This is a genomic window from Saccharopolyspora elongata (assembly GCF_004348985.1).
Lineage (GTDB): Bacteria > Actinomycetota > Actinomycetes > Mycobacteriales > Pseudonocardiaceae > Saccharopolyspora > Saccharopolyspora elongata.
Genome location: NZ_SMKW01000017.1, coordinates 1 through 57,671, shown reverse-complemented (window position 1 = coordinate 57,671; position 57,671 = coordinate 1). Strand labels below are relative to the sequence as shown.

Below are 57,671 nucleotides of genomic sequence, written 5' to 3'. Positions count from 1 at the left end.
TTGCGCCAGGTCGCCGGAGAGGAAGTCCGCCAGGTGCTCCTCGTCCCGGAAGACGCCCTGGTGGATCACCGTCGCGTTGCCCGCGACCATCGACACGTAGCGGGCGGAGGGATGGCTCCCCAAGGCCCGCCCGACCTCGTCGGTGGAGCCCGGTTCGGTGGTCAGCGAGAGCACGACCTCCAGGTGGAAGCCCAGCAGGGCGGGCTCCACCTCGACGCGCGGCCGGACGACCTGCCGCTCCAGCAACCCGGCGATCAGCCGGTGCGCGGTGGACTGGCTGACGCCCAGGTCGCGCGCCAGCTCGCTGGACGTCAGCCGCGCGTCGGCGTGCAGCAACCGGGCCGCCCGGCGCTCGTGCTCGGAAAACCCTTGGGCCGCAGGCTCTTCGGGCTGCTCGATGCAGTGCGGGGCGAGCACCGCGCGCTGGTCGTCGTCGAGCTGGCGCACCCGCCACGCGTCGGCCCTCCCGAAGGCCCGCAGCACCAGGTCCGACTGCGTGGCGACCACCCCGGCCAGGCCCGGGATGCGCCGCGTCAGCAGGTCCTTCACCGCGTCCCGGCGCGCCGGGTGGACCGTGCAGTACACGTCCGCGCGCCCGGTCGTCATGGCGACGTACTGCGCTTCGGGGAGTTCGGCGACGCGGTAGGCGACGTTCTGCAGCTGCCCGGCCTCGGTGGTGATCCAGACGTGCCGGGGATGGGTGTCGGAGAACAGCCGCCAGTCGAGCTGCCCGATCACGCACAACAGGCGGTCGCCGTGCAGGCGCTGCAGCCGCCGCCCGACGGTGCTGGGGGAACTGCCCAGCGCCTCGGCCAGCGCGTTGATGGGCGCCCGCGGCGCCTCCTGCAGCGCGGCGACCAGGTTCAGATCGAGCTCGTCCAGCACGGCATCTCCGCCCACATCTTCGATACTAAACCCACATGTTCCCGTTGGATGAATAGATGCACCATCCCGATCGCCGCTATTGACAGTTCACGTCATGTCCGATTTGAATGTCGCCCTATCGGAGCAACGACGTGATCGACCGCACCGGGTTAGGAGCTGCAAGGTGACCACCACCGGGGACGCGCGGAGCACGCGCTCGATGTCCTTGCTGCTGCGCTTCCTGCAAGGCGTCGAACGTCTGGGGAACAAGCTGCCGCACCCGTTCTGGCTGTTCACCATGATGGCCGGCCTCGTCATCGCGCTCAGCGCGGTGCTCAGCGCCATCGGCGTCTCCGCAGTGTCCCCCGTGGACGGCAAGACGATCCAGGTGAAGAGCCTGCTGTCGGCCGAAGGCGTGCAGGCGATCATCGGCGACGCGGTCGACAACTTCGCGGCCTTCCCGCCGCTGGCGCTGATCATCGTGGTGATGCTGGGCGTTTCCGTTGCCGAGCACAGCGGCCTGCTCAGCGCGATGCTGCGCGGCAGCGTCACCCGCGTCCCGGCCAAGTACCTGACCTTCGTCGTGGCGCTGGTCGGGATCAGCGGCAGCGTGGCCTCCGACGCCGCGTACGTGGTGCTGATCCCGCTGGGCGCGATGGTGTTCAAGGCCGTCGGCCGGAGCCCGGTCCTCGGCCTGGTGGTGGCGTTCGGTTCGATCTCGGCCGGCTACAACGCCTCGCTGCTGCTGACCCCCACCGACGCGATCCTGGCCGGGCTGACCACCACCGCCGCCCACCTCATCGACCCGAACTACACTGTCACGCCGCTGGCCAACTACTACTTCTCGATCGGCTCGGCGATCTTCCTCGCGTTCGTGATCACCCTGATCACCGAGCTCGTGCTCACCAAGCGCACCGCCGGGATGGCCACCGACAGCGACGGCGGCCCGGACCAGCAGCTCGGCGAGATGCGGCTGACCGCCGCCGAGCGCCGGGGCCTGCGCAACGCCGGGCTGACCCTGCTGGCCCTCGTCGCCGTGCTGGTGGCGGTGCTGGTGCCCAGCGGCTCGCCGTTCCGCGGCGAGGACGGCGACGTCCTCGGCTCGCCGATCATCACCGGCGTCGCCTACGTCCTGGGCTTCGCCTTCCTGATCACCGGCGCGGTCTACGGCCGCAGCACCGGATCGATCGGCCGCGCCGCGGAGATCCCCGGCGCGATGGCCAAGGGCGTGGTCGACCTGGCGCCCGTGGTGGTGCTGTTCTTCGCCGCCTCCCAGTTCCTGGCCTACTTCAAGTGGACGCACATCGGCGAGATCATCGCCATCCACGGCGCGGCGATGCTGCAGGCCGCGAACGTGCACCCGCTCGTGCTGTTCCTCGGCGTGATCGCGCTCGTCACCTGCATCAACCTGGTGATCACCAGCGGCTCGGCGCAGTGGGCGCTGGTCGGCCCGATCCTGGTGCCGATGTTCATGCTGCTCAGCGTGTCGCCGGAGACGACGCAGGCGGTGTTCCGGATCGCGGACTCGGCGACGAACCTGATCAGCCCGATGAGCCCGTACTTCGCGATGGCGCTCGGCCTCCTGCAGCGGTACCGCAAGGAGGCCGGGATCGGCACGCTCATGTCGCTGACCATCCCGATCTCCTTCGCGGTGCTGGTCAGCTGGACCCTGTTCTTCATCGCGTGGTGGGCGCTCGGCGTGCCACTGGGCCCGGGTGCCCCGGTGCGATGAACACGCAAGCACGAGCAGAGAGGTGACGACGAGTGAGCAGTGCGACGGCATTGACCGGTGCGGCCGAGCGCGACCTTCCCGAGGTGATCGCCGACCTTCGTCGGCTGGTCGAGCACGAGACCCCCAGCAACGACAAGGCCGCGCTGGACGCCGGGCTCGCCGACATCGCGGACTGGCTCGCCGAGCGGCTGGGCGAGCCGACCGCGCGAGCCCGGCACGACTGCGGCGACCGCGGTGACGTCCTCGACATCACCTTCCCGGGCACCGCGGCCGGAACCGCCCTGCTGCTGTGCCACTACGACACGGTGTGGCCGATCGGGACCCTGGCGGACTGGCCGTTCACCGTCGAGGGCGACCGGATCACCGCGCCGGGTTGCCTGGACATGAAGCTCGGCATCGTCCACGGCGTGTGGGCGCTGCGCCTGCTGCGCGAGCTGGAGATCCCGCACCCGGCGGTGCGGTTCCTGCTCACCGGAGACGAGGAGATCGGCAGCATCGCGTCCCGCCCGTACATCGAGCGGGCCTGCGCCGAGGCCACCGCGACCCTGGTGCTGGAGCCCAGCCGGGAGGGCATGGCCAAGGTCCGCCGCAAGGGCCTGGGCATGTTCGACCTGACGGTCTCCGGCGTCGAAGCGCACGCCGGGCTCGATCCGACGGCCGGCGCGAGCGCGATCCACGCCATCACCGAGCTCGTCCCGCAGATCACCGCCCTGGCGGCGCCGGAGCGCGGCACCACCATCAACATCGGCCTGATCACCGGCGGCACCGGCCGCAACGTGGTGGCCGGCCGGGCGACCTGCGAGATCGACATCCGCATCCAGGACCCGGCCGAGACGGCCCGGATCGACGCGGGTTTCGCCGCGCTGGCGGTCACCGACGACCGGATCAAGTTCGACATCACCGGCGACTGGAACCGGCCGCCGATGAACCCGAACCCGCCGTCGGAGCGGCTGTTCGACGCCGCCCGCGCCGCCGCGCAGGACATCGGCCGGGACCTGGAGGGCACCGCAGTGGGCGGGGTGAGCGACGCGAACTTCGTGTCGGCGCTGGGAAAGCCGGTCCTCGACGGGCTCGGCGCGGTCGGCGCCGGGCCGCACTCCCGCGACGAGCACGTGCTCCCGGGCGAGTCGCCCGGCCAGATCGCCATGCTCGCGGGCCTGATCAGCCGCCTCCGCAACAGCTGAGCACCGGCCCCGTGCGTTGTGAGGTGCGGTAGGGCGGGTTGTTGTCTTCAGCCGCTTAGCCCGCCCACGCAACTCGCGCCGCCGCGGGTTCTCAGACTGTGCCCGCCCGAAGGGGCTCTCGGCGAGGCCAGTCCCCGACGTGGTGAATTGGCATTCATGATGTCGGGGATCCCACAACGAGAAGACGACCGTAATTCCCGCAGGGGGGCCGCCACCCGCACCGCCACGCAAAACGAGCCTGGAATCAGGTTCTACGCATCAGTACGCCTCGAAGCAGCCCGCGCCGAGCAGGCCCTTCAGCTCGCCCTGCAGACCGTTCTCGGTGGACACGAAGTAGTCGCTGGACAACGCCAGGCGGGTCGTGCCGCGCGGGCTCTGCAGCTTCAGCTGCACCGGCGTGGTGCCCGAGTGCGCCTGCAGCGTCCGCTTCAGCTCCGCCACCAGCGACTGGTCGACCCGCCCCACCGGCACCTTGATCACGAACGCCGGGTCGGTGCCCGGGTCGGTCTCCGCCGCCGAGATGTCCACCGGCACCGCATCCGAGGCGAACACGCTGATCGTGCCCTCCCGCTCGTTGATGCGGCCCTTGACCGCCAGCGCGGTGTCCTCCACCAGGCAGTCGGAGAACATCTCGTAGGACTTCGGGAAGAACAGCACCTCCACGCTGGCGTCCAGGTCCTCCAGCGTGACGATCGCCCACGGGTGCCCGTTCTTGTTGATGCGGCGTTGGATGCCCGAGATCATGCCGGCGATCTTGAGCTGCTCCTTGCCGCCGCCGAACTCCCGCTCGCCGCCGACCAGGTCGGCGATCCCGGTGTCCTGGTAGGGCGCGAGCAGCCGCTCCGCCCCGTCCAGCGGGTGCGCCGAGACGTACAGGCCCAGCATCTCCCGCTCGTAGGACAGCAGCTGCTTGCGCGGCCACTCCTCCGGGGTGAACACCAGGTGCGCCAGCGGCGAGGCGTCCGCGCTGTCCTCCGAGGAGTCCGCGCCGAACAGGTCGAACTGGCCCATCGCCTGCTGCCGCTTCAGCCCGATCACCGCGTCCACCGCGGCCTCGTGGTGCTGCACCAACGACATCCGGCTGTGCCCCAGCGAGTCGAACGCGCCCGCCTTGATCAGCGACTCGATGACCCGCTTGTTGCAGGCCAGGATCTCCGACTTGTCCAGGAAGTCGGTGAACGACGTGTAGCGGCCCTTCTCCTCGCGGGACTTGACGATCGACGCCACCACGTTGGACCCGACGTTGCGGATCGCGCTCATCCCGAAGCGGATGTCGGAGCCGACCGCGGCAAAGGTGTCCTTCGAGTCGTTGACGTCCGGCGACAGGACCTTGACGCCCATCCGGCGGCATTCGGCGAGGTAGATCGCCATCTTGTCCTTGTTGTCGCCGTTGGAGGTCAGCAGCCCGGCCATGTACTCGGCCGGGTAGTTGGCCTTCAGGTACGCCGTCCAGTACGCCACCAGGGCGTAACCGGCCGCGTGCGACTTGTTGAACGCGTAGCCGGCGAAGGGCAGCACCGTCTCCCAGAGCTTGGTGATGGCCTCGTCGCGGTAGCCGTTCGCCTGCATGCCGGCCTGGAAACCCTCGAATTCCTGGTCCAGGACCGACTTCTTCTTCTTGCCCATCGCGCGGCGCAGGATGTCCGCTCGGCCGAGGCTGTAGCCCGCCACCTTCTGCGCGATCGCCATGATCTGCTCTTGGTAGACGATCAGGCCGTAGGTCTCGTCGAGGATGTCGCGCAGGTCCTCTTCGAGATCGGGGTGGATCGGCTCGATCTCCTTGCGGCCGTTCTTGCGGTCCGCGTAGTCGAGGTGCGCGTTGACGTCCATCGGGCCCGGCCGGTACAGCGCGTTGGCCGCCACCAGGTCGCCGAACTCGGTCGGCTGCAGGCGTTTGAGCAGCTCCCGCATGCCGCCACCTTCGAACTGGAACACTCCCAGGCTTTCCCCGCGGGCGAGCATCTCGTAGGTGGTCTTGTCGTCCAGCCCCAGGTTGGACAGGTCGATGTCGCGGTCGTGGTTCTCCTTCACCATCCGCAGCGAGTCACCGAGGATCGTGAGGTTCGACAGGCCCAGGAAGTCCATCTTCAGCAGGCCGATGGCCTCGCACGACGGGTAGTCCCAGCCGGTGATGATCGAGCCGTCGTCGCGCGCCCACAGCGGCACCGTGCCCAGCAGCGGCTGCGAGGAGAGGATCACCGCGCAGGCGTGCACGCCGGCGTTGCGGATCAGGCCCTCCAGGCCGCGCGCGGTGTCGAAGATCTGCGACACCGCCGGATCGGTCTCGATCAGGCTGCGGACCTCGGCGGCCTCGGCGTAGCGCTCGTGCTGCGGGTCGACGATGCCCGACAGCGGGATGTCCTTGGCCGCGATCGGCGGCGGCAGCGCCTTGGAGATCTTGTCCGCGATGGCGAACCCGGGCTGGCCGTGGTGCACCCGCGCGGAGTCCTTGATCGCCGCCTTCGTCTTGATCTTGCCGAAGGTGATGACCTGCGCCACCTTGTCGCGGCCGTACTTGTTGATCGCGTACTGCAGCACCTCGTCGCGACGGCGGTCGTCGAAGTCGAGGTCGATGTCCGGCGGGGAGTCGCGCTCCGGGTTCAGGAACCGCTCGAAGATCAGCCCGTGCTCCAGCGGGTCCAGGTTCGTGATGTGCAGGATGTAGGCCAGCAGCGAACCGGCCGCCGAGCCACGGCCCGGCCCGACGTGGATGCCCTGCGACTTGGCCCACCGCGTGAGGTCGCCCACGACCAGGAAGTATGCGCAGTAGCCCTTGGTGTCGAGCACGTCCAGCTCGACCTTGATCCGGTCCAGGCACTCCTGCGTCGGCCCGTCCGGGTAACGCGTCGGCAGGTACTGCTCGACCTCGGCCTCCAGCAGCTCGCGCTCGCTCCGGCCGGTGCCGTCGGTGACGCGCGGCATCCGGTCCTGGAAGGACCAGACGTCCTCGTAGGACTCGACCATCTCCGCGATCAGCAGCGTGCTGTCCGCCGCGCCCGGGACCTCCTTGTCCCAGTACTCCCGCATCTCGGCCGCGGACTTCAGGTAGTAGCCGTCGCCGTCGAACTTGAACCGCGACTCATCACTGAGCGTCTTGCCCGACTGCACGCACAGCAACGCGCCGTGCGACTCGGCCTGGTCGACCGTGACGTAGTGGCTGTCGTTGGTCGCCAGCGGCGGGATGCCCAGCTTCTTGGAGATCTCCAGCAGACCCTGGCGCACCGACCGCTCGATCGGCAGCCCGTGGTCCATCAGCTCCAGGAAGAAGTAGTCCTTGCCGAAGATCTCCTGGTACTCCGCCGCCGCCCGCAGCGCCTCGTCGAACTGCCGCAGCCGCAGCCGGGTCTGCACCTCGCCGGACGGGCAACCCGTCGTGGCGATGATGCCCTCGGAGAACTCCGAGATCAGCTCCTTGTCCATCCGCGGCTTGCGGTACATGCCCTCGAAGCTCGCGCGGCTGGACAGCGTGAACAGGTTGCGCAAGCCGGTCGCGTTGCGCGCCACCATCGTCATGTGCGTGTAGGCACCCGCACCCGAGACGTCACCGCCCTCACCGAACTCGTCGGTGCCGCGCTGCTTGGCCTCGCCCCAGAACACCGGCTTCTTGTGGAACCGGCTGCCGGGCGCGAGGTACGCCTCGATCCCGATGATCGGCTTGATGCCGGTCTTGCGCGCCTGCTGGTAGAACTCGTCCGCGCCGAACATGTTGCCGTGGTCGGTCATCCCCACCGCAGGCATGCCCAACCGTTCGGCTTCGGCGAACAACGCCCCCACCTTCGCCGCACCGTCGAGCATCGAGTACTCGGTGTGCACATGGAGGTGAACGAAGGGGTCGACAGGCACGGGAAAGTCCTCCTTCGGCGGGCTTCGGGGAGAGGTGTCAGCCTAACTCCCGGCCCCGACTCGGCCGGAGATTCCCCCGGCGTTGCGCGGTGTTTCCACGCGGGCGGGGTGTGAGCCGCCCCGCTGCCCGGCCGCCCGGTCGCGAAGTCCGGATCAAAAGCACATGCCGTTTACGCTTGGGTCGGGGCGAGCGGGTAGCGTGGCACGACGTGGCTGGCCCTGATCCCGTGGACGTGCGTCTGCTGAGCGTCGTCGCCGAGATGGGCCGTGCGGCGGTTCCCGAGATCGCCGGTCGGCTCGGCATGGACGTGCGCGACGTCGCCGCACGCCTTGCTGCCCTCTCCACGACCGGCCTGCCGCTGATCGTCGGCGTCGAGTGCGACCCCCAGGCCATCCGCAACGCGGTCGCGGCCGCCCAGCACTGGGCCGCGCAGCAGAACATGGCCAGCGGGCCGTACCAGGTGCAGGGGCAGGCCAGCGGCGGCCACCAGGTGCAGCCGTCCGGCTCCTACCCGCAGCCCACCGGCGGCTACCCGATGCCCACCGGCGGCTACCCGGCGCCGTACGGCGGCCCGAGCGGACCGCAGCCGTTCGTCCCGGCCGGCCCGCCGGCGACGTCCTTCCAGCAGCAGCCCGCGCCGCCGAACCCGATGAACGTGTGGGGGCCGCCGGGATCGGCCGCCTGGGCCCGCGGCGACCAGCAGTGGCCGAGCGCCCAGCCCGCGCCGCAGCAGCCGGTGCGCACCGGCAAGGTCGGCAGCAAGCTCGACGTCGAGGGCCTGGAGGGCGAGCGGATCACGATCCTGCTCGTGGAGGTCGTCGACCCGGCCGACTTCCTGTTCACCGCGGCGGGCTACGAGCTGCAGGACGGCGAGCGCGCGGTCGTCGTGCACACCGAGCTGACCAACCGCGGGGCGACGCCGTTCGCCTCGCTGCCCGACCTGTACCTGGAGCTGATCACCGAGGACGGCGGGGCGGTGCCGAAGGCGCCGGTGTCGCTGTCCTCCCGCCCACCGCACCGCATCGGCGTGCAGCCGGGCGAAACCGCGGGCGGCCACACGGTGTACGTGCTGCCGGAGAACACGGAGCTCACCAAGGTCCGCTGGACGCCCCGCCCCGGCGACGAACAGCGCACCCTCCTGTGGGACATCACCGACCTCTGAGCGCCTTGCCGCATTCCCGGTCGGCGGGGCCGCAACTCCGGTGAAATGCCAGAACTCCCCACTTCCAGTACGTCTGTCCTGGTGATCTCCCGGGGCCGAACGGGCGGGTGGTCTTGCGGTTTGCGCCGCGGTGTGGAGAGCTGGAGTCATGACCTCTCCGGAGAGCGGTCGCACCAGCGTCGGTGTGCCGCGCGAGACGGTGACCGGTGAACGCCGGGTCGCGCTCGTCCCGGGCGTGGTGGAGCGGTTGTGCGCGCAGGGCCTCGCCGTCGTGGTCGAGGCCGGTGCCGGGCAGGCCGCGCTGATCCCGGACGAGGCGTTCGCCAAGGCAGGCGCGAGCATCGGCGATCCGTGGTCCGCCGACGTCGTGGTCAAGGTCAACGCACCGACCGAGGCGGAGATCGCCCGGCTGTCGCCCGGGTCGGCGCTGGTCGGGTTCCTGGCGCCGCTGGCCGATCCGGGCATCGCCGACCGGCTGCGGGCCGCCGGGGTGCGGGGCTTCGCGCTGGAGTCGGTGCCGCGCATCTCCCGGGCCCAGTCGATGGACGCGCTGTCCTCGCAGGCCAACGTCGCGGGCTACCGGGCGGTGCTGCTGGCGGCGAGCGAATGCACCCGGTTCTTCCCGATGCTGACCACCGCGGCGGGCACCGTGAAGCCCGCGTCGGTGCTGGTGCTCGGCGTCGGGGTGGCCGGTCTGCAGGCGCTGGCGACCGCGAAGCGGCTCGGCGCCCGCACCACCGGCTACGACGTGCGACCGGAGGTCGCCGACCAGGTGCGCTCGGTGGGCGCCAAGTGGCTGGACCTGGGTGTTTCGGCGGTCGGCGAGGGCGGCTACGCCCGGGAGCTGACCGACGACGAGCGCGCCGAGCAGACCCACCGGCTCAACTCGGCCATCGCCGGTTTCGACGCGGTGATCACCACCGCCCTGGTGCCGGGCCGGCCGGCCCCGAAGCTGGTCCCGGCGGAGGCGGTGCGCCGGATGCGGCCGGGCAGCGTGATCGTCGACCTGGCGGGCGCGACGGGCGGCAACTGCGAGCTCAGCGAGCCGGGGCGAACCGTGGTCGGCCACGAGATCACCATCGCGGCGCCGCTGAACCTCCCGGCGACCATGCCGGAGCACGCCAGCGAGCTCTACGCCCGCAACGTCCAGGCGCTCCTGGAGCTGATGCTCGTCGACGGCCGCCTCGCGCCCGACCTCACCGACGAGGTCCTCGCCGCCGCCTGCATCACCTGTCCGGACCCGGCATGAGCGTCAACGAGCTTCCTTAGGCGAACGGGAGGAGGGGCGATGTTCCTGGCCGATCTCGCGGTCCTGGTACTGGCGGGGTTCGTCGGCTTCGCGGTGATCTCGAAGGTGCCGAACACGCTGCACACCCCGCTGATGTCCGGCACCAACGCCATCCACGGCATCGTGCTGCTCGGCGGCGTGCTCGTGCTGGGGTCCGGGGTGGAGGACCTCGGTTCGCAGCTGCTGGCGCTGGTGGCCATCGTGTTCGGCACCATCAACGTCGTCGGCGGATTCCTGGTCACCGACCGGATGCTGGGCATGTTCAAGCGGAAGCCGGAGGCGACGCGGAAGGGTGCCGACAAGTGATCACCCTGCGCTCGGTGCTCTACATCCTGGCGTTCGCGCTGTTCATCTACGGCCTGATGGGGCTGACCGGCCCGCGCACCGCGGTCCGCGGCAACGCGATCGCGGCGGCGGGCATGGCGGTCGCCGTCGTCGCCACGCTGCTCACCCCGGGCCTGGGCAACTGGTGGCTGATCGTGCTGGGACTGGTGCTCGGCACGGTCATCGGCGTGCCCGCCGCGCGGCTGGTGAAGATGACCGCGATGCCGCAGATGGTCGCGCTGTTCAACGGCGTCGGCGGCGGCGCGGTGGCGCTCACCGCGTGGGTGGAGTTCCGGGAGACCACCGGGTTCCAGGGCGAGCCGGCGAACGTGGCGATCGCGACGCTGTTCGCGGCGATCGTCGGCTCGATCTCGTTCTGGGGCTCGCTTGTCGCCTTCGGCAAGCTGCAGGAGATCGTGCCGGGCCGCCCGATCACCGTCGGCCGGCTGCAGATGCCGCTGAACGTGCTGCTGCTGGCCGGGGCGGTCGGCTGCGCCGTGGCGATCGGCCTCGGCGGCACCGCCGAACTGCTGATCGTGGCCGTGCTGGTGCTGGCCGGGCTGGCCGGGATCGCGGTGGTGCTACCGATCGGCGGGGCAGACATGCCGGTGGTGGTGTCGCTGCTCAACGCGTTCACCGGGCTGTCGGCGGCCGCGGCCGGGCTGGCGCTGGGCAACACCGCGATGATCGTGGCGGGCATGCTGGTCGGCGCGTCCGGCTCGATCCTCACCGACCAGATGGCCAAGGCGATGAACCGGTCGATCCCGTCCATCGTGGCCGGCGGTTTCGGCGGCGGCGCGGCCGCGGCCCTGGCGACCACCGACGCCACGGTGCGCTCCGTCAGCGCGGCCGACGTGGCGATCCAGCTGGCCTACGCCGGGCAGGTGATAGTCGTGCCCGGTTACGGCATGGCGGTCGCGCAGGCCCAGCACGCGGTGCAGGACATGGCGAAGTTGTTGGCGGAAAAGGGAGTTGCCGTCGACTACGCGATCCACCCGGTGGCGGGCCGGATGCCCGGCCACATGAACGTGCTGCTCGCCGAGGCCGACGTACCCTACGAGCAGCTCAAGGAGATGGACGAGATCAACGACGAGTTCGCCCGCGCCGACGTCGCGCTGGTGATCGGCGCCAACGACGTCACCAACCCGGCGGCCCGCACCGACCCGAACTCGCCGATCTACGGCATGCCGATCCTCAACGTCGACCAGGCGAAGGCGACCGTCGTCCTGAAGCGCTCGATGCGGGCGGGCTTCGCGGGCGTGGACAACCCGCTCTACACCGACCCGAAGACGACGATGCTCTTCGGCGACGCCAAGGCCTCGGTGCGAGAAGTGATCGAAGAGCTCAAGGCGCTGTGAGGCCGTGCGTACTTTGTGTCGCTACAGCAGCACGAAGTACGCACGGCTTTTCTCACGACTCCTTGCCTCGGCGGAAGACGTTCAGCGGGTTGTTGCGCTTGGGGCGCTCCGGCTTGTTGCGGCTGCGGTACTCCAGCGTCGGCCAGTCCCCCGCTTCGCCCCCCGCCTGGTTCGGTTCCGGCGCACCGAGCACCGACGGCGCCGCCTTCCCCACGTCCTCCGCGCTGATCACGTCGCCGAGGCTGGTGAAACCGGCCGGCGGCGTGTCCGCGTCGGCTCCGGCGTCGAACACCGGCATGCCGCTGGGCGGCGTCGGTGCATCCGACCCATCGAACGACCTCGACTGTGCCATCAAGCCCCCTTGCTCGTTCACAGGCTTGTCCGCCACCGTACCCGGCTCAGCCGTCCTGACCGCGGAGCTCGTCCAGCGCATGCTGCAGGTCGGCGGGGTAATCGCTTTCGAACGTGACCCAGCCGCCAGACGGGTGCTCGAAGGAGAGGCTGCGCGCGTGCAGCCACTGCCTGGTAATAGCGAGTCGCCGGGCCAGCACGGGGTCCGCGCCGTAGGTCAGGTCGCCGACGCAGGGGTGCTTGATCGCCGAGAAGTGCACCCGGATCTGATGCGTGCGCCCGGTTTCCAGCTTCACGTCCACCAGCGACGCCGCGCGGAACGCCTCCACCGTCTCGTAGTGGGTGACGCTGGGCTTGCCGCCGGTGACGACCGCGAACTTGTAGTCGTGGCGCGGGTGCCGGTCGATCGGCGCGTCGATGGTGCCGCGGCTCGGGTCCGGATGCCCCTGCACCACGGCGTGGTACCGCTTGTCCACGGTGCGTTCCTTGAACGCGCGCTTGAGCACCGAGTACGCGTGCTCGCTCTTGGAAACGACCATCACACCCGTGGTGCCCGCGTCGAGGCGGTGCACGACGCCCTGCCGCTCGGAGGCCCCGGAGGTCGCGATGCGCACGCCCGCGGCGGCGAGCCCGCCGACCACGGTCGGCCCCTCCCAGCCCGGGCTCGGGTGCACGGCGACGCCGATCGGCTTGTCGACCACGACGATGTCGTCGTCCTGGTGCAGGATCCTGAGCCCGTCCACCGGCACCGCGACGACCTGCAGCGGCTGCTGCGCCGGCGGCAGCGTCACCTCCAGCCAGGCCCCGGCGACCAGCCGGTCCGACTTGCCCGCCGGGTTGCCGTCGACCAGCACGTCACCGGACTCGGCCAGCGAGGCGACGGCGCTGCGGGACAGGCCGAGCAGCTTCGACAGGCCCGCGTCGACCCGCATGCCGTCCAGCCCGTCGGGAACCGGCAGCGTTCGAAGATCGCTCACGACTGCGCTGCCTTCTTCTTGCGGTGCACCGTGCCGTCGTAGTCGCGGCCCAGCAGCGACATCAGCACGACCAGGATGCCGCCGCAGACGATGCAGGAGTCGGCGACGTTGAACACCGGCCACACCGCGCCGCCCGGCGCGAACACCGACAGGAAGTCCACCACGTGCCCCTGCAGCGGTCCGGGGGCGCGGAAGAACCGGTCGACCAGGTTGCCGCAGGCGCCGCCGAGCACCAGGCCGAGCCCCACCGCCCAGCCCGGCGAACGCAGCTTCGGCGCCAGCCAGATGATCACGCCGACGACCGCGGTGGCGAGCAGCGCGAGCAGCCAGGTCATGCCGGTGGCCAGCGAGAACGCGGCACCGGGGTTGCGCAGCACGTCGAGGTAGAGCAGGCCGCCGAACAACTCGACCGGCTGCTTGCCCTCCAGGTTGGCGACCACGGCGACCTTGGTGAGGATGTCGATGGCCAGGGCCACCACTGCGACCCCGCCCAGCAACCCGAGCAGCTTCCCGGAGGCGCGCTTGGGCGGCTCCGCCGCCTCGGCTTGCGTCTCGGGTGCCTGTTCCGCGGCGGTCGGCTCGGTGCCCGCCTGCTCTGCTGAGGACTCCCTCGGGGAGGACTGCTCGGTGCTCACGCCAGCCATTGTCCCTGAACCTGGACGGGCGCATCACGGCAGTACCGAATCGCTGAACCCCGACGCGGGGAACCGCCCAATTTTAGGCAAAATCGGAATCCCCAATCGGTGCGCCCCGCCACGAAGATTCCCAATTTTAGGCAAAATCGGGAGACCCGGCCCAGCACGGGAAGCTCCCGATTTTAGGCAAAATCGGGACGCATGGAAGTCCGGTTCCGCGGTGCGGAGCAGTCAGCCGAGGAAGTCCGGCAGCGGGCGCGGGTCGTTGACCGGCGCCCAGCGGCCGTCGACCTGCTCGTAGCGCCAGACCGGATCCACTGCCACCAGCCGCCGCAGCGCGTTTACCAGGCGGTCGATGTGCTCCGCCGTCGTGCCCAGCCCGACGCTGACGCGCACCGCGCGGTCGGCGTCCGAGCCCGCCCGCGAGAGCAGCCGCCGCGTGGCCACGTGCGCGCAGAACAGGCCGTCGCGGACGCCGATGCCGTGCTCCGCGGAAAGCGCCGCGGCCAGCAGGCCGGGGTCCTGCCCGTCGATGGTGAAGCTCACCACGCCGACCCGGTCGTGATCGGCGTCGAACAACCGCAGCTCGCGCAGCCCCGGCACGCCGCGCAGCCCGGCCCGCAGCCGGCGCAGCAGCGTCTCCTCGTGCTCGACGACGTCCGCCCAGTTGGCCGCGAGGGTCTCGCAGGCCTTGGCCAGCGCATGCACGCCGACGGTGTTCGGCGAACCGGCCTCGTGCCGCTCCGGCCCGGTCGTCCAGCTGACCGACCGCTCCTGCACCAGCCGGGTCGCGCCACCGCCCGCCAGGTACGGCTCGGCGGCGTTGAGCCAGTCCGCGCGGCCGATCAGCGCGCCCGCGCCGAACGGCGCGTAGAGCTTGTGCCCGGAGATCGCGACGTAGTCGACGTCGACCTCACCGATCCGCACTGGCCGGTGCGGCGCGAGCTGCGCGGCGTCCAGCACGGTGCGCGCCCCGCGCCGCCGCGCTGCCTTCGCCAGCTCGGCGACCGGCCACACCTCGCCGGTGACGTTGGACGCGCCCGTGATCACCGCCAGCCGCGGCCCCTCCGGGCATTCGGCCAGCGCAGCGTCGAGCGCGGCGACCGCGTCCGCCGGGGTCTCCGGCGCGGGCAGGCGGCGCACCCGCGGGCCGGACCAGGGCAGCAGCGCGGCGTGGTGCTCGGTGTCGAAGACGACGACGGAGGTGCCGCGCGGCAGCGCCCGCCCCAGCAGGTTCAGGGCGTCGGTGGTGTTGCGCGTGAAGATCACCGAGTCGGTGCGCCGGGCACCGACGAAGGTCCGGAGCTTGTCCCGGGCGCCCTCGTAGACCCGGGTGCACACCTGGGAGGCGAACCCGGCGCCGCGGTGCACGCTCGCGTACCAGGGCAGCAGCTCGTTCACCGCCGACTGCACCGGCTCCAGACAAGGCGCGCTCGCCCCGTGATCGAGGTTCGCGTATCCGATGTGCTCGCCGGTGACCAGCGGGACACGCAGCGAGCGGCCGACGACAGCGGGGATCCGGTAGTCCACATCGGACTGCTTCGGGATGTCGATGACGGCAGAAGACATGACGGCCTCCTCGGGGGCCTCATCGGACCCGCCCAGGAGGGGTCCGCGCTTGCCGGATCGCCCTGCACGACCGGCCAGGTCCTCACCCGGGGCACCCCACCGCGGTTGGAGGGTTGCCGGCCAGCAAGCCGGGGCTTGACGCTGGCACTCATGACCTTCGACTACGGACCTTAGAAAACCGCCGCGGCACCCGACAACAGCAATCCCGGATCGTGGGAGCGGCCTTGGTCACACCGACCCCGGAAGCGCGAAGGGCGCTTCCTGCCGGGAAATCCGGCGGGAAGCGCCCTTGACCTCGCGGGGTCAGGCCTTGGTGACGCCGATCTTGATATCGGTGCCGTCACCGACGGCACCGATGAAGCCGTCCGCCACGTCGCCGGACTCGACCGCGTTCGCCAGCGTTTCGGCGGCGATGAACTCGCGGTGCTCGGCGACGGCCGACAGGACCTCGGCCGGGGCCGAGATCGCCACCGCGATCCGGTCGGAGACCTGGAAGTCCGCCTCCTTGCGGGCCTGCTGGACGACGCGGACCACGTCGCGGGCCAGGCCCTCGGCCGCCAGCTCCGGGGTCACGTCGGTGTCCAGCACCACCAGGCCCTTGCCGCCGGGCAGCGCCGAGGCCGCGCCGGGGTCGGTGGAGACCAGCCGCTCGTCGAACTCGTTCTCCTGCAGCTCGATGCCGGCCGCGACCACGGTGCCGCCGGTGCGCTGCCACTCGCCCGACTTCACCGCCTTGATCACCTTCTGCACGTCGCGGCCCAGCCGCGGGCCGGCAGCCCGCGCGTTCACCGCGATCTCGAAGTGACCGTGCGCGGCGACGTCGGTGCTCAGCTCCAGGTCCTTGACGTTGACCTCGTCGCGGATCAGGTCCGCGAAGGGCCGCAGCGCCTCCGCGTCCGGGGTCGCGACCACGAGCTTGGCCAGCGGCAACCGCACCCGGAGGTTGTTGGACTTGCGCAGCCTCGACACCGACGAGCACACCTGGCGCACCTCGTCCATCGCGGTCACCAGCGCGGCGTCCGCGGGCAGCTCGTCGACCAGCGGCCAGTCCGCCAGGTGCACCGAGCGGCCGCCGGTCAGCCCGCGCCAGACCGCCTCCGCGGTCAGCGGCAGCATCGGCGCCACCACCCGGCAGGTCACCTCCAGCACGGTGTGCAGCGTGTTGATCGCGTCCCGGTCACCCGCCCAGAAGCGGTCGCGGGAACGGCGCACGTACCAGTTGGTCAGCACCTCCAGGAAGTCCCGCACGTCCGAGCAGGCGCCCGCGAGGTCGAACGAGTCCATTGCGGACTGCACGTCGCCGACCAGCTCGTGCGTCTTGGCCAGGATGTACCGGTCCAGCACGTGCTTGCTGTCCACCTTGGACTCACCGGAGACGCCCTCGGCGTTGGCGTACAGCGCCAGGAAGTACCAGGAGTTCCACAGCGGCAGCACCGCCTGGCGCACCGCGTCCCGGATGCCGCGCTCGGTGACCACCAGGTCGCCGCCGCGCAGGATCGGGCTGGCCATCAGGAACCAGCGCATCGCGTCGGAGCCGTCGCGGTCGAAGACCTCGTTGACGTCGGGGTAGTTGCGCTTGGACTTCGACATCTTCTGGCCGTCGTCGCCGAGCACGATGCCGTGCGCCAGCACGTTGGTGAACGCCGGCCGGTCGAACAGCGCCGTCGCCAGCACGTGCAGCAGGTAGAACCAGCCGCGGGTCTGGCCGTTGTACTCGACGATGAAGTCGCCCGGGTAGTGGTGCTCGAACCACTCCGAGTTCTCGAACGGGTAGTGCACCTGGGCGAACGGCATCGAGCCGGACTCGAACCAGCAGTCCAGCACCTCCGGCACCCGGCGCATCGTCGACTTCCCGGTCGGGTCGTCCGGGTTCGGCCGGGTCAGGTCGTCGATCTCCGGGCGGTGCAGGTTCGCCGGCCGCACCCCGAAGTCGCGCTCCAGCTCGTCCAGCGAGCCGTAGACGTCGGTGCGCGGGTAGGCCGGGTCGTCGGAGACCCACACCGGGATCGGCGAACCCCAGTACCGGTTCCGGGAGATGTTCCAGTCGCGGGCGTTCTCCAGCCACTTGCCGAACTGGCCGTCCCGGATGTGCCCCGGCACCCAGTTGATCTGCCGGTTCAGCTCGACCATCCGGTCCTTGAACTGGCTGACCGCCACGAACCAGGACGACACCGCCCGCTGGATCAGCGCGTTGTCGCAGCGCCAGCAGTGCGGGTACGGGTGGTCGTAGGTCTCGTGCCGCAGCAGCAGACCCTTTTCCTTGAGGTCGCGGATGATCTGCTTGTTGGCCTCGAAGACCTGCAGACCCTCGTACGGCGGGACCTCGCCGGTGAACTTGCCGTGCGCGTCGACCGGGACCACCGGCTCGATGTTCGCGGCGTCGGTGACGACCTTGTCCTCTTCACCGAAGGCCGGAGCGATGTGCACCAGCCCGGTGCCGTCCTCGGTCGTGACGTAGTCGGCCGCCAGCACCTGGTGCGCGTTCTCCCGGCCGACGAAGAAGTCGAACGGCGGCGCGTACTTCGTGCCCAGCAGCTCGGTGCCCTTGAACCGCGCCACGACGTGCTCGGCGACGTCCTCGCCCAGCTCCCGCGTGTACGCGCCGAGCCGCGCCTCGGCCAGCACGTACCGCTCGGTGCCGCCGCCCGGCGCGACGACCACGTAGTCGACCTCGGGGTGCACCGCGGCGGCCAGGTTCGACGGCAGCGTCCACGGCGTCGTCGTCCACGCCAGCGCCAGCGCGCCGTCGAAGGGCTTGCCGGGCGCGTCGAGCCGCAGGCCCACGGTCACCGCCGGGTCCTGCCGCTGGCGGTAGGTGTCGTCCATCCGGGTCTCGGTGTTGGACAGCGGCGTCTCGCACCGCCAGCAGTACCAGAGCACCCGGAAGCCCTCGTAGACCAGACCCTTGTCCCACAGGGTCTTGAAGGCCCACATGACGCTTTCCATGTAGTCCAGGTCGAGCGTCTTGTAGTCGTTGTCGAAGTCCACCCACCGTGCCTGCCGGGTGACGTAGTCCTCCCACTCGGCGGTGTAGCGCAGCACCGAGGCCTGGCACGCGTCGTTGAACGCGGCGACGCCCATCTGCTCGATCTCGGACTTCGACGAGATGCCGAGCTGCTTCTCCGCCTCCACCTCGGCGGGCAGCCCGTGGCAGTCCCAGCCGAACCGGCGCTCCACCCGGCGGCCGCGCATGGTCTGGTAGCGCGGCACCACGTCCTTGACGTAGCCGGTCAGCAGGTGCCCGTAGTGCGGCAGCCCGTTGGCGAACGGCGGCCCGTCGTAGAAGACGAACTCGTTGGCGCCGTTGGCGCCGGCCTCGCGGTCCTGCACCGAGGCCCGGAAGGTCTTGTCGTCGGCCCAGAAATCCAGCACCTGGCGCTCGATCTCGGGGAACACGGGCTGGGCCGCCACGCCGCGCTCACCGGCGTCGCCGAACTGAACCTTGGGATAAGCCATCGCGGTTGTGCTCCTCGCGGTGTGTCGTTTCCGCCGCACGGTCACCGAAACTTCGGTGCCCACGCGGGGACGACACCTCGTGCGCATGCCCGCACGAGATCCGCGGTACCACCCCGCTTGCCGCCGGACGACGCCGACGACCACTCGTTGCCAGCTGTGACGGGCTGGACCCGTCCGGTTCTACTGAGGCGCCCAGGCCGGGCACCCGTTCTTCCGGAGGCTCCCCGGTGATGGCCGGATCATTGCCTGGTCAGTCCAGGGTACCGGGCGCCCGCCACCGGTTTTCACCGGTGCGCGGTTTCACCCGAAACCGCATCCAGGGGCCCGGAGCCCGGAACCGCACTACACGCGGCGGACCTCGGCGGCCAGCGTCGCGTTCGGCGCGCAGCGGGCGCACGGCGTGAAGCCGAGCTCCCGGGCTTCGCGCAGCGGCAGTGCGATCGTCTTCCGATCGCCGAGCCACTCGCAGGTGCGCACGTGGTAGCGCGGCCGCTCGTCGAGCACCAGCACCTCGGCGCCCGGATCCGCCGCTTCCGCGGCGTTGCTGCGCTCCTCGCCCGGCTCCTTGCCGTCGACCGGCGCGGGCTCCGCCGGCGGCCGCTCGCGCGGCCCGGTCCGGCGCCGCCGCCGATCGGCGACCAGCAGCGCCACGCCGACGACGCTGATCAGCACCGACAGCCACGCCAGATCCGGTTCGCCCGCGGCGACCGCCCCGGCCAGAACACCGCCGGCCACCAGGACCAGCAGCAGCACGACCAACAGCACGCGACCTCACGTCCCTCGCCGAACGCCCCCGATGCACGTCAGCGGCGACGGGCGGTTCAGCCCGTCGCCGCCGATGCGGACGAACTCGCTCAGCCGGCTTCGGCTGCGCGCGCCCCGAAGCTGTAGCTGGCCTGCTGACCGGACGACCGGCTGCCGCTGCTGTCCGCGGGCGCGGCCGAGCCCCGGTCTTGCAGTTCGCGCAGCTGCGACTCCAGGTAGGTCTGCAGTCGAGTGCGGTACTCGCGCTCGAACGTGCGCAGGGTCTCGATCTTCTTCTCGAGGGCGTTCTTCTCCGACGTGATGTTGCCCATCACCTCGGCGTGCTTGCGCTGCGCGTCGCGCTCCAGGCTCGCCGCCTTGTCGCGGGCTTGCCGCTCCAGCGTCTCGGCCCGCGTGCGGGCGTCGTTGAGCATCGTCTCGGCACGGGTCCGGGACTCGTTGACCATGCTGTCGGACTTCGAGCGCGCTTCGGACAGCAGCTGCTCGGACTTCGTCCGCGCCTCGGACAACATGCCGTCGGCCTCGGCCTTGGCCTCACCGGTCAGCCGGTCGGCCATCTCCTGTGCGAGGCCCAGCACCTTGGCGGCCTGCACGTGGTGGTCACCGCCCGGGGACGTCTGCTCGGCGGCGGTCGGCGCCGGGACCGGGGTAAGCCGGCGCGGTTCCTCCGGTGGGGCGGCCGGGGTCGAGGGAACCGACGCGGCCTGGCTGCGCGCGTCGTCCAACTCGACCTGCGCGGTCTGCAGCTGGGACTCCAGCTGCTCCACCTGGCTGCGCAGGTCGTTGTTCTCCTCCACCAGCCGGGCAAGCTCGGCTTCAACCAGGTCGAGGAATGCATCCACCTCGTCCTCGTTGTAGCCCCGCTTACCGATCGGAGGTTTGCTAAACGCGACGTTATGCACGTCGGCGGGGGTCAGGCCCACAAGATCACCTCACGCACTCCTCGGCTGCGGGTAGCCCGGGTTCCCCGTCACCCGGGCTGCACCAGTCGCATCAGTATGAACACGACCAGCAGCAGCACCATAATCGATAGGTCCAGTCCGACGCCGCCGATCCGGACCGTCGGAATCACCCGACGCACCAACTTTACGGGTGGGTCGGTCACTGTGTAGATGCTCTCCAACGCGATTGCAACCCCTCCGACGGGCCGCCAATCGCGAGCGAACACTCGAACGAGTTCGATCACGATACGGGCCGTGAGCAGCAGCCAGAAGAAGAACAGAACGTAAAACAGGACGATCTGCACCGGGTTCACGCTTCAACTGTGCCACCACTCACCCGTAGTTGAAAAAGGCACCCTCGGCCAGCCGCCGCTTGTCCTCCGCCGCGACGTCCACATTCGGCGGTGAGAGCAAGAACACGCGGTTGGTGACCTTCTCGATCGAGCCCCGCAACGCGAACGCCAGACCTGCGGCGAAGTCGACCAGGCGCTTGGCGTCTGCCTCCTCCATCTCGGTCAGGTTCATGATCACCGGCGTGCCGTCGCGGTACTGCTCGCCGATCGTGCGGGCCTCGCTGTAGCTGCGCGGGTGCAGCGTTGTGATCTTGCTCAAGTTGAACTGGGTGCCCGTGTCGGTGACCGCCCGCAGCCGGGAGACGGACTCCCGTGGCGGGTCGACCGGTGTCACGCTGCGCACCGGCGCTTCCGGTGCCCACTGCCGCCGGGGTCGCGCCGCGGGCTCGCGGTACTCCTCGACGAAGCCGTCCGCTTCCGCCTCGGCCTCTGCCTGGTAGCCGCCGCGGGTGCCGACCCGGCGACGCGCGCCGACCCGTTCCGACGGGCCGTCGTAGGCATCGCGATCGGCGTCGGAGTACCGATCGCGATAGCCGGGCTCGTCGTCGTAGTCGTCCACCTCGTCGGCCGGGACCATGCCGAAGTAGGCCTTCAACTTGTGCAAAGCGCTCATCGGCATGCCCTTCCTCTGCGACTCCTTAGCACCGAGCACGAGGCGGCCGGCCCTCGACCCCCCTGTTCACGGCTATGGCGAGGTTAACCGCCGCCCACCGAGCAGCGCGGTTCCGACACGCACCCGGGTCGAGCCGTGGGCAACGGCACTTTCCAGGTCGCCGGACATCCCCGCCGACACTTCGCCAGCTTCGGGGTGATCACGGCGCAAGCGCTCGGAGATCTTGGAAAGTGTGGCAAAAGCCACAGCGGGTTCGCCACCCAACGGGGCGACGGCCATCACGCCGCGCAGCCTAAGTCCACTCGTACGCGTGATCATATCGGCCAGCGCCGGCACGTCCTCCGGACGGCAGCCGCCGCGCCCGGTCGCCTCGTCCAGACCCACCTGCACGAGGACGTCCAGCGGACGCTCCCGCTCCCCCGCGTCCAGGGCGTTCGCGGCGGCCCGGCCCAGCGCCTCGACGAGCCGCTCGCTGTCCACCGACTCGACCACGTCGGCCCAGCGGACCACGGCCCGGGCCTTGTTCCGCTGCAGCTGCCCGACCATGTGCCAGTGCGCCTCCGCCGCCGGCCGCAGCGCGGCGAACTCGGCGACCTTCCCGCGTGCCTCCTGCTCCCGGTTCTCGGCGAACTCGGTCAGCCCGAGATCGGCCAGCAGCGCCACGTCCGATGCTGGGAAGGTCTTCGTCACCGCGAGCAGCCCGACCTCGTCGGGCTCGCGCCCCGCCGCTCGGCAGGCGCGGTCGACCCGGTCGCGGACCTCCCGCAGCGACTCCGCCAGCTCGGCCCGCCGCAACTCCTCGCTCACTCGGTCTCCTCCGGCTCGGCCCAGATCACCGCGGCGAACCGGCCGGTGCGGCCGTTGTCGCGGCGATGGCTGTAGAGCTCCGGGGATTCCATGGTGCAGCGCGGATCGACGCCGATCTTGGCGATCCCGGCCGCGGCCAGCTGCTCCCAGAGCCCCGCGCGAAGGTCGAGCCCGGCGGTGCCCTTGCGGGTCTTGCACGCGCTCCCCGGCAGGTGCTTCTCGACGTCGGCCTGCATCTCGGCGGGCACCTCGTAGCACTCGCCGCAGGCCGCCGGGCCGAGCAGCGCCTCGATCCGGTCCAGTCGCGCGCCCGCCTCCTGCATCGCCTTCAGCGCCGCGACGAGCACTCCCACGCGCGCGCCGACCCGGCCGGCGTGCACCGCCGAGACCACGCCGGTCTCCGGGTCGCCGAGCAGCACCGGCACGCAGTCCGCGGTGAGGGCGATCAGCGCCAGCTTCGGCTCGGCGGTCACCAGCGCATCGGTCGCCTCCACCGGCGCCGGCTGCGGCCCGTCGACGATGGTCGCGGTGCGCCCGTGGATCTGCTCCATCCACACCAGACGCTCTTCGGGCAGACCGATGCCGTCGGCCAGCTTGCGCTGGTTCGCCGCCAGGGCCGCGGGGTCGTCACCGACCCGGCCGCCCAGGTTGAAGGAGTCGAAGGGCGGCCGGGAACTCCCGCCCTCCCGCGTGGTGATCACGCGCCGAATCCGCACTGCTGCTCAGCCTCCCGAACACAAGTCGACACCGGAAACGCGGTGTTTCCGGTGTCGATTCTCGCTCATGCGCCGTTGCCTGAGAGGTACGACCTGGTTAGCCGCGCAGTTGCCGCAGGCAAGCAGCGAAGCCGCTTCCAACTACGTACGCAAAATGACCACCGCACCCTCCTTGCGCTTCAGCGACGCATGAAGGGCGGTATGTCGACGTCGTCGTCGGTGTCGTCGGTAACCGGGACGCCGCGGTTGGACAGCGCACCGGGGCGGCCCGTGGCGGAGGTACCGCTGTGCGTCGGGTAGCCGCCGGTGGGGCGGGTGGGCACCGAGACGTTCTGCTGCCCGGTCGAGAAGCCGTCGCTGCCGAACAGCCCGGACCGCTGGCCGAGGTTCGGCCGCTGCTGCGGTTCCGGCGCGGGCTCCGGCTGCGCCGGAACCGGCTGGGCCGCCGGCTGTTCCGCCTGCGGGGCGGGCTGCGGCGGGGTGGGCGGCACGGGCTGCGGCGCCGGGGTCGACTGCTGCTGCGGCGTCGGCGGCGCTGGCTGCTGCGGCGGCGCTGGCTCGCTCGCCACCGGCTGCGGCGCGGGCTTCTCCGGGACCGGAGCGGGCTCGGGCTCCTCGGTGCGCGCGCCGACCTTCGTCGGTTCGAGCTTCTTGTGGGTGGGCGTGCCGGAGTCGAACCCGGCCGCGATCACGGTCACCCGCACCTCGTCGCCGAGCGAGTCGTCGATGACCGTACCGAAGATGATGTTGGCCTCGGGGTGCGCGGATTCCTGCACCAGCGACGCCGACTCGTTGATCTCGAACAGCCCAAGGTCGGAACCGCCCGCTATCGCCAGCAGCACTCCGTGCGCGCCCTCCATGGACGCCTCGAGCAGCGGCGAGTTGATCGCCTTCTGCGCGGCCTGCACCGCCCGGCCCTCGCCGCGCGCCGAGCCGATGCCCATCAGCGCGCTGCCCGCGCCGGACATGACGCTCTTGACGTCGGCGAAGTCGAGGTTGATCAGACCCGGGGTGGTGATCAGGTCGGTGATGCCCTGGACACCGGAGAGCAGCACCTCGTCCGCGGACCGGAAGGCGTCCATCAGGCTCACCCCGATGTCGCCGAGCTGCAGCAGCCGGTCGTTCGGGATGACGATGAGCGTGTCGCAGCAGTCGCGCAGCTCCTTGATGCCCTGTTCGGCCTGGGCCGCGCGGCGCTTGCCCTCGAAGGAGAACGGCCGGGTGACCACGCCGATGGTCAGCGCGCCGAGCTTGCGCGCGATCGACGCCACGACGGGCGCGCCGCCGGTGCCGGTGCCGCCGCCCTCGCCGGCGGTCACGAACACCATGTCGGCGCCCTTGAGGACCTCTTCGATCTCTTCCTTGTGGTCTTCGGCGGCCTTGTGGCCGACCTCCGGAGCCGCGCCGGCTCCGAGGCCGCGGGTCAGCTCGCGGCCGATGTCGAGCTTCACGTCGGCATCCGACATCAGCAGGGCCTGCGCGTCGGTGTTCACCGCGATGAACTCGACACCTTTGAGCCCGACCTCGATCATGCGGTTCACGGCGTTGACGCCGCCGCCGCCGATGCCGACGACCTTGATCACCGCGAGATAGTTGTGCGGGGGCGTCATCGGATCCGCCTTCCTGATCGTGGCTCTGTGCTCTCTGCGTCGACCGCCGGGGCGGCCGCGGTACCGGTCGTCGCCGACGCGGGTTCCCCCGGTCGCTGTCGGTGCGGGTTGCGAGCTTCGGCCGTTCCCGTGCCCGGTCCGGACGGTAGGCAAGCAACCGCCCCCGCGTCCAGCAGCCACGCCGGGAGTTTCAGCAGGTGTGTTGTGCCGCGCACCTCGTCGCTTCCGTCCCGACCGCTTTCACCGCCGCCCGGCGGGTCCGTCCGCCGCAGCGAGCCCAGTCTTGTTCCTCCCCTTGGTGGTGATCGCGTCGCGGACGTGATCACCACCAATACCGTACCCCGAGTACCGCTCACCCGGTCGAGGCAGGCAGAAGAGCAGGTGCGTGAACTCCTTTCGCGTGGCGGAGCTGCGACGAGCGATCCGGAATCCGGCGGGGAATCCTGACCGCAGGTGTCCGGATTCGCTGGCAGGTTCGCTTCCGAACCGTTCGGGAAGAGGAGGAATCGCAGACATGAGTGGACAACTGCACGGCAAGGTCGCGCTGGTGGCCGGGGCGACCCGCGGTGCGGGCCGCGGCATCGCGGTGGAGCTGGGGGCGGCCGGGGCGACGGTCTACGGGACCGGGCGCAGCACCCGGGCGCAGCGCTCGGACTACGACCGGCCGGAGACCATTGAGGACACTGCCGAGCTGGTGACCCGGGTCGGCGGAAACGGCATCGCGGTCCAGGTCGACCACACCGACCCGGACCAGGTCCGCGAGCTGGTCCGGCGGATCGAGGCGGAACAGGGCAGGCTGGACATCCTGATCAACGACCTCGGCGGCGAGAACCTGATGCATTGGCACAAGCCGATCTGGGAGCAGGACCTGGCGAAGGGCCTGCAGCGGCTGCGGGTCGGCATCGAGGCGCACATGATCACCAGCCACTTCGCGCTGGCGCTGCTGAGCAAGCGCCCGGGCGGGCTGGTCGTGGAGCTCACCGACGGCACCGCGGAGGTCCACGAGCAGTACTACCGCAGCGAGGGCGGCGCGTTCTTCGACATCGTCAAGGTCGCCGCGCACCGCCTCGCCCGGGCCCAGGGCGAGGAACTGGAGAAGCACGGCGGCACGGCGGTTTCGCTGACCCCGGGCTGGCTGCGGTCCGAGATGATGCTCGAACTCTTCGGCGTGACCGAGGAGAACTGGCGGGAGTCCACGACGGCGCCGGAGGGTTTCGGCATCTCCGAGTCGCCGCAGTTCGTCGGCCGCGCGGTGGTCGCGCTGGCAACGGACCCGGAGGTGGCCCGCTGGAACAAGGAGTCGCTGTCCAGCGGCCATCTCGCGAAGGCCTACGGCTTCACGGACGCGGACGGCTCCCAGCCGGACGCCTGGCGCTACATCCTCGAGGTCGAATGGCCCGGCAACCCAGGCAGCCCGGCCGACTACCGCTGACCGCCGGGCGTCAGCCGAGGTCGTAGAGGGCGGCGAAGCGGGTGGCCGCTTCGGTCAGGCGGGTGCGGAGGTCCGGCGGGGTCAGGACCTCCGCCTCCGGGCCCAGCGCGAGGATCTGGTCGTAGGCCACTTCCAGGGATTCCACCGGGAACGTGGTGGTCACCCAGCCTTGCGCGTCGGGTTCGCCCGCGGCCGCTTCCGCTTCGCGGGCCGCGGCGCCGTCGGTCGTCGCGTGCAGTTTCCGCAGGCCAGCAGGGCTGATCCGGATCTCGACGCGTTCGGTCAGCAGGGAGCGGGAGAACTCGTCGGACTTCTCCTCCCAGAAGGCCGGGAGGTCGAAGGTCTCGTCGCGGGCGAACTCGTCGTCGACGACCTCCACCTCGCGGAAGCGGTCGACGCGGTAGGTCAGGAACCGCCGGCCGCTGCGGGCCGCCAGGTACCAGACGCCCGCCTTGAGCACGAGCCCGTACGGCTCCAGCTCGCGCCGCACCTCCTCGTCGCCGCGCCGGTAGCGGGCGACGACCTTGCGGTCGCGCCACACCGCCCGGCTCAGTTCCGGCAGCACCGCCGGGGTTTCGGCCTCGCGGAACCAGCGGGGCGCGTCGAGGTGGAACCGCTGCCCCACCCGTTGCGGCGCATCGCGGAACGGCGGCGCCAGCGCGGCCGACGCCTTCAGCCTCGCGGCGGCGACGGCTTCGCCGAGGCCCATGTCGCTCGCCGGGCCCGGCACGCCGGCGAGGAACAGCGCCTCCGCTTCGGCCTGGTGGAGCCCGTTGAGCTTCGCCCGGTAGCCGCCGAGCAACCGGTATCCGCCGGCCCGCCCGCGCTCGGCGTACACCGGCACCCCGGCCGCCGCCAGCGCGAGCACGTCGCGGGCCACCGTCCGCTCGGAGACCTCCAGCTCGCGGGCGAGCTCCGGCCCGGTCATGACCTCCCGCACCTGCAACAAGCACAGCAACGAAACCAACCGCGACGCACGCACTCCGGGCAAACTACGCCACCGCACCGACAGCCCGCCGGGCGCGATCCGCGCGACTCCCGATTGATCCGCTTTGCCCCATCTGCCAGGGTTCAGGACGTGTCAGTTCCCGCGTCCCAGGCGGCGATTTCGCGCGAAATCGCCGCCCGCCAGGCGTGCTGGTTGGCGGTTTCGCGCGAAAACGGCGTCCGGTCAGCGGAGGCCGGATGTCTTGAGGGAGGCGACCAGCCACCGCTGGCCGAGGAGGAAGACCAGGATCGTCGGCAGTGCCGCGAGCATCGCCGCCGCCAGCACGTAGTGCTGCTTCGAGGCGTACTGGCCTTGCAGGGACGCGATCCCGACCTGGACCACCCGCAGCGACTCGTCCTGCGCCACCGCCAGCGGCCACAGGAACGAGTTCCAGTTGGCCAGGAAGAACAGCACCGCCAGCGCCGCCAGCATCGGGCGGCTCAGCGGCAGGACGACGTGCCAGTAGATCCGCCAGTGGCCGCAGCCGTCGAGGTGCGCCGCCTCCTCCAGCTCCCGCGGCACCCCGAGGTAGAACTGGCGGAGCAGGAAAATGCCGAACGCGTTGAACAGGCCCGGCACGATCAGGCCCGCGTAGGTGTCGACCATGCCCAGCCCGCGGACCACGATGAACAGCGGCACCAGGATCACCGGCAGCGAGATCAGCAGCGTCGCCACCACCGAGGCGAACGCGAATCCCCTGCCCCGGAAGGACAACCGGGCCAGCGCGTAGGCCGCCATCGAGTGCAGGAACAGCGCGATCACGGTGACCGAGACGGCCACGAGCGCGCTGTTCGCGAGGTAGCGCAGGAACGGCACCTCGGTCAGCACGTAGGCCACATTGGACAGTGTCAGCTCGCGGGGCCAGCCGAGGTCGTACAGCTGCGATTCCGGGCGGAAGGCGCTGAGCAGCAACCAGAGCAGCGGCGCGACGGTCACCAGCGCGACCAGGTAGGCGAGCACCGCCCTGCCGGAGGTCCTACGCATCGAAACGGCCTCCCCTCGTCAGGGCGAACATGGCGCCGGTGACAGCGCCGAGGGCGAGCACGAGCAGCGCGCAGATCGCCGCCGCGTAGCCGAACCGGCCGAACTGGAAGGCCTGCTGGTAGGCGTAGTAGACGACGGTCGTGGTGGCGTTGGCCGGGCCGCCGGATGTGGTGACGAAGACCAGGTCGAACACCTGCATGCCGGTGACCGCGTTGATCGTCGAGGTGACCAGCACGAAGAAGCTCGTCGGGCGCAGCATCGGCCAGGTCACGTGGCGGAACCGCTGCCACGGGCCGCTGCCGTCGATGACGGCCGCGTCGTACAGCTCGCGCGGGATGTCCTGCAGGCCGCCGAGGAAGATGAGCATCTGGTAGCCCATCAGGAACCACACGCTGATCAGCACCAGGGTGATCAGCGCCAGGTTCGGGTCGCCGAGCCAGGAAACGCCGTCCAGGCCGGTCAGCCGGCTGACCGCGCCGGTCTTGTCGGCGAGCAGGAACTGCCACAGCAGGCCGATGACCACGAGGCTCACCGCGTTCGGCAGGAACAGCGCGGCGCGCACCATCCCGACGCCCGGGAAGTGGTCCTTGACCAGCAGCGCGAGCCCGAGCGCGGCGGCGAACGCCAGCGGCACGAACAGCACCGCGTAGGTGGCGGTGATGCCGAAGCTGCGCCACAGCAGGCCGTCACCGGCCATCAGCCGGAAGTTGTCCAGCCCGGCCCAGGCGACGTTGCCGAAGCCGTCGACGTCGAACAGGCCCACCACCAGCGCCAGGGCCGTGGGGATCGCGACGAACAGCAGCAGTCCGATCCCGTCCGGGGCGAGGAAGGCGAACGCCGCGGCGGCGTCGGATCTGCGGTCTCCGCTTCGTCGGGTGCTCAATGGATCGGCGCTCCGTCGTAGGTGGACAGGAACGTGTCGATCTGCTCGGCGGCGGCGCCGGCGGCCTCGACCGGATCGGCGCCGTCGAGGTGGCAGGCCTGTAACGCGTCGGAGACCGCTCGGTAGACCTCCGGCGGATATCTCGGCTCGGGCCGGGCCTCGGCCATCACCTGCTCGGCGAACACCCGCATCGGGCCGTGCTCGAACGCGCCGTGCTCCTCGGCGGCGCGCTGCACCGAGTAGCGGGGCGGCAGGTTCGTCTTGGCGACGGTGTTCCACAGCCGCATCCGCTCGATGCACGCCGGATCGGCGGAACCCAGCGCCCACACCACGAACTCGGCGGCGGCCTCCGGGTTGGCGCCCTTGGCGTTGGCGACCAGTGCCCAGCTGCCCAGCGACGTGGTGTAGGTGCCGCCGGGCGGGGCGGGCATCGGCGCGACGCCGTAGCGGAAATCCGGTGCCTGCTCGGCGATTTCGGCGATGCCCCAGATCCCGAGCTGCTGCATCGCGCAGTACCCGTCGGCGATGTTGGAGATCGTGTCGTTGGCGCCCGCGCCCCGCACCCGGCGCGGCGCGACCCCGGCCCGCACGGTGTCCTGCCAGAACCGCAGGGCGGCGTGCACGCCCGGCCCGTCGAAGGCGGAACGGCGCTGGTCGGGCGCGAACACCTCGCCGCCTGCCATCCACATCGATTGGTACCAGGTGAAGTTCTGGTAGTAGCCGGGATTCGTCTCGAACAACATCCCGAAGCGGTCGGGCGTGGTCAGCCGCTCCGCCACCGCGATCAGGTCGTCCCAGGTGCGCGGCAGGTCGCCCTCCGAAAGCCCGGCCTGCTCGAAGGCCTCCTCGCCGTAGTAGAGCGCGAGCGGCTCCATCTCCATCGGCAGGCCGTAGACGCGGTCGTCGACCAGCCGGGTCTGCAGGACCTGCGGCAGGAAGTCGGCCCGCACCGCGGGATCCAGGTGCGGGGTGAGGTCGGCGAGCACGCCGCCGTTGTAGTAGCGCAGGAAATCACCGGGACTGAGCATGAAGACGTCCGGCCCGGCGCCCGCGCTGAACGACGTCTGCAGCGTCGGCCCGGAGGTGTAGTCCTTGGTCGGCACATAGCGCAGCCGGACCTTGACGTCGTGGGTGGCGTTCCACTCGGCGGCCAGCCGCACGACCCAGTCGCTGCGCGCCTTCGGTTCGCCGCCGGGCCCCAGGAAGTTCCAGAAGGTGATCTCGCGGGGGTTCCGCGCCGGGGCGCAGCCGATCAGCGCGGGAGCGGCGAGAGCGGCGGCGCCGACGCCGCGCAGGAACCCGCGGCGGCTCACGTTCCCCTCCGGACGAGCCACGCCGATCACCCCCGGTAAGCCACCCCAGAAAACGATTGCTGACGCTATTGATCACCCACCAGGTGAGTCAATGCGCCATTCGTGGCGGGCCGCCGATCGGCTCACCCCACCACCCGAGTGATCAAGGCTCCGGTGGACCGCAATTTCAATGGAAATCGAACCTCTGATTTCCATTGAAATTGCGGGAACCCAGCGCGACGGGGTGACGTTCTCGGCGCGCAGAACGAGTTCCCGGACGGCCCCTGCGGCGGCCCGGAGCCGTCGCGGTCAGGCCAGCTCGTCGGCCCATCGCCGGGACCACTCGACCACCGGCCCCATCGCTTCGACCAGTTCTTCGCCGAGCTCGGTGAGGCGGTAGCCGCCTTCGACCAGCCTGGCCGAGGTGAGCTCGTTCAACCTGGTGGCGAGGACGCTGCTGGACATCCCGTCGCACCGGGCCTGCAGGCCGCGGAAGCCGTCCGGCCGCTGGTGGAGTTCCCACAGGATCCGCAGCGTCCACCGCCGGCCGAGCAGGTCCAGCGCTGCCATGACCGGGCGCCCCGACTCCGAACCCCGCACCGGCCGGCCGGGCAGCGGGTCCGCTCCCGAATCCTTGCGCTTCGACAATCGAACCACCTACGCTTCGTTTTTCGAAGCACGAGGCTACCACCGGAGGCCGCCGTGAGCCGCATCCCCGCGCCCGCCGAAAACCCAGCGGAACTGGCCAAATGGCACCCGCCGGACTTCCCGCACGTTCCCCTGCTGCTGTTCCGGGTGCTCCAGGTCCACCCGGAGCTCGCCTCCCGGATGCGGGTCCTGGGAAGCGGGCTGCTCGCCCACGGACAGCTTCCGGAGCGCGACCGGGAGATCGTCATCGACCGGATCACCGCGAGGAACGGCGCCCGCTACGAATGGGGCGTGCACGCCGTGCACTACGGCCCGCAGGTGGGGCTGAGCGCCGAGCAGCTCGCGGACACCACCGAGCCGCGGCCGAGCGCCGAGACCTGGAGCGAAGCGGATCTCGCGCTGCTCGCGGCCGTCGACGAACTCGACGCGACCGCGAGCCTGGACGACGCGACGTGGGCGCGGCTGCGCGACCGGTACAGCGACCCGCAGTTGGTGGAGCTGATCGTCCTGACCGGCTGGTACCGGACGATCGGCTACCTGTGCAACGCCCTCGACCTGGAACCCGAGCCCTGGGCAACGCCCTGGCCCACCGGCTGATCCTCAGGCCCTACCGGCGCGGTCCCGGGGCGAAGCGGGGCGGGCCGCCTTCGAGGGCCCGGCGGGTCGCGTCGTCGTCGAGGAGGAAGTCCGGGCGCTGCGGGTCTTCGTCGTAGTAGCGGTGGAAGACCGGGGTCTGCGAGCCCGACATCGGCGGCACGATCCAGGACCAGTCCACCGGGCACTTGCGGCCCGCCGCCTCCTCCTTGGCCAGGTGCGTCAGGAAGCGCTTCGACTCGGTGTGGTGATCGGTGATGGTCACCCCGGCCTGCTGGTAGGAGTGCAGCACCGCGCGGTTGAGCTCCACCAGCGCGCGATCCCGCCACAGCGTGTCCTCGCGCGAGGTGTCCAGCCCGAGCTTCTCGGCCACCACCGGAACGAGGTCGTAGCGGTCGGTGTCGCCGAAGTTCCGGGCGCCGATCTCGGTGCCCATGTACCAGCCGTTGAACGGCGCCGCCGGGTACGACACCCCGCCGATGCGCAGCCGCATGTTGCTGATCACCGGGACGGCGTGCCAGCGCAGCCCGAGCTCGGCGAACCAGGGCAGCTCGGGGTGGCTCAGCGGGACCTCCTTGACCAGCTCCGCGGGCAGGGCGAACATGTGCGGCCCCTCCTCGGCGGTCTCCACCACCAGCGGCAGCACGTCGAACGCGGACCGCTGGGCCGGCGGGCGCCAGCCGAAGCCGATCAGCGCGTCGGTGAAGCGCGCGTACCGCGGATCGCCCAGCACCGAGCCGACCTGGCGCCGGTAGCCGGCGTAGCGGATCAGCTGTTCGTTCCAGATCCGCGGCGCCGGGCGCTGCGGGATCTCCGGCGGGAACACGCTGATCACCGGGCGGATCTTGCCGTTGTTGGTGGCCATCCGCAGGTGTTGCACGCAGTGCGCCGCGACGGCGGACACGTCGTGCACGTCGCGCAGGTCACGCACCTTCAGGCTCCGCCAGTACAACCGCCCGATGCAGCGGGCGTTGTTGCGCCACGCCACCTGCGCACCGAAGGTCAGCTCCTGCGGGGTGTGCCGGTAGCTGCCGACGGTCTCGACCTCGTACCGCATCCGGTCCAGCCGCTGCTGCAGCGACCCGGAATCCCGGTTCTCGGCGTGGAAGAGCCGGAGGAACTCCTCGGCCTCGGCGATGTCCACCGGCGGCGCGGGGCGGGCCGGCGCCGCGCGAACCGAGTGCAGCCGCCTGGTCCGCTGAGCCTGTCCCGAGAAGACCGACTCCGGTGCGTCGCCACTAACCCTGAACACGACCACACGTTAGCGTGACGAAGACGATCTTGATCAGCGTCCCGCACACCCTGCGCGATCAGGCACCGCGCAGCGACCGCGCCACAGCGGCGAAGCCGTAGTCGAGCATCTCCGCCTCGTACTCGTGGACCGCGTCGAGCAGGGATCCGCGCCGCTCGACGATGCGGCGGCAGAGCAAGGCCGCATCGCGCATCGCGACGGCCGCGCTGTTCCCGGTAGGCACCATGGTGTGAATGGCGTCGCCCATCACGGTGACCGGGACGCTCCGCCAGGGCGGCACGGGTTCCGCGGTCCGGACCGTCGTCGAGTGCACGCTCCGCGGATCGCCGAGCCGGACGAGCTCGCCGAGCGCGGCGGGCCAGTCCGCGATCAGCTTGGCCGCCGCCTCCTGCAACCCGCGTCCGTCCACAGCGGACTCCACGGCCGACCGGAGCGAGCCGGGGGCACCGACGACCCACATCAGGTAGTCCTCGACGCCCGTGCCGGTGCGGGACTCGAAGGCGGCCAACGGCATGTACCGGCCGTCCGGCCCGTTCACGATGGAGAACCCGTCCAGCGCGGCGGCAGGCGCCAGCTCCCGCACCCGCGGGATCAACGGCGTCTTCCCGTAGATCAGGAACTGGCCGGTCTCGACGACCTCGGCGTCGGGCAGCAGCTGGGCCCGGATCCGCGAGTGCGTTCCGTCCGCGGCCACCAGCAGGTCCGCGTCGGCGACCTCGCCGCCGGCGAAGAACACCCGCACGCGCCCGTCGTCGAGCAGTTCGTAGCGCTCGAACGGCGAGCCGTGACGCACGTCCAGGCCGGTCAGGAGGATCCGGCGGAGGGTGACCCGGTCGACCACCAGGTGCTGCCCCGCGGAGTCGGCGGAGTCCGGCGGAACCTCCAGGCGGTGGACGACCTGCAGCTGCGGGTCGAGGAAGGACACCCCCGACCCGAGCACGCCCGAAGTCGCCACCGCCCGCTCGTAGAGCTCGGGCGGCAGGCAGGCGCGCAAGGCGAGATCGCCCTCCTGCCCGACGTGGATGCGGTAGCCCTGAGTGCGCTGGTCGACGGCGGCTTCCCGCTCGTAGACCGCGACGCGCAAGCCGGCTCGGACCAGACCCTGGGCGAGCAGGGGCCCGCGAGGCCCGCTCCTACGACGATGATGTCCACCGAACAGAGATTATCTGAATTCAGATGATTTGTCATCGGGCATAATGTGCACGTGGACAAGCCCGGCGAACATCTCGAGCTGCTGATCGGCGGCGACCTGTACCTGGCCCACCGCTACGCCCGCGCCGCGACCAACCGCGCCCTGCGCGCGCACCGGCTCGACCTGCGCCACTTCGCCGTGCTCGGCCACCTCGCCGAGGCGGGCCCGACCCCGCAGAGCGCGCTGGTGGGCCAGCTGCAGATGGACAAGTCCTCGATGGTCTACGTGCTCGACGAGCTGGAACGGCAGGACCTGGTCAACCGCCGCAAGGACGAGCACGACCGCCGCCGGTACGCCGTCCACCTCACCGACGAAGGCCGCGCCCGCCTGGCCGAAGTCACCCGGATAGCGGCGCAGACAATGAGCAAACTGCTGGCGCCCCTGTCCGAATCCGACCAGCACCGCCTGCACGCCCTGCTGACCCGCTTCATCGACCACGCAGCCAACGAAACCTGAAACTCCGCTCAGGCCACCGTCGGCAGCGCCGGGGTCGTCACGTCGTAGACGTTGCCCGGGCGGGTCAGCAGCGGCGGGAGGATCGCCGCCTTCCTCGGGGTCTCCTCCAGCGTTCCCCAGTGGACCTCGCGGTCGCCCTTGAGCGTCAGGCGGATGTCGTTCGGGTTCTCCGCGATCACCGCCGTCACGTCCGCGCGCACCGGCTGCGAGAGGGCCATCAGCACCGTCATCGCCGCGCGGGTCGCCGCGTCGTTCTGGGACGCCTCGCGCACCCGGAGCTCCGGCAGGTCGGCCGGGCGGTCCGGGACCGCCTCGAACGGCACACCGCCGGCGTCGACGAGCTGAATCCCGTTGCGGGCCACCAGGAACGCCACCGGCGCCCGCTCCGTCACCTGGACCTGCACCGTCGACGGCCAGCTCAGCGACACCTGCACCGCGGCGATCTTCGGCACCACCTGCAGCCGCTCGTGGATCTGGTCGACGTCGACCTGCAGCATCGGCGTGCCCAGCTCGATGCCCGCCGCCTGCACCACCTGGTCCTGGCCCAGCGTCGCGTTGCCGACGACCTGCACCGACCGGACGCCCAGCAGCGGCGTGAAGTACAGCACGAGCGCTATCGCGGTCACCGCGGCCAGCACCGCGGGGAGCACCCAGCGCCGCCACTTCGGCGGCGCCGTCGCGCCGCCCCGCACCGGACGACCCCGGGTGCTGCGCATCCCGGGACGTTCCGCTGCACGGCGGCGCGTCGGGGTCACCCCTGGTCCTCCGCGGTGTCGCGGTCGATCTCGCGGAGGATTTCCGGGCCCAGCATCGTCACGTCGCCGGCCCCCATCGTCAGCACCAGGTCGCCCGGCCGGGCCAGGCCCGCGACCAGCGGCGCCGCCGCCGTGAACGACGGCTCGTAGTGCGCCTTCCCCTGCGGCAGCGGCACCTCGTCGGCGATCAGCTTGCCGGTGACGCCGGGCTGCGGGTCTTCCCGCGCGCCGTAGACGTCCAGCACGACGACCTCGTCGGCCAGGCCCAGCGCCGTCGCGAACTCGCCGGCGAACGCCGCCGTGCGGGAGAACAGGTGCGGCTGGAACACCACGATCAGCCGGCCGTCGCCGACCACCGGCCGCGCCGCGCGCAGCTGCGCGTCGACCTCGGTGGGGTGGTGGGCGTAGTCGTCGTAGACGCGGACGCCGTCGGCGCGGCCCTTGAACTCGAAGCGCCGCCGGACGCCGCCGAACGCGGCGAGCCCGTCGAGCAGGCCGCCGAGCGGCGCGCCGAGCTCCAGCCCAGCCAGCAGCGCGGCGACCGCGTTGCCCGCCATGTGCTCGCCCGGCACCGCCACCTGCACGTCCACGCGCTCGCCGCCGAGCTCCACGGTCGCCACCCCGGAGCCGTGTTCGGCCCGGTAGCCGACCAGCCGGGCATCGCCCTCGCCGGTCACCGACTTCCCGTAGCGCCGCACGCGGATCCCGAGCGCCGCCGCCTTGTCGGCCAGCGCGGCCGAGCCCGCGTCGTCGGCGCAGGCGATCAGCACGCCGCCCGGCTCGATCCGCCGGACGAACTCGTCGAAGACCGAGATGTAGGCCTCGGCGGTGCCGTGGTGGTCCAGGTGGTCCGGTTCGACGTTGGTCACCACCGCGACCGACGGCGAGAACACCAGGAACGAGCCGTCGCTCTCGTCCGCCTCGGCGACGAAGATGCTGCCGTCGCCGTGGTGCGCGTTCGCGCCCGACTCGTTGAGGTCGCCGCCGATGGCGAAGGACGGGTCGAAGCGGCAGTGCTGCAGGGCCACGGTCAGCATCGACGTCGTCGACGTCTTGCCGTGGGTGCCTGCCACGCACGCCACCCGGTGCCCTGCCATCAGCGCGGCCAGCGCCTCGGCGCGGCGCAGCACCGTGACTCCCCGGCGCTGCGCCTCGACCAGCTCCGCGTTGTCCTGCTTGATCGCCGTGGACACCACGACCGCCGTCGGGTCCGCGTCGAACTGGTCCAGGTTCTCGGCCCGGTGGCCGATGCCGATGTGCGCGCCCTGGGCGCGCAGCGCCAGCACCGTGCGCGAGTCGCGGGCGTCCGAGCCGGACACCTCCTGCCCGCGGGCCAGCAGGATGCGGGCGATGCCGCTCATCCCGGCGCCGCCGATGCCGACCAGGTGCACCCGGGCCAGCACGGCTTCCAGATCCGTTAGGTCCACGGTGTTGAAGTTCGAGGGGGATGGTCCGGTCACTGTCCGGCCACCTCCAGCACGATCTGCGCGAGCACCCGGTCCGCCTCTCTGTGGCCGCTGCCCAGCGTCGCCCGGCTCATCCCCTGCAGCCGCTGGGCGTCGAGCGCCAGCGGCAGCACCTCGTCGATGACGCGCTGCGTGGTCAGGTCCGCGTCCGCCACCAGCCGCGCGCCGCCCGCGGCGACCACCGGCTGCGCGTTGAGCGCCTGCTCGCCGTTGCCGTGCGGCAGCGGCACGAACACCGCGGGCAGCCCGACGGCCGAGACCTCGGCGACGGTCATCGCCCCGGACCGGCACACCACCAGGTCCGCCGCCGCGTACGCCAGGTCCATCCGCTCCAGGTAGGGCACCGCCGCGTACGCGGGCGCGCCCGGAACCTGCTGCACCGCGATGGTGTTCTTCGGGCCGTGCGCGTGCAGCACGCCGACCCCGGCGCGCCCCAGCGCTTCCGCCGCGCCGGAGAACGCGGTGTTCAGGGTGCGGGCGCCCTGCGAGCCGCCGAACACCAGGATCGTCGGGGCGTGCGGGTGCAGCCCGAAGTGCTGGCGGGCCTGCATCCGCAACGCCCACCGGTCCAGCTGCGTGATCGACTCGCGCAGCGGGATGCCGATGGTCTGCGCCCCGGCCAGGCCGCTGTCCGGGGTCGCCGACAGCACGCGTTCCGCGAACTTCGCGCCGACCTTGTTCGCCAGCCCCGCGCGCGCGTTCGCCTCGTGCACCACGATCGGCACCCGTCCGCGCGCAGCCAGGTAGGCGGGCAGCGACACGTAGCCGCCGAAGCCGATCACCACGTCCGCGCCGACGCGCTCCAGCACCTCGCGGGTCTGCTTCACCGATTCCCGCACCTTCAGCGGCAGCTTCAGCAGGTCGGCGTTGGGCTTGCGCGGCATCGGCACCGGCGGGATGAGCTCCAGCGGGTAGCCGCGGGCCGGCACCAGCCGGTTCTCCAGGCCCCGCTCGGTGCCCAGCGCGGTCACCCGGGCGTCCGGCCGCAGCCGGCGCACCGCGTCGGCCAGCGCCAGCGCGGGCTCGATGTGCCCGGCGGTGCCGCCGCCGGCGACCACCACCGACAGCGGCCGCCTGCCCATGGCGGCGCCCCGCGGGTCGGCCACAGCACCGTGGTCGATGCGGACCGTCTGCTCCCCGCTCAACGGTGTCCTCCTCGTGTCTGCGCCCGGGATCCGGGTCCGCTGCGCGTACCACGCGCGCGCGTGTCCCCGCTTCCCCGGCGAGTTGCCGCCGCCCCGGAGCTCTTCGCGCTGGGCCGGCTTCGTGGGGTCGGTCGTGCCGGCCGCCGCTTCGCCGGTGGCCGGTACGGCGCCGGGGTGGGCAGCCGCAGCAGCTTGCCTACCCGACCCGGTCCCAAAGACCGTAGCGCGGCGATCGCCTCGGGTTCGTGCCGGGCGAAGTTCGCCAGCAGGCCGAACACCAGCATCGTCGTGACCACAGACGATCCGCCCGAGGAGATCAGCGGCAGCGGCAGCCCGGTGGTGGGCAGCAGGCCCACCACGTAGCCGACGTTGATGATCGCCTGCCCCACCAGCCACATCGTCAACGTCGCCGAAACCAGCCGGATGAACGGGTCGGTGTTGCGGAACGCGATGCGCATGCCCACATAAGCGGTGGTGCCGAAGAGCACCAGCACCATCGCGCAGCCGACGAACCCGAGCTCCTCACCGATCACCGCGAAGATGAAGTCGTTGTGCACGTTGGGCAGGTACTGCCACTTCGACCAGCCCTGCCCGAGCCCACGCCCGAACAGCCCGCCGTCGGCCAGCGCGAACAGCGCCTGCGAGGCCTGGTAGCCGTTGCCGGCCGGGTCGGCGAGCGGATCCAGGAAGCTGGTCAGCCGAGCCATCCGGTAGTCAGCGACCATCGCCAGCACCACGCCCGCGGTCACCGCGCCCAGCAGCATCACCAGGAACAGCCGCAGCGGCGCACCGGCGAACCACAGCAGCGCCAGCAGCACGATGAACAGCGTGATCGTGGAACCGAGGTCGGGCTGCATCATGACCAGCGCGAACATCAGCAGCGCCGCGGGCACCACCGGCACCAGCAGGTGCCGGTACTGCGTCATCAGGCCGCGCTTGGTGACGAGCACGTGCGCGCCCCACAGCGCGAATGAAATCTTGGCGAACTCGACCGGCTGGAAAGACACACCGGCGACCATGAACCAGCTCTGCGCCCCGTTCAGCTTGGTGCCCAGCGGCGTCAGCACCGCCACCAGCAGCCCGAGGCAGACCGTCAGCAGGATCAGGCTGTGCCGGCGCATCAGCCGCACCGGCACCCGCATCGCGGCGTAGAACACGAGCAGTCCGGCGAGGCAGTACAACACCTGCTTGCTGAACACGCTGTAGGACGAGCCGTCCTTGTTGAACGAGTCGACGCTGGAGGCCGAGAGCACCATCACCAGGCCGAAGATGGTCAGCAGACCGAAGACGGCCAGCAGCAGGTGGAACGACGCCAGCGGCCGGGTCAGCCAAGCGGTCAGCGGGGACAGCACGCTCCGGGTGGCGCGCTTCTTCGGGCTGCGCGCGGCCGCGGGCTTGGTCATCGTGGTCACGGCGGATCACCCGCCGTGCGCCGCCGGGGCGTCGGACAGCACCGCGCGCACCGCGTCGGCGAAAGCCCGGCCCCGGTGGGCGTAGTCGGTGAACATGTCCATCGACGCGGCGGCCGGGGCGAGCAGGACCACCGAGCCCGGTCGCGCGAACTCGTCGGCCGCGCGAACAGCTTCCAGCATGCCCGCATCGTCCCCTGCGGCGACCTCTCGGACCGGCACATCCGGCGCGTGTCGGGCCAGTGCGGCGGCGAACCGGCCCCGATCGCGGCCGATGAGCACCACGGCGGTCAGCCGATCGGCGTTGGCCGCGACCAGTTCGTCGACCTCGGCGCCCTTCAGCAGCCCGCCCGCGATCCACACCACCTGGGGGTGCGCGCGCAGCGCCGCGTCCGCCGCGTGCGGGTTCGTCGCCTTGGAATCGTCCACATAGGACACACCGGCGGCCGCCGCGACGACCACCGACCGGTGCGCGCCCGGCTGGAACGCCCGCAGCCCGTCGGCCACCGTCGCCGGGTCGACGCCGTAGGCCCGCGCCAGCGCCGCCGCGGCCAGCGCGTTCGCCACGTTGTGCGGGCCCACCGGATGCACGTCCGCGAGCTCCGCGAGCACCACGCCGTCGCCGAAGGCCCGGTCCACCAGCGAACCGCCCTCGACACCCAGCTGTCCCTCCGCCGGAGCGCCCAGGGTGAAGGAGACCCGCCGGGCATCCGCGGCGGCAGCGGCGGACAACCGGGTCGACCACTCGTCGTCGGCATTGGCGACGACGACGGAGTTGCCTGCGTACACCTTCGCCTTGGCGTCGCCGTAGGCGGCGAGGGAACCGTGCCAGTCCAGGTGGTCGGCGGCGAGGTTGAGGACGACGGCGGCGAACGCCGCGACGGAGTCCGACCAGTGCAGCTGGAAGCTGGACAGCTCCACGGCGAGCACCTCGTGCCCGGCGCGGACCGCGTCGACCACCGGCAGCCCGACGTTCCCGCAGGCCACCACGTCGACGCCCGCCGCCCGCAGGACCGACTCCAGCATGCTGACCGTCGTCGTCTTGCCGTTGGTGCCGGTGACCGCCAGCCACCTGGCCGGCACCTCTTTCTCCTGGTCCAGTCGCCAGGCCAGCTCGACCTCGCCGATCACCTCGACGCCGGCCGCCACGGCCGCCGCCAGCAGCGGCGCGTCCGGCCGCCAGCCGGGGCTGGTCACGACCAGGTCGGTACCCGTGGGCGGCTCGACCAGCCCGGCGACCAGCTCCGCGCCCTGCGCCTGCAGCGACGCCAGCGCGACCAGCCGGTCGGCGGAGGCGTCGGTGACGGTGACCGCCGCCCCCGCCGCCAGCAGCGCCTCGGCGGCCGAGCGGCCGGACACCCCGGCGCCGGCCACCAGCACGTTCCGCCCCTCGAACCGCCCTGCCACCGGTTCGCCTCCCTAACGCGTCTCGCAGCGTGGTCGTGAGTGCGCAACCGGGCTCGAGCCCGGTTGCGCACTCACGACACCCGCACCGTCACTTGAGGATCATGGCCTTCTCGAGCCAGTCCGCGTAGAACAGGCCGACGCCGAACATGCAGCTGATCCCGGCCAGCACCCAGAACCGGATGATCACCGTGGTTTCCGCCCACCCGGCGAGCTCGAAGTGGTGGTGGAACGGCGCCATCCGGAACAGCCGTCGCCGGGTGCTGCGGAACACCACGATCTGCAGCACCACCGACAGCGCCTCGACCACGAACACGCCGCCGATGACGATCATCAGCAGCTCGGTGCGGGTGACCATGGACAGCCCGGCCAGCAGGCCGCCCAGCGCCAGCGAACCGGTGTCGCCCATGAAGATCTTCGCGGGCGCGGCGTTCCACCACAGGAACCCGACGCAGGCCGCCATCGCCGCCGCGGCGACCACCGCGATGTCCAGCGGGTCCCGCACCGTGTAGCAGCCCGGCATCGGACCCGACGGCGCGAAGCAGTCGTTGCGCAGCTGCCAGAACGAGATCAGCACGTAGGTGGCCAGCACCATCGCCGCGGTGCCGCCGGCCAGGCCGTCCATGCCGTCGGTGAAGTTGACGGCGTTCGACCAGCCGCTGATCGCGACGTAGGCGAAGATCACGAACCCGATCGCGCCGAACGAGATCACCGTGATGTCGCGCAGGAACGACAGTTCCACCGACGCCGGGGTGACGCCGTTCTGGTTGGCGAACCGGATCGCCAGGATCGCGAACAGCACCGAGGCGATCAGCTGGCCGACCAGCTTCGCGGTCTTGTTCAACCCGAGGTTGCGCTGCTTGCGGATCTTGATGAAGTCGTCCAGGAACCCGACGATGCCCAGCGCCGTGGTCAGGCCCAGCACCAGCAGCCCGGACGCGGTCATCGGGTCGCCGCCCATCAGGTGGCTCACCAGGTAGCCGACCCACATGGCCACCAGGATCGCCACGCCACCCATGGTCGGGGTGCCGCGCTTGGCGGCGTGCTGGCTCTGCACCTCTTCCCGGATCTCCTGGCCGAAGCCCTGCTTGGAGAACACCCGGATCAGGTAGGGCGTGAACAGGATCGAAACGACGAGCGACACGGCGGCCGCCACGAGGATCGGCTTCACGGCTGCTGCCTCCCCGCATCCCCTTCGGCCAGCAGGGCCTCGGCGACCCGCCACAGCCCGGCGGAATTCGATGCCTTGGTCAGCACCACATCACCGGAACGCAGCTCGGCGCGCAGCAGCGCGACGGCCGCATCGACGTCCGGCACCAGAACCGACTCCTCTCCCCACGACCCCTCCAGCGATGCCGCCTGGTGCATCACCTGGGCCTGCTCGCCGACCACCACCAGCCGGTCGATGTTCAGCCGGACGGCCAGCCGCCCGATCTCGTCGTGCGCTTCGGCATCCGACTCGCCGAGTTCGGCCATCGGTCCCAGCACCGCCCACGCCCGGCCCGGACGCCCGCGGGTCATCGCGGCCAGCGTCTTCAGCGCCGCCCGGACCGACTCCGGGTTGGCGTTGTAGGCGTCGTTGACGACCGTGATGCCACCCGGCGCCTCGCTGACCTCCATGCGCCGCGCGGACACCCGGCGCACCGAGCCGAGCCGCTCGGCCACCTGCTCGACCGTCGCGCCGAGCTCCAGCGCCACGGCGGCCGCGGTCAGCGCGTTGCCCACGTGGTGCTCGCCGAACAGCGGCAGCGTCACCCGGGCCTCGCCCTGCGCGGTGACCAGCGTGAAAGTCGGTCGCGCCAGCTCGTCGACGTCGACGTCCACTGCGCGCACGTGCGCGTCGGGGTGCTCGCCGACGAACACGACGCGGGCCTTCGTGCGCTCGGCCATCGCCGCGACCAGCGGATCGTCGGCGTTGAGCACCGCCACGCCGTCCGCGGGCAGCGCCTCGACCAGTTCGCCCTTGGCCTGCGCCACCGCCTCCTGCGAGCCGAACTCGCCGAGGTGCGCGTGGCCGACGTTGAGCACCGCGCCGATGCGCGGCGGCGCCACCTCGCAGAGGTGCGCGATGTGCCCGACGCCGCGCGCGGACAGCTCCAGCACCAGGTGCCGGGTGCTCTCGTCGGCGCGCAGCACGGTCCATGGGTGGCCGAGCTCGTTGTTGAACGAGCCGGGCGGCGCGACCGTCGAGCCCATCGGCTCCAGCAGCTGCGCGATCAGGTCCTTGGTGGACGTCTTGCCCGACGAGCCGGTCACGCCCACCACGGTGAGCTGCGGCAGCCGGTCGACCACGTGGCGGGCCAGCTTCGCCAGCCCGGCCAGCACCGCGGCACCGGAAGCGTCCACGTCGCCGGCCAGCGCCAGCGCGCCGAGCCTGTCGTCCACCGGCGGCACGATCACTGCCGGGGCGTCGACCTCCCGCGCGGCGAGCACGCCCGCCGCACCGTCCGCGATCGCCTGCGCGGCGAAGTCGTGCCCGTCGACCCGTTCCCCGGGCACGGCCACGAACAGCCCGCCGGGTTCGATCTTGCGGGAGTCGAACTCGACACCCGCGCTGACGATCTCCGGGCCTTCCGCACGATGAAGCCTGCCGTCCACCGCTTCCGCGATGTCAGCGAGGCTGAGCCGGATCAACTTGCCTCCTCGTCGCCCTGCCCCCGACGAACATCGGTTTCCCTTGGGGCCCCGAGCCTATGGCGCAGGGCTGCGGCGAGTTCCTCCCGGTCGGAGAAGGGGTGCACGACGCCTGCCACCTCCTGCCCTGTCTCGTGGCCCTTGCCCGCGACGACGACGATGTCGCCCGGTTCGGCTCGCTCGACCGCCGCGGCGATGGCCGCGCGCCGGTCGCCGATCTCGATCACGTCCCCGCGCTGGTCGGCGGGCACCTCCTGCGCACCGGCCAGCATGGCCGCCCGGATGTCCGCCGGGTCCTCGCTGCGCGGGTTGTCGTCGGTGACGATCAGCAGCTCGGACCGGCGGGCGGCCGCCTCGCCCATCAACGGCCGCTTCGCGACGTCCCGGTCGCCTCCGCAGCCGAGCACGACGATCACCTTGCCGTCGACCTGCGCGCGGGCCGCGTCGAGCACCGCGGCGACCGCGCCGGGCTTGTGCGAGTAGTCCACCACAGCGGTGAAGTCCTGCCCGAGCGCGACACGCTCCATGCGGCCGGGCACGTCGACCTCCGCGAGGCCGCGCTCGATGGCCCAGATGGGCACGCCGGCGGCGTGCAGGACGCCGATCGCGAGCAGCGCGTTGGCGACGTTGAACGGGCCGGGCAGCCGCAGCCGGATGTGCAGCTCCAGGCCGTCGGGGCCGTGCGCGGTGAAGGTCTGCTCCCCGGTGGGGAACGCCTGCACGTCGGTGGCGGACCAGGATGCGTCCGTGGCGGTGGACACCGTGATGGTGTCCGGCTTGACCAGCCGCTTGCCCCAGTCGGTGTCGATGCAGACGACCTCGTGCTCGGCGCGGCCGTCGAACAGCAGCGCCTTGGCCTGGAAGTAGTCCTCGAGGTCGCGGTGGAAGTCCAGGTGGTCCTGGGAGAGGTTGGTGAAGGCGCCGACGGCGAACCGGGTGCCGGAGACGCGGCCCATGGCCAGCGCGTGGCTGGAGACCTCCATCGGCACGTAGGTCACCCGGTGCTCGACCATCACGGCCAGCAGCGCCTGCAGGTCCGGCGCCTCGGGGGTGGTGAACGCGCTGTCCAGCCGGTCGCCCGCGATGCGGGTCTCGACGGTGCCGACCAGCCCGGTGCCGAACCCGGCGGCCTGCAGCGCGGACTCCAGCAGGTAGGTCGTGGTGGTCTTGCCGGAGGTGCCGGTCACGCCGAGCACCTTCAGCTTCTGCGACGGATCGCCGTAGATCAGCGCCGAGGCCGCGCCGAGCACGCCGCGCGGATCGTCGTGCACGAGCAGCGCGACCTTGCCCTCGCGGACGGCGGGATGCTCGGCGAGGGTGACCCGCTCGATCCCGGCCTGGTCGGTGAGCACGGCAACGGCGCCGGAATCCAGCGCTTGCTCGGCGAAGTCGGCGCCGTGCACGCGAGTGCCCGGCAGCGCGGCGAACAGATCGCCGGGACGAACGTGCTGAGCACGCAGGGTCGCCCCGGTCACCGGCGCTGCGGCAGCGCTGTGACCAGGGACGCGAAGTACACGCGCGCCGATGAAATCGGCGAGCTTCTCGATCTCCACCGGCTCGACGTGAGACGGGCGAGGCGGAGCTGTCGCGACCGCGGAAGGCACGTCGCGACAGGCTACCGGTACCACCCGAGGAGGCATCCCCATGGTCGGTCACCTGTTCGGCCGGGCACAGGCTGAGCCGTCCGGCCCAGTCCCGATTCGCCCGCGCCGCCGCGCCCCGGAGGTGCCGTAGAACTCCCCTGACTCGAATTTTCGGGGCCAAGGGGACGAGGTTGCAAACCTAGCCAGCGGAAAGATTGAACGAGGAACCCATGAGCGACCTCGGGGTATCTTGTTTGCGCACCTTGCAAGATGCACCTCACACTTGGGAAACCCGTCCTCAAAGAAGATGAAAGCGTCAATTACTATCACCTGGGCCCGAGGAACAACCCGCGCAATCCCACACAGACATTGCTGAACGAATCGCCCTGGAAGTTTCTCGCAGATCACACCGGACATCCACTGGTCATCAGGTTCGATTACGAAGCCGACATGGAGGAAGTCGAGGAAGACGGCACCGAGATCGGCGGGGAGACCGTCGACGACGATATTCCATTCGAGCGATACCTGTTGAACTGGGACGGACTGAACAGGTCCAACTTTGACAGCTTCACGCTTGAGAGCCTCCGCCGGCCGGCAGTGCAAGTCGAGCCGTTCAACTCCAATATCGAACCCACTGCGACCGCCATTCACGTCGACTTGCCCGAATCCGCGCTGAAGCGGTGGCGAAATGAGCGGCACGAACATCCGATTCGTGCGATCGGTGTGAGCGGCACGAGCCGATCGTCCTCGCTGGTGCGGAACCTGGGCCTGCCGAGTCCCCACCTGCTCGACCAGATCGGCGACATCGCCGCCTCACGAGGCGTGCTCGCGCACTTCGAACAACTGTGGACGGAGAATCGGCCGGTAGCGATCGAGCTGCTGCACTCGCTTCCCCGAACGCTCGCCAAGGCACGGAAAACGGGTCGCGTCCTCGCCCAGCACTTCGACCCGCGCATCCGGATCGAGTGCTCCTCCGGGGAGCCGAAGCGAGTCATCCGCGCCGGGGAGTAGCGCGTGGTCCGTCACTGCTGCGGGGGCGACTGTCATCGGCTGTTCAGGTGTTCTTGATGGTGTTCGGCTGCGGAGATCGCTAGCGTCCTTCCCGTTCGTTGGAGATTTTTGCGCTCCGGGAGGACTTCGTGAACAAGAACCGCCTCGTTCGATTAACCAGCGCCTGCGGTGTTGCCGCAGCACTCGTGCTCGCTCCGCTCGCCGCGCCGAGCGTGATCGCCGAACCCGCATCGCGGGCCATACAGATGAGTCCCGGCGACGGCACCGCACAGGGCGCCGTCGAGTGGTTCCAGAAGCACCAGGGCGACACCTCCTACCAGGGGCCTCTGCGAGAAGGCCGTGGAGAACGCCTGGGGCACGACGGGCGTCTGGCCGTCCGCGATCGCGCACTGGCAGGGCGCGGTGCGCGTGGGCAAGGCGCACACCGACGGCTCCACCCCGCCCAAGGGCGCGTTCGTGTACTGGAACATCAGCCAGTACGGGCACGTCGGCATCGCCGACGGCAACGGCGGCATCTACGCGAGCAGCATCGGCGGCAAGATCGGCCATGCCGACAGCGTCTCCTACTTCAAGAACTACCTGGGCTGGAGCGACCCGCAGGTGCCGCGCGGCTGACCACAGTGGACATTCCTGGCCGGTCGCGGGTCTTCCAGGACGCCCCGGAAGACCCGCGACCGCCGTCAATGGCCGTCGCGGGGCACGTAGCTGCCGGACTTGCCGACCAGGAAGTCCAGATCCGCGCCGTCGGACGCCTGCAGCACGTGGTCGTAGTACAGCCGCTGGTAGCCGCGCGGGTACGGGTTGTCGGGATCCTTCCACTCCGCCCGGCGGCGGTTCAGCTCCTCCGCCGGCACCTCCAGGTCGAGGCGGCGGTTCGGCACGTCGATGCTGACGATGTCGCCGGTGCGCACGAATGCCAGCGGGCCGCCCGCGGCAGCCTCCGGCGTGACGTGCAGGATCACCGTGCCGTAGGCCGTGCCGCTCATCCGGCCGTCGGAAATCCGCACGATGTCGTCGAATCCGCGGTCCTGCACCTTCTTCGGCACCGGGACGTTGGCCACCTCCGGCATGCCCGGATAGCCCTTCGGTCCCGCGTTGCGGACGATCAGCACCGTGTTCTCGTCGACGTCGAGATCGTCGTCCTTGCACACCGCGTAGTAGTCGTCGACGTCCTCGAAGACCATTGCCGGGCCGCGGTGCTGCAGCAGCCGGGGCGACGCCGCGGACTGCTTGATCACCGCACCGTCCGGCGCCAGCGAACCGCGCAGCACCGCTGTTCCGGTGCCGACGGCCTGGAACGGCTCGTCGAACGCGGTGATCACCTCTCGGTTGTGCACTTCCGCGCCGGCGATGTTCTCGCCCATCGAGCGGCCGGTGACCGTCACCGCCGAGCGCTCGACCAGGTCGCCGAGTTCCTTCAGCACCGCGGGCAGCCCGCCCGCATAGCAGAAGTCCTCCATCAGGAACTTGCCACTGGGCTGCAGGTTCACCAGCGTCGGCACGTCGCGGGTGTCGGTGTCGAAGTCGTCGACGGTCAGCTCGACGCCGACGCGCTTGGCGATGGCGATCAGGTGCACGACGGCGTTGGTGGAACCGCCGATCGCGGCGTTGGCCCGGATCGCGTTGCGGAACGCGTCGCGGGTGAGCACGTCGGAGGGCTTGAGGTCTTCCTCGACCATCTCGACGATGCGCTGCCCGGTTTGCTGGGCGGCGGCGTAGCGGCGCGCGTCGACGGCCGGCCAGGACGCCGCGTACGGCAGCTGCATGCCGAGCGCCTCGACGATGCAGGCCATCGTGGACGCGGTGCCCATCGTCATGCAGTGCCCGTTGGAGCGGGACATGCAGCCCTCGATGAAGTAGCACTCGTCCTGCGTGATCTTGCCCGCCACGAGGTCGGCCTCGGCCTGCCAGACAGCCGTGCCGGAGCCGATGTCGGTGCCCCTGTACTTGCCGTTGAGCATCGGCCCGCCGGTGAGCATCGCGGTGGGCAGGTCGACGCTGGCCGCCGCCATCAGCAGGCCGGGTGTCGTCTTGTCGCACCCGGACAGCAGCACGACGGCGTCCAGCGGGTTGGCGCGGATGGTCTCCTCGGCCTGCATCGCGAGGAGGTTGCGGTAGAGCATGGTGGTCGGGCGCATGAGTGTCTCGCCCAGCGCCATGTTCGGGAACTCCAGCGGGAAACCGCCCGCCTGCCACACCCCGCGCTTGACCGCCTCGGCGATCCGCTGCTGGTGGGCGTTGCACGGCGCCAGCTCGGACCAGGTGGTGCCGATGCCGATCACCGGGCGGCCGTCGAACACCTCGTCGCTGTAGCCCTGGTTCTTGACCCAGGATCGGGCGGTCATCCCGGCCCGGCCGTGGGCCCCGAACCAACTCGCACTGCGCCGTGGCGTGCTCATGCGTCCTCCTCGTCGAGACCATGGTCTGACCACTGCGACGTAACCAGCTCGCTCGGCCGGGCGCAATAGCCCGGCCCCGACCATCCGCAATCTCGAACAATGGTTGCGATACCGGACGCGCCATTGACGGCCCCGACCAGCAGCCCTACGCTCGTGACCCAAATCACGAACGAAGTTCGATATTTCGAACGCTCACCACCTCAGCGGGGAGGCATGGTGCACACCGGCGAGCGAGCGCCCGACGAGGCGCTCACGACCGCGATCCGGCGGGTCATGGTGCGGCTGCTGCCGTTCCTGTTCTTCATGTACGTGATCGCGTTCCTGGATCGCGTCAACATCGGGTTCGCCAAGCAGGAATTCCAGGCGCACGCGGGGATCTCGGAGGCGGCCTACGCGCTCGGGGCCGGGCTGTTCTTCATCGGGTACGCGCTGTTCGAGGTGCCGAGCAACCTCATCATGACGCGGGTCGGCGCGCGCTGGTGGATGTGCCGGATCATGGTGACCTGGGGCCTGATCTCGGCCGCGATGGCCCTGGTGAACAGCGAGTTCCTGTTCTACCTGCTGCGCTTCCTGCTGGGCGTCGCCGAAGCGGGCTTCTTCCCCGGCGTCATCCTGTACATCACCTACTGGGTGCCACATGCGTACCGGGCGCGCTGCAACGCGCTGTTCTACTTCGGCATCCCGCTCGCCTCGGTGCTCGGCGGCCCGCTCTCCGGGCTGCTGCTGGAACTCGACGGCGCGGCGGGAATCCTGGGCTGGCAGTGGATGTTCGCGGTCGAAGGCCTGATCGCGTGCGTGGTCGGCGTGTGGGCGTACTTCTACCTGGACAACAAGCCGGCCGACGCCAAGTGGCTCTCGCCCTACCAGCGCACCGCCCTGCAGACCGCGGTCGACCGCGAGGCCGAGGCCAAGAAGGCGCACGGCCCGCACCGGATGTGGTCGACCCTGGTGGACCGGCGGGTGCTGTTCTTCTGCCTGATCTACTTCCTGATCCAGTGCAGCGTCTACGGCATGACGTTCTACCTGCCGACGCAGGTGGCCGCCGCCGTGGGCAGCAAGGTCGGCCTGCTGGTCGGTCTGGTGACGGCGATCCCGTGGACCGTGGCGCTGCTGGTGAACATCGCGGTGTCCACCGGCGCGGACCGGCTCGCCCAGCCCAAGAAGCGGTTCGTCGCCGCGGCCTGCGTCGCCACCGGATCCGTCGGCATCGCGGCGTCGGCGTACTTCAGCAGCCCGGTGCTGGCGATCGCGGGCCTGTCGGTGGCCGCCGCCGGGTACATCTCGGTGCAGCCGGTGTTCTGGACGTTCCCGGCGGCGTACCTGACCGGCACGGCTGCGGCGGCCGGCATCGGCCTGATCAACTCGCTGGGCAACCTGGGCGGATTCGTGGCCCCGATCGCGAAGACCTGGATCGAGACCTCCTTCCACTCCCAGACGGCGGGCCTGTACCTGCTGGCGTTCTGCGGCTTCGCGGCGGCGGCGCTGTTCCTGACGCTGTCCCGCTTCAAAGCCCCCGCCGAGGAGATCCAGACCTCACCGAGCAAGACCGGAGGAGCCGCCTGAGGGCGGTCGGTCGAACGACCGTGGTGCGGTAGGCCGCTTGATATACATGGCTTGCCGCATCACGACGTTCAGGGGGACCGTGCATGACCGAGGCGTGGATCCACAACGCCGACCCGGCGGAGCTGTGGAACCTGGGACCGCGCTTGGACATCGACCGGGCCTGGGCGCCGCGCTCGGCGGAGGACCTCTACCGGATCCCGATCGGCGTGGACGAGGCGGGCACCCCGGTGGAGCTCGACTTCAAGGAAGCGGCCCGCGGTGGGATGGGTCCGCACGGCCTGATCATCGGCGGTAGCGGCTCCGGCAGGGGGAGCCTCCTGCGCTCGATCGTGACCGGCCTGATGGCGACGCATTCGCCGGCCGACGTCAACTTCGTGCTTGCCGAGTACATCGCCAGCCCAGCGTTCGGCGACCTCGAGGACGCGCCGCACGTTTCGGCCTTCGCTCCCGACTTGGAGTCCGATGCGGATCTGCTCCGGCGGCTGCGGGACTCGCTGGAAGTCGAGTTGAGCCGCCGCATGGAATTGCTGAGAGCCGTCGGGGCGAAGAACTTCTGGGAATACCGCCAGATGCAGGAGTCCGGCGATCAGCGTTGCCAGGAACCGCTGCCTGCCCTCTTCGTGGTCATGGATGAATTCCTCAGAGTGCTGGAGAAACAGCCGGACTTCGTCGAGATCTTGGTGCGGGTCGGTCGTTTGGGACGTTCTCTGGGCACCCACATGTTGCTGGCCTCGCACCGGCTGGAGCAGGGAGATCTGCGATCTCTCGAACCGTTCCTGCCCTTCCGCGTCGCGCTGAGGACTTTCAACGCCGACGAGTCGCGCATGGTGATCGGAATCCCCGACGCCGGCGAAATACCGAGCGGCACCGGCCGCGGATATCTGCGCACCCCGGACAGCATCGAGCAGTTCAAGACCGCGACTGTGCCCCAAAGCGATTCCGAGAACGAGCTGCTCGCAACCATCCTGGCAGCGATGCGCGACAAAGCCCCTTCGGCGCGACAGATCCTGCCGCCCGAGGCACCGCCGAACCTGGCCGCCGGCCTGTTGAACCTAGGACCGGGCTTCGACGTCGACCGAGCGTGGGCGCCGCGCCCGATCGAGGACCTCTACCGGATCCCGATCGGCGTGGACGAAGCCGGGAATCCGTTCGAGCTCGACCTCAAAGAAGCCGAGCTCGGCGGGATCGGGCCGCACGGCATGATCATCGGCGCGACCGGCTCCGGCAAGTCGGAGCTCCTGCGCACCATCGTCCTCGGCCTGATGGCCACGCATCCGCCGACCGACGTCAACTTCGTGCTCGCAGAGCACATGGGCGCCGCTACTTTCCACGTTTTTGATAACGCACCGCATGTTTCTGCGATCATCCCCAATTTGGCTTTCGATTTCGAGCTACCCAGCAGACTGCAGGACTCGCTGGACGGCGAGTTGAGCCGGCGCGCGGGAGTGCTGGGAGGCGCTGGAGCGAAGGACTTCCGGGAATACCGCCAGATGCGCGAATCCGGCGACCAGCGCTGTCAAGAACCTTTTCCGACGCTGTTCGTGGTGCTGGACGAATTCAGTGAAATGATGTCGCAGCATGCCGATTTCGCCGATCTGCTGCTGCGGATCTGCCGTCTTGGCCCGCCACTGGGCGTCCGTCTGCTGCTGACATCGCAAAGACTTGAAGAAAAAAGGGTTCGCCACCTCGAAGCGTTCCTGTCCTACCGCATCGCGCTGAGGACCTTCAACGCCGCCGAATCTCGCGCAGTGATCGGAGTGCCCGACGCCTGCGACCTGCCGCGTGAGCCGGGCGTCGGATACCTGCGCACTTCCGACGGCATCAGGCAGTTCAAAACGGCATACGTGTCCCGCGGCAAGCCCGAAACCAGCCTCGCCGAAACCACGCTGGCCGAAATGCGCGGCAAGGCCCAGTCGGCGTACCAAATCTGGTTGCCGCCGCTGGACACGCCGCCCACTTTGGACGCTCTGCTTCCCCCGTTTCAGCAAAACGAAGTCCGGGGCTACACGGCGGTTCGCCGCCCAGGAGACCGGCCGCTGCAGGTGCCGATGGGGCTGCTCGACGACCCGTACTTGTGCCGGCAGGACCCGATGGTGCTGGACCTGGACACCCACGGCGCGATCGTGGGCCGGGACGGTTCGGGCAAGTCCACCGCGATGTGCACGCTGATCGCATCGCTGGCGCTGACGCACACGCCACGCGAGGTGCAGTTCTACTGCGTCGACCGCGGCGGAGGTTCGCTGGCGGCGTTCCGGGACCTGCCGCACGTGAGGTCCGTCGTAACCGGACTCGACATCGATGCGGCGCGGCGCGTCACGCTCGAGATGGACGCGCTGCTGGCCCGGCGACAGCGGCTCTTCCAGCAGCTGGGCATCGAGAACATGGCGGAGCTCCGCGAACGCAGGCTGCGCGGTGAGCCCGACCCCGACCCGCACGGCGACGTGTTCCTGCTGATCGACGGATGGAGAACTTTCTACGAAGAATCCGTTCATGTCCCGGCCAATGTGCACCACCTGGCCGAAAGGGGCCTGGCATACGGCATCCACGTGTTCGTCACGGCGAAGCGGTGGTCCGAAATCCGCTCCGGGATGCGGAATCTGCTGGAGACCCGCATCGAGCTGCGGCTCTTCGAATCGGACCGATCGGAGATCGATCCCGAGAGGGCCGCACATGTGCCGCACTCCCAACCAGGCCGCGGCATGCACCCGAGCAAGCAGCACTTCCGCACCGCGCTACCCCGGGTGGACCGCGCGAAGCGGGGCGCTCTGGTGGAAGCCGCCCGGGAAAAGGGGCGGTGGCCCCGTCCGGTGCAGGAGGTCTACCGCGACAGCCACGCCGACGCCGTCGCGGACCTGGTCGACCGCGTGCGGTCCGGCTGGCGCGGATACCCGGCCCCGCCGGTGCACCAGCTGCCGACGGAGCTGCCGTACCGGTTCCCGCCGGCGCACGCCCCGAAGCTGATCCCGCTGGGCATCGGCGAGAAGGCCCTGCAACCGGTGCACCTGGACTTCCGCCGGGAGCCGCACTTCTACGCGATCGGCGAACGCGGATCCGGCCGGACCACGTTGCTGCGGACCATCATCCGCGGCATCACCGAGCGGTACGCGCCGCAGGAAGCGCTGATCCTGCTGGTCGACTACCGGCGCACGCTGCTCGGGTTCCTCACCACCGAGCACCTGGCCGCGTACGTGATCACCCCCGGCCAGCTCAGGAGCCATGTCGAGGACGTGATCCCGGCGCTGCGGAAGCGGATGCCGGGACCGCACGTGACGCAGGAACAGGTACGGAACCGCTCCTGGTGGTCGGGCCCCGACCTGTTCATCGTCGTCGACGACTACGAACTCGTGGCGTCCGGCGGCGAGAACCCGCTCGCGCCGCTGGCGGAGTTCCTGCCGATGGCCGCCAATCTCGGCCTGCACGTCGTGCTGACCCGCGACTCCGCCGGAGCGGGACGCGCGCTGTACGAGCGCTTCATCGCGACACTGCGCGAAACCAACCCGCCGGGGCTGGCGATGAGCGCGAACGCCGATGAAGGCAAGCTGATGGGCACCACGCCCTCCCGCCCGCTCCCGCCGGGCCGGGGAACCCTCGTCAGCCGCCTCGACGGGTACCAGCTGATCCAGACGCCCCTCGTCCCCTGACGTCCGCCGTCAGGGGACCTGGAGGGTCTGGATCGGCGCCTGCTCCTTGGACGGCGGGATCTGGTAGCGCTGGGTGAGGAACGACGCGACTTCGTTGAACAGCGGCGCCGCCGACGAACCGTCCTGCGTCCCGTACGCCGGCTGGTCCAGCATCAGCCCCACCACGAAGCGCGGGTTGTCCGCGGGCACCATCCCGGCGAAGGTGATCCAGTACTTCGACTGGCTGTAGCAGCGGCAAGCCGGGTCGACCTGCTGCGCCGTCCCGGTCTTGCCGGAGACCTGGAAGCCCGGCAGGGCCGCGCCCGGCCCGGTGCCGTCCTGCTCGCGCCCCGGCCCGTTCTGCACCACCGAGCGCAGCATGTCCCGAACCGTGTGCGCCGTCTCAGGGCTGACCACTCGAACGCCCTCCGGGCGCGGTCGCTCCACTCGCGTGCCGTCCGGCCCGGTCTCCGCCGCGATGATCCGCGGCGGCACCCGCACCCCGTCGTTCGCGATCGCCTGGTACATGCCCGCCATCTGCAGCACCGTCATCGAAAGGCCCTGGCCGATCGGCAGGTTCGCGAACGTCGACCCGGACCAGGACTGGCGCGGCGGCAGGCTGCCCGCGCTCTCCCCCGGCAGGCCGCTGCCGGTCACCTGGCCCAGCCCGAACTTCTTGGCCAGGTCGTAGAACCGGTCCTCGCCGAGCTGCTGCGCGACCATCAGGGTGCCGACGTTGGAGGACTTGCCCAGCACGCCGGTGAAGGTCAGCGGCAGCGTGCCGTGCGGCCAGGCGTCGCCGACGGTCCGGTCGGCGACCTTGATGGAGCCCGGCACCTGCAGCACGGTGTCCGGCTTGACGATGCCGTCCTCGATCGCTCCGGCCGCGGTGATCACCTTGCCCACCGAGCCCGGCTCGTAGGGGGTGGTCACCGCCGGATTGCTGTCCGGGCTCTCGCCCCACGACTTGGCGCTCGGGTCGAAGGACTTGTCGTTGGCCAGCGCGTAGATCTCGCCGGTCTTGGCGTCCAGCACCACCGCGCTGGCACTCCTTGCCTGGGCGGTGCGCGCGTAGTCGGCGAGCTGGCGCTGGAGCATGAACTGCAGGTCCGAGTCGATCGTCAGCTGCACGTCGGAGCCCGGGATCGCCGCCTTCAGCTCCCGCTCGGTGCCGGGGATGACCAGGTTCGAATCCCTCGCCGTGTCGGCGATCTTCTCCCCGGCGGTGCCGGCCAGCAGCGAATCCATCGAGGCTTCCAGGCCCATCTGGCCCTGGACCTTCCGCTCATCCGGTCGCCAGTTCGCCGCGCCGATGATGTTCGAGCCCACGTCGCGCGCCGGGTACTCGCGGGTCGCCCGGTACTCGGCCCCGATGTGCGGGTACTTCTCGGTGATCAGGCGCGCCTGGCTCGGATCGATCGGCGGGCCGAAGTAGGTGAACCCGGCGTCCTTGAACAGCGCGTCGAGCACTTCCTGCTCGCTGATCACCCCCGGCAGCACCTGCGCGATGTAGCGGGCGATCTCCCGCTTGTACTGCTCGGAAGTGGGTTTCGCGGGGTTCTTCGCGTGTTCCTCGTCGAAGGTCTTGGTCAGCAGGTTCGGGTTGGCGTAGAGCTGCCGCGATTCACCGCTGAACGCGAGCACGTTCCCGCTGCGGTCCGTGAAGGATCCGCGCTCGGCCGGGATGATCTGCTTGGCCGCCCGCTGCGACTGCGCCTTCTCGGACAGCGCGCTGGCCTCGAACCCCTGCACCTGGATCAGCTTGCCGCCGGTGAGCACCAGAGCGATCACCAGCAGCAACCGGCCGACGAGCAGCCGCCGGTTGCTGCCGGCCACGTTCGTGCGCGCGGTGCGCCGCCGGATGCCGCTGGTCGACCCTCGGGCCATCAGTGGCCCGCCTGCGCGACCTGCTGGTCCGCAGGAGGCTGTTGCGACACCTGGCCTTCCGCCGCCGGAGGCTGCCCGGCCTGCGGCTGCTCCGCCGGGGGCTGCCCGGCCGGCGGCTGCGGCGGAGCGGGCGGCGGCGCGGCGGTGACCTTCTTCGGCTCACCGATGACGGTCACCGAGCCGTCCGGCTGCTGGACGAGGCGGGCGGGCGAAGGCGCCTGCCGCAGACCCGCTTCCTCTGCTCGACGCTGGATCTCCGGCGTCGAGCTCATCGAGCTGACCTCGCTCAGCAACTGCTCCTTGCGCTCGCTCAGCGCGTTGATCTGGTCCTCGCCCTGCTGCAGCCGGTAGCTGCCGCTGACCGCGGCGATGGACAGCCACAACGTCGCGGCCAGCCCGGTGGCCAGCACCGCCATCACCACGACCACCAGCGGCAACCGCGCGAGCGAAACCCGCTCGTGCAGCTGCTTCGCCTTCGCCTTGGGCTTCGGCTTCGCCGCGGGGCGCCGCTCCTCCACGCCCTGCCGCAGCTGGCGCGGCCGCCGGTCGGCGGGCTCCCGCGCCGACCGGTCCCGCCGCTCCTCGCGACGCGCGTAGGCGCGCTCGGCCGCGGCGGACCGCGTCCGCGGCTTCTCGCTCGTCTTCTGCCCCGACTTCTGGGCGGGCTTCTGCCCGGACTTCTTCTGGCTGCTCTTCTGCGCAGTCTTCTGGGCGGCCTGCTGCGTTCGCTCGGCGGAACCCGCCCGCGAAGCGGCTTTGCCGGCACGCGTAGGTGCAGTCATCTCGCCTCCCTCGCCTTGCCGCTCATGCGTTCCCCCGGCCGACCCGCTCCGCGGCCCGCAGCCGCACCGATGCGGCCCTGGGGTTGGCCTCGATCTCCTGCTCACCGGCGAGCTCGGCGCCCCTGGTGAGCAACCGGAATTCCGGTCCGTGGCCCGGCAGTTCCACCGGCAGGTCGACCGGGGTGCGCGACTTCGTCCGGTCGGCGAAGGCCCGCTTGACCATCCGGTCCTCCAGCGAGTGGTAGGACATCACCGCGATCCGACCGCCCACGGCCAGCGAGTCCAGCGCCGCCGGGAGCGCGCGGTCCAGCACGTCGAGCTCGGCGTTGACCTCGATGCGCAGCGCCTGGAAGGTGCGCTTGGCCGGATGCCCGCCGGTGCGCCGGCTCGCCGCCGGCACGGTGTCGTAGAGCAGCTGGACCAGCCGCGCGCTGTTGGTGAACGGCTCCTTCTGGCGTTCCCGGACGATCGCCGCGGCGATCTTGCCCGCGAACTTCTCCTCGCCGTAGGTCCGCAGCACCCGCGCCAGCTCGTCCGCGCTGTAGGTGTTGAGCACGTCCGCGGCGGTGCGCGGCGCGCCCGGGTCCATCCGCATGTCCAGCGGTGCGTCGTGCGCGTAGGCGAAGCCGCGGGCGGTTTCGTCCAGCTGCAGCGAGGAAACCCCGAGGTCGAACAGCGCACCGTCCACTTCGGGCAGTCCGAGGTCGGCGAGCACGTCGGCCCACTCGTCGTACACCGCGTGCACCAGGTGGATCCGGGAGGAGTAGGGCGCGAGCCGCTCACCGGCGAGCCGCAGCGCGTCCGTGTCGCGGTCCAGCCCGACCAGCGTCAGCCCGGGGTGCGCGGCGAGCATCGCCTCGGAGTGCCCGCCCATGCCGAGCGTGGCGTCGACGACCACCGCCCCCTCGCGGGACAACGCGGGCGCGAGCAGCTCCAGCGTCCGTTCGAGCAGCACGGGAACGTGCTTGTCGCGGGCGGATCCACCCTGATCATGCCGCTGTTCGGCCACGGCGGTCCCTCCCTTCCCGCGTGCCCCGTTCCGGTTCGACACCGCGGTCGAATACCGCCGATCGCCACGCGCGAACGGCGCGTGGCGATCTTCGGTAAAGCCCCCTGGTTTTCCGGATCCCGTCAGGTCCCCGCCCGCCCGTCGCGTCCTGGTGCCGGGGAAGATGCACCAGGCATGCGATAGCCGAGCGGACCGAGGCCTCACGAAACCCGGGTCCCTTGCCGTCAACTCCCGCCCCGCCGGTCGGCGGAACGCTCAGAAAACGCCGGGCAACACCTCCTCCTGAGCCTTCGCATAGCCCTCCTCGTGCTCGTCGAGGTAGCTCTGCCACCTCTCCGAGTGCCAGATCTCCAGGCGGTTGATCGCGCCGATGACCACGCACTCCTTGGCCAGCCCGGCATAGCGCCGCAGCTCCGCCGCGATCTTGATCCGGCCCTGCCCGTCCGGCTGCTGCTCGTCGGTGCCGGCGAACAGGTACCGCTGGTAGGCGCGGACCGCCTCGTTGGTGAACGGCGCCTCGGCGACCTTGCGCGCCATCTGCTCGAACTCGTCGCGCGGGAAGACGTAGAGGCAGTGGTCCTGTCCCTTGGTGACCATCAACCCCCCCGCCAATGCTTCCCGGTACTTGGCCGGCAGCGTCAAACGCCCCTTGTCGTCGAGCTTCGGGTGGTGGGTGCCGAGGAACATCCCGGTCCACCTCCCCGCCCAGGCCGCCCGCACGACGGCCCCGGACC

The 57,671-nt window shown here is 70.6% G+C and carries 46 protein-coding genes, 1 pseudogene and 1 riboswitch (1 of these 48 running past the window's edge); of the genes and pseudogenes, 13 read left to right on the top strand and 34 right to left on the bottom strand.

The window, feature by feature from the left end; all coding sequences use genetic code 11:
- Positions 1-900, bottom strand: the 5' portion of a protein-coding gene (locus E1288_RS15300; protein WP_235883571.1) for an Lrp/AsnC family transcriptional regulator. 114 nt of this gene lie to the left of the window's left edge; 900 of the gene's 1,014 nt are visible here — the first part of the coding sequence; it begins with the start codon at positions 898-900; the stop codon falls past the left edge of the window.
- A gap of 184 nt (positions 901-1,084) precedes the next feature.
- On the opposite strand from E1288_RS15300, the gene E1288_RS15295 reads away from it, so the two are divergent.
- Both E1288_RS15295 and E1288_RS15290 read left to right on the top strand, forming a co-directional pair.
- Positions 1,085-2,596, top strand: coding sequence for an AbgT family transporter (locus E1288_RS15295; RefSeq protein ID WP_132485651.1), 1,512 nt, complete (start codon positions 1,085-1,087; stop codon positions 2,594-2,596).
- A gap of 32 nt (positions 2,597-2,628) precedes the next feature.
- Entirely contained in the window at positions 2,629-3,780 is a 1,152-nt protein-coding gene (locus tag E1288_RS15290; protein ID WP_132485524.1) for a M20/M25/M40 family metallo-hydrolase, read from the top strand.
- Between the two features lie 258 nt (positions 3,781-4,038).
- On the opposite strand, the gene dnaE is transcribed toward E1288_RS15290, so the two are convergent.
- Positions 4,039-7,623 (bottom strand): DNA polymerase III subunit alpha, encoded by a 3,585-nt coding sequence (dnaE, locus tag E1288_RS15285; RefSeq protein WP_132485522.1) that lies wholly within the window; start codon positions 7,621-7,623, stop codon positions 4,039-4,041.
- 209 nt (positions 7,624-7,832) lie between these two features.
- Between dnaE and E1288_RS15280 the strand changes: the two genes are divergently transcribed.
- From E1288_RS15280 to E1288_RS15265, 4 genes are all read left to right on the top strand, one after another.
- Positions 7,833-8,786 carry an AsnC family protein gene (locus E1288_RS15280; protein ID WP_165968126.1) on the top strand — a complete coding sequence of 318 codons (954 nt, stop codon included), beginning with the start codon at positions 7,833-7,835 and terminating at the stop codon, positions 8,784-8,786.
- 148 nt (positions 8,787-8,934) lie between these two features.
- Complete coding sequence (locus E1288_RS15275) at positions 8,935-10,035, top strand: Re/Si-specific NAD(P)(+) transhydrogenase subunit alpha (RefSeq protein WP_132485520.1); 1,101 nt, start codon at positions 8,935-8,937, stop codon at positions 10,033-10,035.
- 39 nt (positions 10,036-10,074) lie between these two features.
- The gene (locus tag E1288_RS15270; protein ID WP_093261552.1) at positions 10,075-10,380 is read left to right on the top strand and encodes an NAD(P) transhydrogenase subunit alpha; all 306 of its coding nucleotides are present in this window, start codon (positions 10,075-10,077) and stop codon (positions 10,378-10,380) included.
- The gene (locus E1288_RS15265) at positions 10,377-11,756 is read left to right on the top strand and encodes an NAD(P)(+) transhydrogenase (Re/Si-specific) subunit beta (protein WP_132485518.1); all 1,380 of its coding nucleotides are present in this window, start codon (positions 10,377-10,379) and stop codon (positions 11,754-11,756) included. The genes E1288_RS15270 and E1288_RS15265 overlap by 4 nt, the downstream gene beginning before the upstream one ends.
- A gap of 52 nt (positions 11,757-11,808) precedes the next feature.
- On the opposite strand, the gene E1288_RS15260 is transcribed toward E1288_RS15265, so the two are convergent.
- The 12 genes from E1288_RS15260 to ftsZ all read right to left on the bottom strand — a co-directional run bounded on the left by E1288_RS15260 (position 11,809) and on the right by ftsZ (position 24,549).
- Positions 11,809-12,108 (bottom strand): hypothetical protein, encoded by a 300-nt coding sequence (locus E1288_RS15260; protein ID WP_132485517.1) that lies wholly within the window; start codon positions 12,106-12,108, stop codon positions 11,809-11,811.
- 46 nt (positions 12,109-12,154) lie between these two features.
- Positions 12,155-13,039 carry an RluA family pseudouridine synthase gene (locus E1288_RS15255; protein WP_132485647.1) on the bottom strand — a complete coding sequence of 295 codons (885 nt, stop codon included), beginning with the start codon at positions 13,037-13,039 and terminating at the stop codon, positions 12,155-12,157.
- 41 nt (positions 13,040-13,080) lie between these two features.
- Positions 13,081-13,728 (bottom strand): signal peptidase II, encoded by a 648-nt coding sequence (lspA, locus tag E1288_RS15250; protein WP_132485515.1) that lies wholly within the window; start codon positions 13,726-13,728, stop codon positions 13,081-13,083.
- 222 nt (positions 13,729-13,950) lie between these two features.
- Positions 13,951-15,288, bottom strand: a complete 1,338-nt coding sequence (locus E1288_RS15245; RefSeq protein WP_132485513.1) for an aminotransferase class V-fold PLP-dependent enzyme — start codon at positions 15,286-15,288, stop codon at positions 13,951-13,953.
- A gap of 40 nt (positions 15,289-15,328) precedes the next feature.
- Positions 15,329-15,444, bottom strand: a riboswitch (SAM riboswitch).
- Between the two features lie 147 nt (positions 15,445-15,591).
- A complete protein-coding gene (ileS, locus tag E1288_RS15240) occupies positions 15,592-18,744 on the bottom strand; it encodes an isoleucine--tRNA ligase (protein WP_132485511.1) in 3,153 nt (1,050 codons plus the stop codon).
- Positions 18,745-19,086: 342 nt separating this feature from the next.
- Complete coding sequence (locus tag E1288_RS15235) at positions 19,087-19,509, bottom strand: hypothetical protein (protein ID WP_132485509.1); 423 nt, start codon at positions 19,507-19,509, stop codon at positions 19,087-19,089.
- 89 nt (positions 19,510-19,598) lie between these two features.
- Positions 19,599-20,432 carry a DivIVA-like cell division protein Wag31 gene (gene wag31, locus E1288_RS15230; RefSeq protein ID WP_132485507.1) on the bottom strand — a complete coding sequence of 278 codons (834 nt, stop codon included), beginning with the start codon at positions 20,430-20,432 and terminating at the stop codon, positions 19,599-19,601.
- Positions 20,433-20,479: 47 nt separating this feature from the next.
- A complete protein-coding gene (locus E1288_RS15225) occupies positions 20,480-20,764 on the bottom strand; it encodes a YggT family protein (protein ID WP_093160639.1) in 285 nt (94 codons plus the stop codon).
- Between the two features lie 19 nt (positions 20,765-20,783).
- Positions 20,784-21,416 (bottom strand): cell division protein SepF, encoded by a 633-nt coding sequence (locus E1288_RS15220; RefSeq protein WP_132485505.1) that lies wholly within the window; start codon positions 21,414-21,416, stop codon positions 20,784-20,786.
- 72 nt (positions 21,417-21,488) lie between these two features.
- A complete protein-coding gene (locus E1288_RS15215; protein ID WP_132485503.1) occupies positions 21,489-22,223 on the bottom strand; it encodes a YggS family pyridoxal phosphate-dependent enzyme in 735 nt (244 codons plus the stop codon).
- On the bottom strand, positions 22,220-22,924 hold the full coding sequence (gene pgeF, locus E1288_RS15210; RefSeq protein ID WP_235883570.1) for a peptidoglycan editing factor PgeF: 705 nt from the start codon (positions 22,922-22,924) through the stop codon (positions 22,220-22,222). The genes E1288_RS15215 and pgeF overlap by 4 nt, the downstream gene beginning before the upstream one ends.
- Before the next feature lie 194 nt (positions 22,925-23,118).
- Complete coding sequence (gene ftsZ / locus E1288_RS15205; RefSeq protein WP_132485499.1) at positions 23,119-24,549, bottom strand: cell division protein FtsZ; 1,431 nt, start codon at positions 24,547-24,549, stop codon at positions 23,119-23,121.
- A gap of 514 nt (positions 24,550-25,063) precedes the next feature.
- Between ftsZ and E1288_RS15200 the strand changes: the two genes are divergently transcribed.
- A complete protein-coding gene (locus E1288_RS15200) occupies positions 25,064-25,981 on the top strand; it encodes an SDR family oxidoreductase (RefSeq protein ID WP_132485497.1) in 918 nt (305 codons plus the stop codon).
- Between the two features lie 10 nt (positions 25,982-25,991).
- Here the strand turns inward: E1288_RS15200 and E1288_RS15195 are convergent, their stop codons facing one another.
- The 5 genes from E1288_RS15195 to E1288_RS15175 all read right to left on the bottom strand — a co-directional run bounded on the left by E1288_RS15195 (position 25,992) and on the right by E1288_RS15175 (position 30,776).
- Entirely contained in the window at positions 25,992-26,963 is a 972-nt protein-coding gene (locus tag E1288_RS15195) for a helix-turn-helix transcriptional regulator (protein ID WP_132485495.1), read from the bottom strand.
- A gap of 189 nt (positions 26,964-27,152) precedes the next feature.
- Positions 27,153-27,953: a carbohydrate ABC transporter permease gene (locus tag E1288_RS15190; protein ID WP_132485494.1), complete on the bottom strand. Its 801-nt coding sequence runs from the start codon at positions 27,951-27,953 to the stop codon at positions 27,153-27,155.
- Positions 27,946-28,836, bottom strand: coding sequence for a carbohydrate ABC transporter permease (locus tag E1288_RS15185; RefSeq protein ID WP_132485492.1), 891 nt, complete (start codon positions 28,834-28,836; stop codon positions 27,946-27,948). The genes E1288_RS15190 and E1288_RS15185 overlap by 8 nt, the downstream gene beginning before the upstream one ends.
- On the bottom strand, positions 28,833-30,170 hold the full coding sequence (locus tag E1288_RS15180; RefSeq protein WP_235883569.1) for an ABC transporter substrate-binding protein: 1,338 nt from the start codon (positions 30,168-30,170) through the stop codon (positions 28,833-28,835). Before E1288_RS15180 ends, E1288_RS15185 begins: the two co-directional genes overlap by 4 nt.
- Before the next feature lie 267 nt (positions 30,171-30,437).
- Positions 30,438-30,776 carry a winged helix-turn-helix transcriptional regulator gene (locus E1288_RS15175; RefSeq protein ID WP_235883568.1) on the bottom strand — a complete coding sequence of 113 codons (339 nt, stop codon included), beginning with the start codon at positions 30,774-30,776 and terminating at the stop codon, positions 30,438-30,440.
- 54 nt (positions 30,777-30,830) lie between these two features.
- On the opposite strand from E1288_RS15175, the gene E1288_RS15170 reads away from it, so the two are divergent.
- Complete coding sequence (locus E1288_RS15170; RefSeq protein ID WP_207954365.1) at positions 30,831-31,373, top strand: carboxymuconolactone decarboxylase family protein; 543 nt, start codon at positions 30,831-30,833, stop codon at positions 31,371-31,373.
- A 10-nt stretch (positions 31,374-31,383) separates the two neighbouring features.
- Here E1288_RS15170 and E1288_RS15165 read toward each other — a convergent pair whose 3' ends face one another.
- A complete protein-coding gene (locus E1288_RS15165; protein ID WP_165968125.1) occupies positions 31,384-32,622 on the bottom strand; it encodes a nitric oxide synthase oxygenase in 1,239 nt (412 codons plus the stop codon).
- Positions 32,623-32,680: 58 nt separating this feature from the next.
- Positions 32,681-33,781: an FAD-dependent oxidoreductase gene (locus tag E1288_RS15160; protein ID WP_132485490.1), complete on the bottom strand. Its 1,101-nt coding sequence runs from the start codon at positions 33,779-33,781 to the stop codon at positions 32,681-32,683.
- 45 nt (positions 33,782-33,826) lie between these two features.
- Here E1288_RS15160 and E1288_RS15155 point away from each other — a divergent pair, with 45 nt between their 5' ends.
- On the top strand, positions 33,827-34,270 hold the full coding sequence (locus tag E1288_RS15155) for a MarR family winged helix-turn-helix transcriptional regulator (RefSeq protein WP_165968124.1): 444 nt from the start codon (positions 33,827-33,829) through the stop codon (positions 34,268-34,270).
- An 8-nt stretch (positions 34,271-34,278) separates the two neighbouring features.
- On the opposite strand, the gene E1288_RS15150 is transcribed toward E1288_RS15155, so the two are convergent.
- The 8 genes from E1288_RS15150 to E1288_RS15115 all read right to left on the bottom strand — a co-directional run bounded on the left by E1288_RS15150 (position 34,279) and on the right by E1288_RS15115 (position 44,636).
- Complete coding sequence (locus tag E1288_RS15150) at positions 34,279-34,986, bottom strand: cell division protein FtsQ/DivIB (RefSeq protein ID WP_235883566.1); 708 nt, start codon at positions 34,984-34,986, stop codon at positions 34,279-34,281.
- Between the two features lie 35 nt (positions 34,987-35,021).
- On the bottom strand, positions 35,022-36,386 hold the full coding sequence (gene murC, locus E1288_RS15145; protein ID WP_235883577.1) for a UDP-N-acetylmuramate--L-alanine ligase: 1,365 nt from the start codon (positions 36,384-36,386) through the stop codon (positions 35,022-35,024).
- A 95-nt stretch (positions 36,387-36,481) separates the two neighbouring features.
- Positions 36,482-37,573 (bottom strand): undecaprenyldiphospho-muramoylpentapeptide beta-N-acetylglucosaminyltransferase, encoded by a 1,092-nt coding sequence (gene murG / locus E1288_RS15140; protein ID WP_132485637.1) that lies wholly within the window; start codon positions 37,571-37,573, stop codon positions 36,482-36,484.
- A gap of 59 nt (positions 37,574-37,632) precedes the next feature.
- Positions 37,633-39,048 carry a putative lipid II flippase FtsW gene (gene ftsW / locus E1288_RS15135; protein ID WP_132485484.1) on the bottom strand — a complete coding sequence of 472 codons (1,416 nt, stop codon included), beginning with the start codon at positions 39,046-39,048 and terminating at the stop codon, positions 37,633-37,635.
- Positions 39,049-39,054: 6 nt separating this feature from the next.
- Entirely contained in the window at positions 39,055-40,452 is a 1,398-nt protein-coding gene (gene murD, locus E1288_RS15130) for a UDP-N-acetylmuramoyl-L-alanine--D-glutamate ligase (protein WP_132485482.1), read from the bottom strand.
- 88 nt (positions 40,453-40,540) lie between these two features.
- Positions 40,541-41,620, bottom strand: a complete 1,080-nt coding sequence (gene mraY, locus E1288_RS15125) for a phospho-N-acetylmuramoyl-pentapeptide-transferase (RefSeq protein WP_132485480.1) — start codon at positions 41,618-41,620, stop codon at positions 40,541-40,543.
- Complete coding sequence (locus tag E1288_RS15120; protein WP_132485478.1) at positions 41,617-43,083, bottom strand: UDP-N-acetylmuramoyl-tripeptide--D-alanyl-D-alanine ligase; 1,467 nt, start codon at positions 43,081-43,083, stop codon at positions 41,617-41,619. The genes mraY and E1288_RS15120 overlap by 4 nt, the downstream gene beginning before the upstream one ends.
- On the bottom strand, positions 43,080-44,636 hold the full coding sequence (locus E1288_RS15115) for a UDP-N-acetylmuramoyl-L-alanyl-D-glutamate--2,6-diaminopimelate ligase (RefSeq protein ID WP_132485476.1): 1,557 nt from the start codon (positions 44,634-44,636) through the stop codon (positions 43,080-43,082). Before E1288_RS15115 ends, E1288_RS15120 begins: the two co-directional genes overlap by 4 nt.
- A 300-nt stretch (positions 44,637-44,936) precedes the next feature.
- Between E1288_RS15115 and E1288_RS15110 the strand changes: the two genes are divergently transcribed.
- Together E1288_RS15110 and E1288_RS15105 are read left to right on the top strand one after the other, a co-directional pair.
- Positions 44,937-45,677 (top strand): hypothetical protein, encoded by a 741-nt coding sequence (locus tag E1288_RS15110; protein WP_132485474.1) that lies wholly within the window; start codon positions 44,937-44,939, stop codon positions 45,675-45,677.
- 128 nt (positions 45,678-45,805) lie between these two features.
- Positions 45,806-46,292 (top strand): annotated as a pseudogene (locus E1288_RS15105) (CHAP domain-containing protein).
- Positions 46,293-46,357: 65 nt separating this feature from the next.
- Here the strand turns inward: E1288_RS15105 and E1288_RS15100 are convergent.
- A complete protein-coding gene (locus E1288_RS15100; protein ID WP_132485470.1) occupies positions 46,358-48,076 on the bottom strand; it encodes an IlvD/Edd family dehydratase in 1,719 nt (572 codons plus the stop codon).
- 213 nt (positions 48,077-48,289) lie between these two features.
- On the opposite strand from E1288_RS15100, the gene E1288_RS15095 reads away from it, so the two are divergent.
- Together E1288_RS15095 and eccCb are read left to right on the top strand one after the other, a co-directional pair.
- Positions 48,290-49,639 carry an MFS transporter gene (locus E1288_RS15095; protein ID WP_132485468.1) on the top strand — a complete coding sequence of 450 codons (1,350 nt, stop codon included), beginning with the start codon at positions 48,290-48,292 and terminating at the stop codon, positions 49,637-49,639.
- An 83-nt stretch (positions 49,640-49,722) separates the two neighbouring features.
- Positions 49,723-53,280 (top strand): type VII secretion protein EccCb, encoded by a 3,558-nt coding sequence (gene eccCb / locus E1288_RS15090; RefSeq protein WP_132485466.1) that lies wholly within the window; start codon positions 49,723-49,725, stop codon positions 53,278-53,280.
- A 9-nt stretch (positions 53,281-53,289) separates the two neighbouring features.
- Here eccCb and E1288_RS15085 read toward each other — a convergent pair whose 3' ends face one another.
- The 4 genes from E1288_RS15085 to mraZ all read right to left on the bottom strand — a co-directional run bounded on the left by E1288_RS15085 (position 53,290) and on the right by mraZ (position 57,624).
- Positions 53,290-55,146 (bottom strand): peptidoglycan D,D-transpeptidase FtsI family protein, encoded by a 1,857-nt coding sequence (locus tag E1288_RS15085; protein WP_132485464.1) that lies wholly within the window; start codon positions 55,144-55,146, stop codon positions 53,290-53,292.
- A complete protein-coding gene (locus tag E1288_RS15080) occupies positions 55,146-55,928 on the bottom strand; it encodes a hypothetical protein (RefSeq protein ID WP_132485462.1) in 783 nt (260 codons plus the stop codon). The genes E1288_RS15085 and E1288_RS15080 overlap by 1 nt, the downstream gene beginning before the upstream one ends.
- A 22-nt stretch (positions 55,929-55,950) precedes the next feature.
- Entirely contained in the window at positions 55,951-56,937 is a 987-nt protein-coding gene (gene rsmH, locus E1288_RS15075; protein ID WP_132485460.1) for a 16S rRNA (cytosine(1402)-N(4))-methyltransferase RsmH, read from the bottom strand.
- A gap of 255 nt (positions 56,938-57,192) precedes the next feature.
- Positions 57,193-57,624, bottom strand: a complete 432-nt coding sequence (gene mraZ / locus E1288_RS15070) for a division/cell wall cluster transcriptional repressor MraZ (protein WP_132485633.1) — start codon at positions 57,622-57,624, stop codon at positions 57,193-57,195.
- Positions 57,625-57,671 lie beyond the last annotated feature (47 nt).

What these genes read in the sequence shown, in the direction of transcription:
- E1288_RS15295 (WP_132485651.1), top strand. Translation starts at nt 1,085, where the DNA reads ATGTCCTTGCTGCTGCGCTTCCTGCAAGGCGTCGAACGTCTGGGGAAC.
- E1288_RS15275 (WP_132485520.1), top strand. Translation starts at nt 8,935, where the DNA reads ATGACCTCTCCGGAGAGCGGTCGCACCAGCGTCGGTGTGCCGCGCGAG.
- E1288_RS15270 (WP_093261552.1), top strand. Translation starts at nt 10,075, where the DNA reads ATGTTCCTGGCCGATCTCGCGGTCCTGGTACTGGCGGGGTTCGTCGGC.
- E1288_RS15260 (WP_132485517.1), bottom strand. Translation starts at nt 12,108, where the DNA reads ATGGCACAGTCGAGGTCGTTCGATGGGTCGGATGCACCGACGCCGCCC.
- E1288_RS15255 (WP_132485647.1), bottom strand. Translation starts at nt 13,039, where the DNA reads ATGCGGGTCGACGCGGGCCTGTCGAAGCTGCTCGGCCTGTCCCGCAGC.
- lspA (WP_132485515.1), bottom strand. Translation starts at nt 13,728, where the DNA reads ATGGCTGGCGTGAGCACCGAGCAGTCCTCCCCGAGGGAGTCCTCAGCA.
- E1288_RS15245 (WP_132485513.1), bottom strand. Translation starts at nt 15,288, where the DNA reads ATGTCTTCTGCCGTCATCGACATCCCGAAGCAGTCCGATGTGGACTAC.
- ileS (WP_132485511.1), bottom strand. Translation starts at nt 18,744, where the DNA reads ATGGCTTATCCCAAGGTTCAGTTCGGCGACGCCGGTGAGCGCGGCGTG.
- E1288_RS15220 (WP_132485505.1), bottom strand. Translation starts at nt 21,416, where the DNA reads ATGAGCGCTTTGCACAAGTTGAAGGCCTACTTCGGCATGGTCCCGGCC.
- ftsZ (WP_132485499.1), bottom strand. Translation starts at nt 24,549, where the DNA reads ATGACGCCCCCGCACAACTATCTCGCGGTGATCAAGGTCGTCGGCATC.
- E1288_RS15200 (WP_132485497.1), top strand. Translation starts at nt 25,064, where the DNA reads ATGAGTGGACAACTGCACGGCAAGGTCGCGCTGGTGGCCGGGGCGACC.
- E1288_RS15190 (WP_132485494.1), bottom strand. Translation starts at nt 27,953, where the DNA reads ATGCGTAGGACCTCCGGCAGGGCGGTGCTCGCCTACCTGGTCGCGCTG.
- E1288_RS15150 (WP_235883566.1), bottom strand. Translation starts at nt 34,986, where the DNA reads ATGCGCAGCACCCGGGGTCGTCCGGTGCGGGGCGGCGCGACGGCGCCG.
- murC (WP_235883577.1), bottom strand. Translation starts at nt 36,386, where the DNA reads ATGAGCGGCATCGCCCGCATCCTGCTGGCCCGCGGGCAGGAGGTGTCC.
- murG (WP_132485637.1), bottom strand. Translation starts at nt 37,573, where the DNA reads ATGGGCAGGCGGCCGCTGTCGGTGGTGGTCGCCGGCGGCGGCACCGCC.
- E1288_RS15110 (WP_132485474.1), top strand. Translation starts at nt 44,937, where the DNA reads ATGCACCTCACACTTGGGAAACCCGTCCTCAAAGAAGATGAAAGCGTC.
- E1288_RS15100 (WP_132485470.1), bottom strand. Translation starts at nt 48,076, where the DNA reads ATGAGCACGCCACGGCGCAGTGCGAGTTGGTTCGGGGCCCACGGCCGG.
- E1288_RS15095 (WP_132485468.1), top strand. Translation starts at nt 48,290, where the DNA reads ATGGTGCACACCGGCGAGCGAGCGCCCGACGAGGCGCTCACGACCGCG.
- eccCb (WP_132485466.1), top strand. Translation starts at nt 49,723, where the DNA reads ATGACCGAGGCGTGGATCCACAACGCCGACCCGGCGGAGCTGTGGAAC.
- E1288_RS15085 (WP_132485464.1), bottom strand. Translation starts at nt 55,146, where the DNA reads ATGGCCCGAGGGTCGACCAGCGGCATCCGGCGGCGCACCGCGCGCACG.
- E1288_RS15080 (WP_132485462.1), bottom strand. Translation starts at nt 55,928, where the DNA reads ATGACTGCACCTACGCGTGCCGGCAAAGCCGCTTCGCGGGCGGGTTCC.
- mraZ (WP_132485633.1), bottom strand. Translation starts at nt 57,624, where the DNA reads ATGTTCCTCGGCACCCACCACCCGAAGCTCGACGACAAGGGGCGTTTG.